General features: G+C 42.5%; 56 protein-coding genes and 2 pseudogenes (2 of these 58 cut by a window edge). 25 read left to right on the forward strand and 33 right to left on the reverse strand.

Going from position 1 to position 57,671, the window contains the following annotated elements:
- From lpxC to gshB, 8 genes are all read right to left on the reverse strand, one after another.
- Positions 1-366, reverse strand: the start of a protein-coding gene (lpxC, locus tag FTT71_RS06675; protein WP_004974240.1) for a UDP-3-O-acyl-N-acetylglucosamine deacetylase. The gene continues 537 nt to the left of window position 1, outside the view; 366 of the gene's 903 nt are visible here — the first part of the coding sequence; it begins with the start codon at positions 364-366; the stop codon falls past the left edge of the window.
- 123 nt (positions 367-489) lie between these two features.
- Positions 490-1,671: a cell division protein FtsZ gene (gene ftsZ / locus FTT71_RS06680; RefSeq protein WP_004974238.1), complete on the reverse strand. Its 1,182-nt coding sequence runs from the start codon at positions 1,669-1,671 to the stop codon at positions 490-492.
- A gap of 159 nt (positions 1,672-1,830) precedes the next feature.
- The gene (gene ftsA / locus FTT71_RS06685; RefSeq protein ID WP_004974236.1) at positions 1,831-3,093 is read right to left on the reverse strand and encodes a cell division protein FtsA; all 1,263 of its coding nucleotides are present in this window, start codon (positions 3,091-3,093) and stop codon (positions 1,831-1,833) included.
- A 67-nt stretch (positions 3,094-3,160) separates the two neighbouring features.
- Positions 3,161-4,015 carry a cell division protein FtsQ/DivIB gene (locus tag FTT71_RS06690; RefSeq protein WP_004974235.1) on the reverse strand — a complete coding sequence of 285 codons (855 nt, stop codon included), beginning with the start codon at positions 4,013-4,015 and terminating at the stop codon, positions 3,161-3,163.
- Positions 4,016-4,017: 2 nt separating this feature from the next.
- Complete coding sequence (locus tag FTT71_RS06695) at positions 4,018-4,947, reverse strand: D-alanine--D-alanine ligase (RefSeq protein WP_131261210.1); 930 nt, start codon at positions 4,945-4,947, stop codon at positions 4,018-4,020.
- Positions 4,948-5,003: 56 nt separating this feature from the next.
- On the reverse strand, positions 5,004-6,452 hold the full coding sequence (gene murC / locus FTT71_RS06700; protein ID WP_096901645.1) for a UDP-N-acetylmuramate--L-alanine ligase: 1,449 nt from the start codon (positions 6,450-6,452) through the stop codon (positions 5,004-5,006).
- A gap of 3 nt (positions 6,453-6,455) precedes the next feature.
- A complete protein-coding gene (gene murG / locus FTT71_RS06705) occupies positions 6,456-7,559 on the reverse strand; it encodes an undecaprenyldiphospho-muramoylpentapeptide beta-N-acetylglucosaminyltransferase (protein ID WP_004974229.1) in 1,104 nt (367 codons plus the stop codon).
- A gap of 319 nt (positions 7,560-7,878) precedes the next feature.
- The gene (gene gshB, locus FTT71_RS06710; RefSeq protein ID WP_004974228.1) at positions 7,879-8,823 is read right to left on the reverse strand and encodes a glutathione synthase; all 945 of its coding nucleotides are present in this window, start codon (positions 8,821-8,823) and stop codon (positions 7,879-7,881) included.
- Between the two features lie 116 nt (positions 8,824-8,939).
- On the opposite strand from gshB, the gene FTT71_RS06715 reads away from it, so the two are divergent.
- On the forward strand, positions 8,940-9,134 hold the full coding sequence (locus tag FTT71_RS06715) for a DUF3565 domain-containing protein (protein WP_167846407.1): 195 nt from the start codon (positions 8,940-8,942) through the stop codon (positions 9,132-9,134).
- Between the two features lie 154 nt (positions 9,135-9,288).
- On the forward strand, positions 9,289-9,348 hold the full coding sequence (locus FTT71_RS13435; protein ID WP_225531235.1) for a hypothetical protein: 60 nt from the start codon (positions 9,289-9,291) through the stop codon (positions 9,346-9,348).
- Between the two features lie 48 nt (positions 9,349-9,396).
- Here FTT71_RS13435 and FTT71_RS06725 read toward each other — a convergent pair whose 3' ends face one another.
- The 3 genes from FTT71_RS06725 to pyrE form a co-directional block, all read right to left on the reverse strand.
- Positions 9,397-10,056, reverse strand: a complete 660-nt coding sequence (locus FTT71_RS06725; protein WP_136144754.1) for a hypothetical protein — start codon at positions 10,054-10,056, stop codon at positions 9,397-9,399.
- Positions 10,053-10,913 carry a PAAR domain-containing protein gene (locus tag FTT71_RS06730; RefSeq protein ID WP_178867106.1) on the reverse strand — a complete coding sequence of 287 codons (861 nt, stop codon included), beginning with the start codon at positions 10,911-10,913 and terminating at the stop codon, positions 10,053-10,055. Before FTT71_RS06730 ends, FTT71_RS06725 begins: the two co-directional genes overlap by 4 nt.
- Before the next feature lie 476 nt (positions 10,914-11,389).
- The gene (pyrE, locus tag FTT71_RS06735; RefSeq protein WP_096901637.1) at positions 11,390-12,040 is read right to left on the reverse strand and encodes an orotate phosphoribosyltransferase; all 651 of its coding nucleotides are present in this window, start codon (positions 12,038-12,040) and stop codon (positions 11,390-11,392) included.
- 39 nt (positions 12,041-12,079) lie between these two features.
- Between pyrE and FTT71_RS06740 the strand changes: the two genes are divergently transcribed.
- Together FTT71_RS06740 and FTT71_RS06745 are read left to right on the forward strand one after the other, a co-directional pair.
- The gene (locus tag FTT71_RS06740; protein ID WP_096901635.1) at positions 12,080-12,898 is read left to right on the forward strand and encodes an exodeoxyribonuclease III; all 819 of its coding nucleotides are present in this window, start codon (positions 12,080-12,082) and stop codon (positions 12,896-12,898) included.
- Between the two features lie 545 nt (positions 12,899-13,443).
- The gene (locus FTT71_RS06745) at positions 13,444-13,791 is read left to right on the forward strand and encodes a Spx/MgsR family RNA polymerase-binding regulatory protein (protein ID WP_026438350.1); all 348 of its coding nucleotides are present in this window, start codon (positions 13,444-13,446) and stop codon (positions 13,789-13,791) included.
- Positions 13,792-13,887: 96 nt separating this feature from the next.
- Here FTT71_RS06745 and FTT71_RS06750 read toward each other — a convergent pair whose 3' ends face one another.
- Positions 13,888-14,325 carry a DUF2147 domain-containing protein gene (locus tag FTT71_RS06750; protein ID WP_004974208.1) on the reverse strand — a complete coding sequence of 146 codons (438 nt, stop codon included), beginning with the start codon at positions 14,323-14,325 and terminating at the stop codon, positions 13,888-13,890.
- Between the two features lie 154 nt (positions 14,326-14,479).
- Here FTT71_RS06750 and FTT71_RS06755 point away from each other — a divergent pair, with 154 nt between their 5' ends.
- Positions 14,480-15,391 (forward strand): alpha/beta hydrolase, encoded by a 912-nt coding sequence (locus FTT71_RS06755; protein WP_004974206.1) that lies wholly within the window; start codon positions 14,480-14,482, stop codon positions 15,389-15,391.
- 107 nt (positions 15,392-15,498) lie between these two features.
- On the opposite strand, the gene FTT71_RS06760 is transcribed toward FTT71_RS06755, so the two are convergent.
- The 6 genes from FTT71_RS06760 to FTT71_RS06785 all read right to left on the reverse strand — a co-directional run bounded on the left by FTT71_RS06760 (position 15,499) and on the right by FTT71_RS06785 (position 20,770).
- The gene (locus FTT71_RS06760) at positions 15,499-16,062 is read right to left on the reverse strand and encodes an FMN-dependent NADH-azoreductase (protein WP_096901633.1); all 564 of its coding nucleotides are present in this window, start codon (positions 16,060-16,062) and stop codon (positions 15,499-15,501) included.
- 166 nt (positions 16,063-16,228) lie between these two features.
- Positions 16,229-16,909: a glutathione S-transferase family protein gene (locus tag FTT71_RS06765; protein WP_131261214.1), complete on the reverse strand. Its 681-nt coding sequence runs from the start codon at positions 16,907-16,909 to the stop codon at positions 16,229-16,231.
- Positions 16,906-18,738 (reverse strand): protein-disulfide reductase DsbD, encoded by a 1,833-nt coding sequence (gene dsbD / locus FTT71_RS06770; RefSeq protein WP_180160836.1) that lies wholly within the window; start codon positions 18,736-18,738, stop codon positions 16,906-16,908. The genes FTT71_RS06765 and dsbD overlap by 4 nt, the downstream gene beginning before the upstream one ends.
- 172 nt (positions 18,739-18,910) lie before the next feature.
- Positions 18,911-19,681 (reverse strand): transporter, encoded by a 771-nt coding sequence (locus FTT71_RS06775; RefSeq protein WP_179997058.1) that lies wholly within the window; start codon positions 19,679-19,681, stop codon positions 18,911-18,913.
- A 16-nt stretch (positions 19,682-19,697) separates the two neighbouring features.
- Positions 19,698-20,240, reverse strand: coding sequence for an ankyrin repeat domain-containing protein (locus FTT71_RS06780; protein ID WP_004974192.1), 543 nt, complete (start codon positions 20,238-20,240; stop codon positions 19,698-19,700).
- A 164-nt stretch (positions 20,241-20,404) separates the two neighbouring features.
- Positions 20,405-20,770: an HPF/RaiA family ribosome-associated protein gene (locus FTT71_RS06785; protein ID WP_004974190.1), complete on the reverse strand. Its 366-nt coding sequence runs from the start codon at positions 20,768-20,770 to the stop codon at positions 20,405-20,407.
- Positions 20,771-21,076: 306 nt separating this feature from the next.
- On the opposite strand from FTT71_RS06785, the gene FTT71_RS06790 reads away from it, so the two are divergent.
- The 6 genes and pseudogenes from FTT71_RS06790 to FTT71_RS06815 all read left to right on the forward strand — a co-directional run.
- Complete coding sequence (locus tag FTT71_RS06790; RefSeq protein ID WP_168417680.1) at positions 21,077-21,250, forward strand: hypothetical protein; 174 nt, start codon at positions 21,077-21,079, stop codon at positions 21,248-21,250.
- Positions 21,251-21,317: 67 nt separating this feature from the next.
- Entirely contained in the window at positions 21,318-22,046 is a 729-nt protein-coding gene (locus tag FTT71_RS06795) for an outer membrane protein OmpK (RefSeq protein ID WP_180160829.1), read from the forward strand.
- Between the two features lie 172 nt (positions 22,047-22,218).
- Positions 22,219-23,001 carry a sulfite exporter TauE/SafE family protein gene (locus FTT71_RS06800; RefSeq protein ID WP_004974188.1) on the forward strand — a complete coding sequence of 261 codons (783 nt, stop codon included), beginning with the start codon at positions 22,219-22,221 and terminating at the stop codon, positions 22,999-23,001.
- A gap of 176 nt (positions 23,002-23,177) precedes the next feature.
- Entirely contained in the window at positions 23,178-24,593 is a 1,416-nt protein-coding gene (locus FTT71_RS06805) for a DASS family sodium-coupled anion symporter (protein WP_096901624.1), read from the forward strand.
- Between the two features lie 137 nt (positions 24,594-24,730).
- Positions 24,731-25,023, forward strand: a pseudogene (locus tag FTT71_RS06810) (phospholipase D family protein); the annotation flags it as partial.
- Positions 25,024-25,085: 62 nt separating this feature from the next.
- Positions 25,086-25,417, forward strand: a pseudogene (locus FTT71_RS06815) (transposase); the annotation flags it as partial.
- A gap of 121 nt (positions 25,418-25,538) precedes the next feature.
- On the opposite strand, the gene parE reads toward FTT71_RS06815, so the two are convergent.
- Together parE and FTT71_RS06825 are read right to left on the reverse strand one after the other, a co-directional pair.
- Entirely contained in the window at positions 25,539-27,419 is a 1,881-nt protein-coding gene (gene parE, locus FTT71_RS06820; RefSeq protein WP_004974183.1) for a DNA topoisomerase IV subunit B, read from the reverse strand.
- 14 nt (positions 27,420-27,433) lie between these two features.
- Positions 27,434-28,018, reverse strand: coding sequence for a YqiA/YcfP family alpha/beta fold hydrolase (locus tag FTT71_RS06825; protein ID WP_180160830.1), 585 nt, complete (start codon positions 28,016-28,018; stop codon positions 27,434-27,436).
- A gap of 307 nt (positions 28,019-28,325) precedes the next feature.
- Between FTT71_RS06825 and FTT71_RS06830 the strand changes: the two genes are divergently transcribed.
- A complete protein-coding gene (locus FTT71_RS06830; RefSeq protein WP_154320171.1) occupies positions 28,326-29,657 on the forward strand; it encodes an alpha/beta fold hydrolase in 1,332 nt (443 codons plus the stop codon).
- A 142-nt stretch (positions 29,658-29,799) separates the two neighbouring features.
- On the opposite strand, the gene FTT71_RS06835 is transcribed toward FTT71_RS06830, so the two are convergent.
- Both FTT71_RS06835 and gshA read right to left on the reverse strand, forming a co-directional pair.
- A complete protein-coding gene (locus FTT71_RS06835; protein ID WP_004974176.1) occupies positions 29,800-30,333 on the reverse strand; it encodes a disulfide bond formation protein B in 534 nt (177 codons plus the stop codon).
- A gap of 18 nt (positions 30,334-30,351) precedes the next feature.
- A complete protein-coding gene (gene gshA / locus FTT71_RS06840) occupies positions 30,352-31,929 on the reverse strand; it encodes a glutamate--cysteine ligase (protein ID WP_180043508.1) in 1,578 nt (525 codons plus the stop codon).
- A gap of 318 nt (positions 31,930-32,247) precedes the next feature.
- Between gshA and FTT71_RS06845 the strand changes: the two genes are divergently transcribed.
- From FTT71_RS06845 to FTT71_RS06865, 5 genes are all read left to right on the forward strand, one after another.
- Complete coding sequence (locus tag FTT71_RS06845) at positions 32,248-32,787, forward strand: DUF924 family protein (protein WP_096901505.1); 540 nt, start codon at positions 32,248-32,250, stop codon at positions 32,785-32,787.
- A gap of 45 nt (positions 32,788-32,832) precedes the next feature.
- Positions 32,833-33,408, forward strand: a complete 576-nt coding sequence (locus FTT71_RS06850; RefSeq protein ID WP_180080035.1) for a hypothetical protein — start codon at positions 32,833-32,835, stop codon at positions 33,406-33,408.
- Positions 33,409-33,426: 18 nt separating this feature from the next.
- Entirely contained in the window at positions 33,427-34,755 is a 1,329-nt protein-coding gene (locus FTT71_RS06855) for a DUF445 domain-containing protein (RefSeq protein WP_180080033.1), read from the forward strand.
- Between the two features lie 158 nt (positions 34,756-34,913).
- Positions 34,914-36,068 carry a methionine aminotransferase gene (locus FTT71_RS06860; RefSeq protein WP_180050741.1) on the forward strand — a complete coding sequence of 385 codons (1,155 nt, stop codon included), beginning with the start codon at positions 34,914-34,916 and terminating at the stop codon, positions 36,066-36,068.
- 114 nt (positions 36,069-36,182) lie between these two features.
- The gene (locus tag FTT71_RS06865) at positions 36,183-37,550 is read left to right on the forward strand and encodes an MATE family efflux transporter (protein ID WP_179997050.1); all 1,368 of its coding nucleotides are present in this window, start codon (positions 36,183-36,185) and stop codon (positions 37,548-37,550) included.
- 26 nt (positions 37,551-37,576) lie between these two features.
- Here FTT71_RS06865 and FTT71_RS06870 read toward each other — a convergent pair whose 3' ends face one another.
- Positions 37,577-38,416: an SDR family oxidoreductase gene (locus tag FTT71_RS06870; RefSeq protein WP_179990229.1), complete on the reverse strand. Its 840-nt coding sequence runs from the start codon at positions 38,414-38,416 to the stop codon at positions 37,577-37,579.
- A 211-nt stretch (positions 38,417-38,627) separates the two neighbouring features.
- Here FTT71_RS06870 and FTT71_RS06875 point away from each other — a divergent pair, with 211 nt between their 5' ends.
- From FTT71_RS06875 to phoR, 3 genes are all read left to right on the forward strand, one after another.
- Positions 38,628-39,347 (forward strand): TetR/AcrR family transcriptional regulator, encoded by a 720-nt coding sequence (locus FTT71_RS06875; RefSeq protein ID WP_179988766.1) that lies wholly within the window; start codon positions 38,628-38,630, stop codon positions 39,345-39,347.
- Between the two features lie 495 nt (positions 39,348-39,842).
- Positions 39,843-40,553, forward strand: coding sequence for a phosphate regulon transcriptional regulator PhoB (phoB, locus tag FTT71_RS06880; RefSeq protein ID WP_004974162.1), 711 nt, complete (start codon positions 39,843-39,845; stop codon positions 40,551-40,553).
- Positions 40,554-40,562: 9 nt separating this feature from the next.
- Positions 40,563-41,921, forward strand: a complete 1,359-nt coding sequence (gene phoR / locus FTT71_RS06885) for a phosphate regulon sensor histidine kinase PhoR (protein WP_179997048.1) — start codon at positions 40,563-40,565, stop codon at positions 41,919-41,921.
- A 96-nt stretch (positions 41,922-42,017) separates the two neighbouring features.
- Here phoR and asd read toward each other — a convergent pair whose 3' ends face one another.
- The 3 genes from asd to pncB form a co-directional block, all read right to left on the reverse strand.
- Positions 42,018-42,878, reverse strand: coding sequence for an archaetidylserine decarboxylase (gene asd / locus FTT71_RS06890; protein ID WP_096901498.1), 861 nt, complete (start codon positions 42,876-42,878; stop codon positions 42,018-42,020).
- Positions 42,875-43,717 carry a sulfurtransferase gene (locus tag FTT71_RS06895; protein WP_167846417.1) on the reverse strand — a complete coding sequence of 281 codons (843 nt, stop codon included), beginning with the start codon at positions 43,715-43,717 and terminating at the stop codon, positions 42,875-42,877. The genes asd and FTT71_RS06895 overlap by 4 nt, the downstream gene beginning before the upstream one ends.
- Positions 43,718-43,880: 163 nt before the next feature.
- Positions 43,881-45,086, reverse strand: coding sequence for a nicotinate phosphoribosyltransferase (pncB, locus tag FTT71_RS06900; protein WP_131261228.1), 1,206 nt, complete (start codon positions 45,084-45,086; stop codon positions 43,881-43,883).
- 234 nt (positions 45,087-45,320) lie between these two features.
- Between pncB and dtd the strand changes: the two genes are divergently transcribed.
- Positions 45,321-45,761, forward strand: a complete 441-nt coding sequence (gene dtd, locus FTT71_RS06905; protein ID WP_004974142.1) for a D-aminoacyl-tRNA deacylase — start codon at positions 45,321-45,323, stop codon at positions 45,759-45,761.
- Positions 45,762-45,823: 62 nt separating this feature from the next.
- On the opposite strand, the gene FTT71_RS06910 is transcribed toward dtd, so the two are convergent.
- The 3 genes from FTT71_RS06910 to serB form a co-directional block, all read right to left on the reverse strand.
- Positions 45,824-46,303 carry a hypothetical protein gene (locus FTT71_RS06910; protein ID WP_004974140.1) on the reverse strand — a complete coding sequence of 160 codons (480 nt, stop codon included), beginning with the start codon at positions 46,301-46,303 and terminating at the stop codon, positions 45,824-45,826.
- 209 nt (positions 46,304-46,512) lie between these two features.
- Positions 46,513-46,848, reverse strand: coding sequence for a ciprofloxacin tolerance protein AciT (gene aciT / locus FTT71_RS06915; protein WP_004974137.1), 336 nt, complete (start codon positions 46,846-46,848; stop codon positions 46,513-46,515).
- Positions 46,849-47,249: 401 nt separating this feature from the next.
- The gene (gene serB, locus FTT71_RS06920; RefSeq protein ID WP_004974136.1) at positions 47,250-48,470 is read right to left on the reverse strand and encodes a phosphoserine phosphatase SerB; all 1,221 of its coding nucleotides are present in this window, start codon (positions 48,468-48,470) and stop codon (positions 47,250-47,252) included.
- Between the two features lie 78 nt (positions 48,471-48,548).
- On the opposite strand from serB, the gene FTT71_RS06925 reads away from it, so the two are divergent.
- On the forward strand, positions 48,549-49,808 hold the full coding sequence (locus FTT71_RS06925; protein WP_004974135.1) for a hypothetical protein: 1,260 nt from the start codon (positions 48,549-48,551) through the stop codon (positions 49,806-49,808).
- Positions 49,809-49,914: 106 nt separating this feature from the next.
- On the opposite strand, the gene ppk1 is transcribed toward FTT71_RS06925, so the two are convergent.
- The 4 genes from ppk1 to mhpT form a co-directional block, all read right to left on the reverse strand.
- Positions 49,915-51,978: a polyphosphate kinase 1 gene (gene ppk1, locus FTT71_RS06930; RefSeq protein WP_131261229.1), complete on the reverse strand. Its 2,064-nt coding sequence runs from the start codon at positions 51,976-51,978 to the stop codon at positions 49,915-49,917.
- Positions 51,979-52,210: 232 nt separating this feature from the next.
- On the reverse strand, positions 52,211-52,837 hold the full coding sequence (pncA, locus tag FTT71_RS06935; protein WP_104852749.1) for a bifunctional nicotinamidase/pyrazinamidase: 627 nt from the start codon (positions 52,835-52,837) through the stop codon (positions 52,211-52,213).
- 47 nt (positions 52,838-52,884) lie between these two features.
- A complete protein-coding gene (locus FTT71_RS06940) occupies positions 52,885-53,286 on the reverse strand; it encodes a hypothetical protein (protein WP_131261230.1) in 402 nt (133 codons plus the stop codon).
- A 196-nt stretch (positions 53,287-53,482) separates the two neighbouring features.
- Entirely contained in the window at positions 53,483-54,709 is a 1,227-nt protein-coding gene (gene mhpT / locus FTT71_RS06945) for a 3-(3-hydroxy-phenyl)propionate transporter MhpT (protein WP_131261231.1), read from the reverse strand.
- 971 nt (positions 54,710-55,680) lie between these two features.
- On the opposite strand from mhpT, the gene dapA reads away from it, so the two are divergent.
- The 3 genes in view from dapA to purC are tightly spaced (at most 36 nt apart) and all read left to right on the forward strand, a layout consistent with a single transcriptional unit that may run on beyond the window.
- A complete protein-coding gene (dapA, locus tag FTT71_RS06950) occupies positions 55,681-56,580 on the forward strand; it encodes a 4-hydroxy-tetrahydrodipicolinate synthase (RefSeq protein ID WP_131261232.1) in 900 nt (299 codons plus the stop codon).
- Positions 56,581-56,594: 14 nt separating this feature from the next.
- A complete protein-coding gene (locus tag FTT71_RS06955) occupies positions 56,595-57,194 on the forward strand; it encodes a hypothetical protein (RefSeq protein ID WP_026438344.1) in 600 nt (199 codons plus the stop codon).
- A gap of 36 nt (positions 57,195-57,230) precedes the next feature.
- Positions 57,231-57,671, forward strand: partial view of a phosphoribosylaminoimidazolesuccinocarboxamide synthase gene (gene purC / locus FTT71_RS06960; RefSeq protein ID WP_004974116.1) — the 5' portion only. It continues 279 nt past the right edge of the window; 441 of the gene's 720 nt are visible here — the first part of the coding sequence; it begins with the start codon at positions 57,231-57,233; its stop codon lies off the right edge, out of view.

Consider the following 57,671-nt stretch of genomic DNA (forward strand, 5'->3'; position numbering starts at 1 on the left):
CTGTTCTTTTAAACCACCCTGCATCAACAAATAAATAAAAGGCCCTGCACTGCCGTCCATAATGGGCACTTCAGAGGCAGACACTTCAATAATCAAGTTATCAATGCCCAACCCTGCAATTGCACTCATAACATGCTCAATAGTGCCAACTTTGGCATTATCCTGAACCAAATTCGAGCACATAAATGCTTCTTGAATCAGCATGGCATCGGCTGGAATATCGACAGGCGGATTTAAATCGATACGACGAAACACAATTCCCCCATCGGCATGATGCGGCACAAAGTTGATCAATACTTTTTGACCACTGTGCAGACCAATACCGCTCGCCTTGACGACACGTTGTAGGGTACGTTGTTTCAGCATGTTCTCAATTCATCTAAATTTTAAAACCGCTATACGTTAGCATATTTAGCCATTGATAAAAAACAAAAAAGGCAGTTTAAAACTGCCTTTTCCCGATCACACAATGAAATTGAGGATCTTGGCTTATTTACGCTGCTGATTTTTCAAATAGTCTTGAATACTCATTGGCGTTGGACGCGCAGAGCCTGATGTTGTTGTCGCACTAATTGCAGGCGCAGTTTCTGCCTGCTGACGCTGAATTGCAGGCACATCATCTTCTTCTACTGCCGCTGTTGGTGCTGCAGAAGTGGTTTGTGTCACGGTGCGTTTTGCAGGCTCTGGTGTATCGCCTGTGTTACGCGCTAAACCAGTAGCAATAACAGTCACGCTAATTTCGTCACGCGCTTCAGGATCAAATACCGTACCGTAGAATACTTGGGTTTGTTCGGTATCTGAAAGTTGATGAATCACGTCCATGATCTCTTCGATTTCACCGAAGGTCACATCATCACCACCCGTTACGTTAATCAACAAGCCTTTGGCATTGGCAATGGTTACGCTATCGAGCAATGGGCTACGAATCGCTTGTTCAGCCGCTTGACGCGCACGGTTTTCACCACGACCTGAACCAACACCCATCATCGCATAACCGCGCGTACTCATCGCAGTTTTCAAGTCAGCAAAGTCTAGGTTGATGTGACCTGGACGTACCACCAAATCAAAAATACTGCGTACACCGTTCAACAAAACGTCATCGGCTTTTTTATACGCATCTTTCATTGAAATGTCGCGGTAAACTTTCATTAAACGCTGGTTTGGAATAATGATTAAAGAGTCTACATGCTGTTCTAATGCCGCAATCCCTTTTTCCGCAGAAAGTAAGCGACGCTTACCCTCAAAGTTAAATGGCGTAGTCACCACACCAACAGTCAAAATGCCCATTTCTTTGGCAATTTCAGCCACAACTGGCGCAGCACCTGTACCTGTACCACCGCCCATCCCTGCAGTCACAAACACCATGTCTGTGCCTTCAAGTTGCTGACAGATCAGCTCGCGGCTTTCTTCCGCTGCAGTTTGACCCACTTGAGGATCACCGCCCGCGCCTAAACCACGTGTGCTTTGCTCACCTAGCTGGATTTTGAATTGCGAATTCATGCGATCCAATGCTTGTTTGTCCGTATTGGCACAAACAAATTTTACACCCTGAATATCCGACTCAAGCATGTGCTGCACAGCGTTACCACCTGCACCACCCACACCAAACACAGTGAAACGGGCTTGACCGTTGCTATCGGTTTGATCATCTATAAATTCAAATGAGGCCATGACCTTTAGATTTCCTAATACGTTATTGGCAGTCACTTAAGCCCGTATACTGCCTTGATCTTCATAAAAATTATTTTTAAGAATGCTGTTCAACTTCTGGCTTGTCAAGTACCAGTGATGATCCGTACAACTTCCTAACAATATTCCCAAAAAACTCAACTAAAAAATAGATTTTAACTTTTCGTTCAAGCCAGACCATGCCCGTCCGACACGCCCCCAAACCGATAAGGTTTCAGGGTCTTCATGTTCTACAATCGTGTCTTGAGTATAGTTTTGACTATAAAGCAATAAGCCTGAAGCTGTTGCATATTGTGAACGGCGTAAGGCGGCCTGATGCGGTTCATCGGCATAAACTTGTGAAGGATGATTCCCCAAGTGTGCCGAAACACCCAACATACGACGTACCAAGCTGATCATGCCTTCAATTTGTGAGGCATCACCCGCCAAAACCACACCATGATATAAACCATGAATGGCACCGCTCTTTTCGAGTTCCTGACGAATTTGTGCAAAAATTTCTTCATAACGCGCAATAATAATTTCCGCCAGTTCAATACGGCTAATGGTTTGCGGCCCATCAATGCCCTGAATCTGAATCATGTGATCAGGTTTGACCACTTTCATATCTACACAGCCATACAATAGCTTAATCCGTTCAGCTTCTTCAGTTGTGGTTTGTAACACCGCTGCAATATCGCGGGTGACATGCTCACCACCACGCTGCAAAGTGTGTGCCAAGGCCAAACGTCCATCTAAATAAACTGCAATACTGGTCGTACCTGCGCCAATATCTACCAGACACACACCGTATTCTTTTTCATCTTTAAGCAGACTGGCTTCTGCAGTGGCTAAATTTGACACCACCATTTTTTCGACACCAATATTGGCACCTTTTAAAGCACGGTCTAAATTCTGCATGGTGCTAATAGGCAACATCATCAATTGATAATGCCCCGTCATGCTATGTGCTGACATACGAATTGGGTTTTGTACCCATTCACCCGAATCATCTAAATCGAAACCGAGTGGTACTGCACTCACCAAATAATGGTCTGAGGTGAGGTGACTGGCTTTGGCCAAGTCCAAGGCGCGTACCACTTCACTGGTGGTAATGGTGTGATCACTACTTTCAATAGGTGTGCGACCTGAAGCATAAAAGCTTTTTAGCTCTGCACTAGGAATAGAAATCCATGCCGAATGCACACGGCATTCCGCCATATCTTCCGCTTCTTGCACGGCATTTTTAATTGCAGTAATCACTTTATCGAGACTGACAATTTTTCCTTTACTCATGCCTCGATTACGTGCGGTGGCCATACCAATGACTTGGATATTGTCTGGCGCATGGACCTTAGCAATCAAAACTGAAACTTTGTGCGTCCCAATGTCAATCGCAACAACCGAGGGAACAGCTTCACTCATTTATTCACTACCATTACCAGTATGTTTAATTTATGGCTTAATGCCTCTATTTTTTTAAAGCCCAATATTATGGCTTTGCTCTTATTCCCTCTGCAATGCTTGTGTCATCAATCGTTACAACAAAGTGACCATTTGCAATTTTTGGCGGAATTGAGTTTTTCCATTGAATGGCTAAACCATTGCGATAACGCAAATCGATGGCGGATATTTTAGACCATACAGGTTTCAAATCACTTTGTGCAAGATGCCCCAAGCGCTGCAGCTTACTCATGGTTTGATCTTTATCTACAATAACACGTAGACCTGAATCAAACTGCATAAACCACGTCATACGTTCTGTTAAATATAGTTCTTTTAAACGATCGTTGACGGGTAAGAATAATTGGTTAATTTCATTATAACGACGCATCATCATTTTAGATTGATGCGTTGGCCCGTGTAATAACGGTAAATGTTGATTATTTTGTGGCGTGACCTCGGTAAAGACTTCACCGCTGTCACTGAGCAAACGACCTGTCCCCCAACGTGCAATTGGATGACGCGGCATAACCCGCACACGAATAGCATTCGGCCACGCACGTGAAACCACCACTCGATCTACCCAAGACAACTCCAAAGCGGTATCGCGGATTTGCTCTAGGTCAGAGGTGAAATAGTTCTTGGTCATTACAGGGTTCACATGCGTCATCACTTGGCGGTGTTCCGCATCTGAACGTGTACCCACTACATCTAGCTTGGCAATTTGTGCATCGGTCATGACTTTGTATAGCCCGTACGCACCCACTGCCAACACGAGCACCGCAACGCACAGCATTACCCAACCGCCAAAATGAATCAGCTTTTCTTTGGCTGTTGGCGGTTTGTCATGAATCGAGGTAATCGCTGCCCGTTTACGGCGCAAGGATGCAGGAAGTTGAGCCATATTTAGTGTGCTTCACCTGTAAGGGTTTGTGCCAAAATTGCCACACACAGCTCATCAAAACTATAGCCGACTGCATTTGCCGCTTTCGGAACTAAAGAGTGGCTGGTCATTCCCGGCACGGTATTCACTTCCAATAGCCAGAAATTGCCGTTCTCATCTTGCATGGCATCAATACGACCCCAGCCACTTGCACCCACGGCTTGGAAGGCACGTAATGCCAAAGCTTGTAACTGTTGCTCTTCGGCAGTGCTTAAACCACACGGAATACCGTATTGCACATCATTACGTTGATATTTGGCTTCATAATCATAGAACGCCACATCTTTCGGTGGTTCTAAACGAATAATCGGTAAAGCCTGACCATTTAACAGCACGATGGTAAATTCACGTCCTGTAATCCATTTTTCAGCCATAACAATAGCGTCATGTGCAGTTGCTTTCGCTACAGCATCGGCAAAGTCTTCTACTTTTTCGACTTTGCTCATGCCAATACTTGAACCTTCATGTACAGGCTTGATGATGAGTGGTAAACCCAATTCGGCAACCACGTCTTCAATATTGGAATCTTTGCTAACAATACGATATAGCGCAGTTGGCAAGTCAGAACCTTGCCAAATTTGCTTGGTCTTCACTTTGTCCATGCCAATGGCTGAACCTTGCACGCCCGTACCCGTGTATGGAATATTCAACCATTCCAAAACACCTTGAATTTGACCATCTTCACCACCGCGCCCGTGTAACACAATAAAGGCACGATCATAATTGACCAATTCGGTCACGCTACGTGTTTGTGGATCAAATGCTTCTGCATTGACCCCAGAACGTAGCAGTGCTTCGAGTACTGCTTGACCGCTGTCTAGAGAAACCTCACGCTCAGCAGATTTTCCACCCAATAACACGGCAACTTTGCCGAACTTTGAAGCATTTGACACGTTTATATCCTTAAACTTTAAACTGGTCGATCAAATTCAAACATCACAGGTTGTGATTATTTTAAATATAAATGGTTTTGTGCAAGCTCGATTGAAATCGCCCCCACATTACCTGCACCTTGGGTCAATAACAAGTCATTGGCCTGTAACACTTGTTTCACAATATTCGGTAGGTTGCCGTCATTTGGATCGACCAAAATTGGCTCAACCTGACCACGCAAACGAATACTGCGTGCCAAAGTACGGCTATCTGCGCCAACAATTGGTTTTTCACCCGCAGGATAAACATCGAGCAATAACAATTGATCGACTTGTGACAACACTTCCACAAAGTCATCAAAACAGTCACGGGTGCGACTAAAACGGTGTGGCTGGAACAACATCACCAAACGGCGATCAGGATGACTTTGACGCGCAGCTTTAATGGTGGCTTCCACTTCTTTCGGGTGATGTCCGTAGTCATCTACCAATTTCACATTGCCGTCTGCTACCGCAAACTCACCTTGTACTTGGAAACGACGACCGACACCGCTAAAGCCTTCTAAAGCACGGCAAATTGCACCATCAGAAACGCCTTCATCGGTGGCAATTCCAATTGCAGCCAAGGCATTCAATACGTTATGCAGCCCCGGTTGATTCACCGTCACGCGTAACGGTTCGCGGTCTTTACGCAGTACAGTAAAGTGTGTGCGCATACCGTCTTGATCAACATCAACGGCACGAATATCGTTGTCTTCATTAAAACCATAGGTCAATACAGGGCGCCCGATACGCGGCATGATTTCACGAATATTGGCATCATCACCACACACCACAGCCAAACCGTAGAATGGCAGTTTGTGCAAAAATTGAATAAAGGTATCTTTTAAGGTATCGAAACTACCACCATAGGTGTCCATGTGGTCGGCATCAATATTGGTCACCACAGCCGCCATTGGCTCTAGGAATAAGAACGATGCATCAGATTCATCGGCTTCTGCCACGATATAACGGCTAGCACCCAATGCTGCATTGACCCCAGTACGGTTTAGCAAACCACCAATCACGTAAGTTGGATCCATGTTTTCTTCGGCCAACATACAGGTGATTAAACTGGTAGTGGTGGTTTTACCATGTGTACCCGCGACTGCAATACCATGACGGTAACGCATCAACTCGCCCAGCATTTCAGCACGACGCACCACAGGAATACGGGTGTCAATTGCTGTTTTAATTTCTGGGTTTTCTGGGTCAATTGCAGTAGACACCACCAACACATTGGCGCCTTTAATATTCTCTGCCGCATGCCCAATATAAACCTTGATGCCGTTTTCTTCTAATTGCGCTGTGGTTTTTGAAGCTTTGATGTCTGAACCCGACACTTTATAGCCTTGGTTTTTCAAGACTTCGGCAATACCACACATCCCCGCGCCACCAATACCCACAAAATGAATGTGTTTGATACGGCGCATTTCAGGCACTTTGATTAATTTTTTCGCTTGATCAGCGGGTGTAGAAGGAGACATATTTTACTCGAACAATGCTTGAATAAGACGAACCACGTGTTGAGTTGCATCAGGCTGCGCCTGCTGACGGGCTTTGACCGCCATTTCAGACAACAATTGACGATTCATTAACGGGGTTAATAATGTTGTTAAACTTTCAGGTGTCATGCTGGCTTGCGGACAGATTTTTGCTGCACCAAGATCGGCTAAAAACTTGGCATTGGCAGTTTGGTGATCATCCACCGCACTAGGCAATGGTACAAATACTGCTGCAACACCTGCAGTCGCGACCTCGGTTACCGTGAGTGCGCCCGCACGACAAATAATTAAATCGGCATCACTATAGGCTTTGGCCATATCTTCAATAAAAGGCTGTACCTCAACCTGTAAATGGTCAGGCTTGTGTGCATAACGTGCCTGCGTCGCTTCGGCATGGTTTTGCCCACATTGATGATAAACATCTAAAGCGACATTTAGTTGCTTTAACGCTTCAGGTACACATTCATTTAAGGCTTGTGCACCTAGTGAACCACCCACAATTAAAATACGAATTGGCAAGCCTGCTTTTTCACGTTCCTGATAGCGCCATGCAGGGCTTAAGGTCGCAGTGATTTCTTCACGAACAGGGTTGCCTGTGGTGACAATTTTGTTACTGTTTGGAAAGGTATTTGGGAAAGCCTGACACACGGTTTTTGCCACACGTGACAATTGAGTGTTGGTAAAACCCGCAACTGCATTTTGTTCGTGAATCAGCACAGGAATACCCAAAGCACGTGCTGCCAAGCCACCTGGCCCTGCCACATAACCACCAAAACCTGCAACAGCATCAACTTTTAATTGCTTCATGTAACGCACAGCACTGAGCGTTGCGCCTAAAATTTTAAATGGTGCAGCCAGTTTACGGATCAAACCGTTGCCACGTACACCTTGAATATTAATTTGGTAAATTGGGATATTATGATTTTTAAGCAGACGATTTTCCATGCCCGTTGGGGTCGCCAACCATGACACTTGAATCCCTTGTTGCTGTAATTGTTTTGCGACGGCCAAAGCGGGAAAAACATGTCCACCTGTACCTGCGGCCATCATCATGACATGTTTAGGCTGTTGTTGCTGTGCGTCAGTCACGGTTTAATTCTTCAACTCAAAATAAGGCAAATAAAAATCTTGTATAAGCTATCAATTGTAATCACAAACGCATGGGCTTGAAAGGTTATTTACTTTTTTTCACCAAGTGCTTGATTGTTTTTTTCTACAGATTTTCAAGTTTAAACTAGTTTTATTATTAATCTACGGAAAATGTTAAGTTTTATTCAATTTTACCTGCTTTGATTGATCTATTTTGCAAAGTGTTTAAGTTGTTTTTTGTATCCACGTCTCTAAAAACAAGGCCGCTTTCAAATAGAAAACGGCTTTTGTATTGATACAGTGAGCATAAAGCCCAAACTTAGTTGGGACGACCTGCTTCAAGTACGGTAAATAAATCATCGGCAATGGATGTACCAAACTGTGCATCAATTTCACGAATACACGTTGGACTGGTCACGTTGATTTCAGTGACATAGTTGCCAATCACATCTAATCCGACAAAAACCAAGCCTTTTTCACGTAAAAATGGCCCGACTTTGGCGGCAATGGCTTTGTCATTTTCAGTCAATGGACGTGCTTCGCCTAAACCACCTGCAGCTAAGTTGCCACGCACTTCGCCATTTTGTGGAATTCGTGCCAAACAATAAGGCACAGGCTCACCATTAACCATGAGGATGCGTTTATCACCATCTACAATTTCTGGAATATAGCGCTGCGCCATGATTGGCTGAGTGCCGTTGTTGGTCAGAATTTCAATGGTTGAGCCAATATTGACCCCATCTTGGTACAAACGGAAAATTCCCATGCCGCCCATGCCATCGAGCGGTTTAACGATCACATCACCATGTTGCTGAATAAATTCACGAATCAGGCTTTGTTGTGAAGTGACCAATGTCGGAACTTGTAGTTCTGGGAATTGAGTCGCAAACAGCTTTTCATTACAGTCACGCAGGCTTTGCGGCTTGTTGATGATCCATGCGCCTTCGCGTTCAGCTTGCTCTAAAATATATGTGGTATAAACGAAATTCATGTCAAAAGGCGGGTCTTTACGCATGAGAATGACATCATAATCAGCTAAGGATTCTTTGCGTTTTTCGCCCAATTCGTAATAATGGTTATAATCTTCAAAGACTTTGAGCGATGCAATCAGACCAAATGCCTTGCCCTGATCAATATATAAGTCTTGCTGTAATGCATAGCCCAAGGTATGCCCACGACGGCTTGCCGCCCATAACATCGCCATGGTTGAGTCTTTTTTCAAATTGACACTTTCGATGGGATCCATCACAACAAGTACGCGCATATTTCGGTGCTCTTTTGAAGAATTGAATAAGCAAAAGTATAGCGGAGTTTGGCTTTGGTTTTGCTGCAATTTTCGTAACGCTTTATCCACGATCATCATGCACTTAGGAGTATGCGATGCAACAAGCGATTATTGATTTTCATTTAGATGAAGAAAATGATTGGGTCGCAGATTTGGCCTGCGGTCATGGGCAGCATGTGCGGCATAATCCACCGTGGCAAAACCGCCCGTGGGTAATCACAGAGCAAGGGCGCAAGGAAAAGTTGGGGGTGATGCTGGAGTGTAAGAAGTGTGAGGAGGAGACTGAGTGAATACGCTTAGGGACTCAGTGTTATTCATACCCTCTTCATACCCCAAATGTCTCCTTTTAAGTCGTGCGTGTATAGCATTCTTCGCTGCCATTAAAGGGCGATCTGGTCTCATCCATGGAACTCGAGAACTTGTGGTGCATCGCACTATGTTGTCGTGTATGACGTTAAAGATTCTGTTCGTATTTTAAGAATTTTGCATACATCACAACAGTAGGGTTAGGTTGATGTATTTACGCACTCCTGAAAACCAATACAACAAAGATCACTGGTAACTAGCGATCTGTTCAATCGCCAACTCATAAGAACTTTCAAACTGATATTTCAGCGTTTTATCTTGAGTAGAATGAATAAAATCTTCCATTTTTTGTCTATATTCTTCATGTCCTGCCTTATACATCGCGAGTAAGTACCCCCACTCACCATATAAATATTCAGAGTCATTTTTAGGAGTGACTTTCAATGTCTTTTCCAGCAATGACGCTACTTGGGCATAACATTTTTCATATTCATTTTTAGGCTTTTTAGCGTAATAGCTCAACTCACATTGAGTCAGTAAACGTGCTTCGCTAAACCTAGTTTTTAACATTTTACTATTTAAATCATAAGCTTCTTTATACATGGCTGTGGCTAAGTAAATCTGCATTTGCAACTTTTCTCGCTCGGAATCATTCTTAATTTTGTTTATTTCAGACAAACTATCTTTCATTACCTTATTCGCATGTTCTCTTTCCCTAAAATTCAAATTATGAATCGTATCTTTATATTTTTTTATAATAGATTGATCTTCTGCAGAAAGACTCTGGGCAGCTTCACTATCTTGAGTGAGTTCAACTTCACCATGATGTGTATTATGTCCATTAGATGAGCAGGCAGTGCTTCCGAATATCAAGAAGGCTGTTAAAAAAATAAGAAAATTCTTCATCTAACTTCCCTTGCTGCGGAATTTAAAGTAAAGCTGTGGGTTGTAAAACTGGGTATCGGGGTAACAACTCCACCGCTAAACGTCAATACATATCCAAGATCTAATTCAACCCTCAATAGGAGTAAATCAGGCTCAGGTAAGGTAATGTTACAGAAACCTACTGGTTCTTTTCCTCGCTCAATACTCCAAACCCCACCATCAGACTTCAATTCTTGTATTTTTAATAATTCAGATTTTCTATTTTTTTCTTTATAGAGTCTTAGAGTTGCATAAGGAGTGATTTTATTTGCATCATGTTTTACAACTGGCGGGTGATATGAAACTGTTATAAACAGATTCTTTTTCTTTAAAATAGATGTAACGATAAAATCACATGCTCCTGAAACTATTTGTAAAACACTCCCAAATAGCCCTTTTTTATCTTCATCGTATGGAGGAATTCCTGTTTTAAATTTTACATAATCGGTTTTATTAAACTCAATATAATAGTTCTCATACTTCCTCTTATTTGTAAAACTATTTATTAAATTCTGTTGAGCACTTATAGGCAGAGTTTGCTCAGTTTGAGGATTAGAAACTATATGATAATTAGCATTACTCCCACCAACAACATGCGACTGTTGCGGCTGAATAATAGCACCGCATGTTAATTTATCCCCGACATAAGCAACTGGCTTACCATCAAAGATAATATGGTCATGGCTTTTAATCACTGAAGACCAACATTTACATCTTGGACAGAAATGCCCATCGCCCGCTCTAACAAAAGAATTGCCCATTTGAGAATTTCTTATCTGAGTAGCTAGAATACGACCACCATGATTAGTTGGTGCATTATGAATAGCAAAACCTCTCATAATCTTAATCCTTATAGTTTAGTCATGACTAAGAGAGTTCTGAAATGTTAATTGATCTTTAAAAATGCATATTGCCACCGAATTGTTAAAAGTATCAATAATTTCATCGCCATTCTTTAATTGACTACTGACCAATAGAGCAGTGATACCTTCAACAACTTTTAAGATTTGCTCAATCTCTTTTGAGAACATCTGTTGTTCTAGTGTTTTGATAAATAATTTGTATAACGAAGTTGATCTTGTCATTTTTGAGTTCGTATATGTTTTTATTATATAATGCGAAGTATAACAAACTTTTAAATTAGTAAAAAATCATAGTACTTTTCTCATATTAAATTTTAATGTGATTTAAAAATACAAAATTTGTCTCACCCCTCAGTCGGGCTTTTTTATTATTTATTACATTTCATTATATTATTAAAAATCAAACTGAATAAAAGCGAAAAGGAAGCTCTCGCTTCCTTCTCCAAAACAACTTAAATCCCATACTTCACACGGTACGCTTCCATTTTCGCCAAGGCATCTTTTTCACCTTTAGCATCCAAATAATTCATTAAATCTTTCATGGTAATTAAAGCATGCACAGGAATTTCCAACTCTTTTTGCACTTCCTGAATAGCAGACAAATCGCCCTGACCTTTTTCTTGACGGTCTAAAGCCACCAATACGCCCGCAATTTGTGCGCCTGCATTTTTCAAAATAGTCACCACTTCACGAATAGCCGTACCCGCAGTAATCACATCATCAATAATCCAAACTTTTTTGCCCTCAACCGCAGCACCCACCAACACACCGCCTTCGCCATGATCTTTGGCTTCTTTACGGTTAAACCCCCACGGCACACTTACGCCATGATTTTGCGATAAAGCCACTGCTGTAGCTGCCACAAATGGAATACCTTTATAGGCAGGCCCGAAAATAACATCTACATTTTTGCATTGCATGAGTTGATCTGCATAGCCCGAAGCCAATAGCGATAAAGCTTCGCCATCATTCAACAAACCTGCGTTAAAAAAATAAGGACTCACACGACCCGATTTTAAAGTAAACTCACCAAATTTAAGCACACCACGTGATAAGGCGAGTTCGATAAAAGCTTGCGGGTTAAATTGAGCTGGCGATGTCATGAGGTGCTCCAAATTAATACATTGAGGTAAGACCTGAGCATGATACCAAAGAGTAGCTATCCGAGTGATCAAAAAATTCTTCGAGTGGTTTCAATTAACGTCAATGGGTTGCGTTCATCGGTAAGCAAAGGCTTACTCGAATGGTTGGAAAAGTCTGAAGCAGACGTGATTTGCATGCAGGAAAGCCGCATCACACACGCCCAATGGACCGATAAATTTAAGCCAGAAGGCTGGCACACGCATCTTTTCCCTGCAGAACGCGCAGGCTACGCAGGAACAGCCATTTATAGCCGTTTGCCCTTTGTTTCTGTGCAAAATGGTTTAGGCTTTGAATTGGCCGATTCTCAGGGTCGCTTTATCAGTGCTGAATTTGATGTAGGACTGGATCACCCAATTTACATCTGTTCACTGTATTTGCCTTCTGGCTCTTCGGGTGAAGAAGCGCAAATGCGGAAAGATCACTTTTTAGAAGAGTATCAAAAAATTCTAAAACAGTGGCGTGAAGACAATAAATCGATCATTGTCTGTGGCGATTACAACATTGTGCATAAGCGCATTGATATTAAAAACTGGTCAGGTAACCAAAAGTCTTCAGGTTGCTTACCGCATGAACGTGCATGGTTAGATCATATTTATAATGACTTGGGCTATGTCGATACCTTCCGTGAAGTACGCCATGAAGCAGAGTTGTATTCTTGGTGGTCAAATCGCGGGCAAGCCCGTGCCAAGAACGTTGGTTGGCGGATTGATTATCATGCCTGTTCACCCGACTGGAAAGCACGCACTGTCAATGCTTGGGTGTATAAAGAAGAATGGTTTAGTGACCATGCTCCCGTGATTATTGATTATAAGATCTAATATTCACACAAATTTCACAGCCTACACGAGTGAACAGTTGTTCACTCAACTGAGGTTCAATTCGCACATAATCTGTCGACTTTGTGTATTTATCTTCAAGTCGATTCAGCGCATTATTGCATCACGGCAAAGGGACAGTCAGGATGACACAAAAGGATTGGAAGCCGAAGGATGGAAAATAAACTAACTGGTTTTGGTTAGTTTCAAGGATGTAACAATGGACGTTAAAATGAGACCCGCATAATCAGGATGATTAAATGCGGGTTTTCTCTTTTTATCATCTTATTTTCTGTTTTGCGCTGTTACTGTTGTTCTTCACTGTATTTTTTATTTTCACTAGAGTCTGTTCTTATCAAGTTTTTCATTTTTTTCTGTTTATGCGTCCCATTTTAGAGCGATCAAGTGTCAATTTGGTGACATCGGTATGACGTATTGATGACACATACCATTTAAACAGCCAATCATTGTTCACTGCAAGTTTCTAGCACTTAGCGCTGTTTTGGGCTAGGCTATAGCCAGTTTGATGATATTAACGTGAAAAAAATATGTTAAAAATTTATGGGATTAAGAACTGCAATTCAATGAAAAAAGCCTTCGATTTACTCAATGAATTGGGGCTAAGTTATGAGTTTCACGATTATAAAAAACAAGGGATCGATGCCGACACTGTCAAAAGTTGGTTAGATGCGCTTGGGCAAGATGTAGTACTGAATAAAAAAGGCACCACTTGGCGCAAACTCAGCGAAGCAGAACAGCAAGCTGCTTTGGCCAGTGAAGCCAACTTAATTGAAGCACTTTGCACTCACACCAGTTTAATTAAACGTCCTGTCTTAAAAACTGAATCAGGCTTTATTGCGGGTTTTGATGAAGCGGCTTATCGTGCTTTAGGTTAAGTTTAAAAAAATACCAATAAAAAAACCTGCTCACATGGAGCAGGTTTTTTTATATCCTGTGCAATATGATTTCAACTGCACAGGTGGAATACATGCTTAGTTCGCACGAATCCATGTTTGGTTACGACCCAATGCCGCTACACCAATGAAACCACGCAATTCCAGTTTCTTACCACCATCGGCAAGTTTACCTTTTAGCTTGTAGGTTTTACCTGTTTGCGGGTCAAGAATTGAACCACCATCGTAGCTCGTGCCGCCTGTATTTTTCAGACCGCGAACAATGGTCAAACCTTTGAGTGATTTGTTGTGATACGGACCTTCACATTTTGTACAGGCATTTTCTTCACCAGGCGTTAAAATTGACTGAATGCTTGCGGTTAAAGTTCCATTTTTTTGCTCAGTAAATCTTACCGTGGCTTTGGGTTGTTTGGTTTTGTCGTCAATTGTTTTCCAAACTGTGCCGTTAAGCGGATCTGCAGCATTGGCCAAAGCGCTTAAACCTAACAGCCCGAATGCAAGTGCAATTTTTTTCATTGTTTTGTTTCCCTGGTCTACTATCAGACAACTTTATTATTAAAAAGTCACAACAAATTTGCAATTTTTGAATGTGACCGTTTAGTGTACCCTTGTAAATTATGTTGGTAAATACACAAATATCCGATCAAATAAAGAACAAGATGGAAAAATCATGAAGATTAACCCCATGTGGAAACAAATTATTACAGAGCAGTTTTTAAAAACTACCATTCGCAAACCAAGCCAATTTAATTTACCCCCCAATTCTGTACGTTTTGCACTAGAACAAATGTGCCGTTTATTTCCCATGCAAAAGTCGGTGCAGGTACGCGCGCTGCGTTTAGCAGGTCTGCATGCCGAAGAATTAAAACCACAGAATGCTGCAACACAGCTCATTTTTCATATTCATGGCGGGGCTTTTTTTCTGGGTTCGTTAAATACCCATCGAGCATTTTTGAGTCAAGTTGCGGCACGCACCCAAATGCAAGTGATTCATGTCGATTATCCGCTTGCACCTGAGCATCCTTTTCCACATGCTTTGGAAGCCGTGTTTGATGTCTATCAAAGTCTGTTGGCGCAAGGTATACACGCCAAAGATATTATTTTGTCAGGAGATTCTTGCGGTGCAAATTTAGCGTTGGCGCTAGCTTTAAAAATACGTGATGAGCAATTGCCGCAAGTGAGTGGCTTAATGCTGCTGTCACCATTTTTAGATTTAACCCTCACCAGTGAATCCTTGCGTTATAACAGCAAGCATGATGCCCTGCTGTCAATTGAAACGCTGGAAACAGGCATTGATTACTATGTACCGCCTGAACTTGATCGGGCAGACCCGCAAATTTCGCCATTGTTTGATGATTTACACGAATTACCACCAGTTTTAGTACAAATTGGCTCTAAAGAAATTTTGCTGGATGATGCAACACGTTTTAAAGAAAAAGCCGAACAGGCAGGCGTAGAAGTGCATTACAAACTCTACACGGGTATGTGGCACAATTTTCAAATGTTTTCACCGTGGTTTGAAGAAGCCAAACGTGCATTGGCAGATTTAGCAGAGTTTGCACATCGGCAAGATCAGAGCTAAGTTCAACCATAACAAGGCTTTGCTAACCAACCCTTTTAGCCGATCCATCTATATAAAAAAAGCTCAGCACCCTCAAGGCACTGAGCTTTTTTTATTGAAATAGTGGGTTAAATCGCCTGAATTTTTTGCATCGCATTGGCAACAGCTTGGTCTTTAAATTCCGACATACTCACCCCTTCAGCGCGAATAATTTCTACATCATTCACCCCTGTAAAGTTGAAGATGGTTTTCAAGAAATCTTCCTGAAAATCAGCAGGGCTATTATCACCATACACACCGCCACGGCTGCTGGCGATATAGGCTTTTTTCTCACCCGCTAAACCTACAGGCCCTTGCTCGGTATATTTAAAGGTTCTTCCCGCCACGCTAATGCGGTCAATCCATGCTTTTAAGGTTGAAGTCAAACCAAAGTTATACATGGCTGCACCCACCACCACGACATCGGCATCAATATATTGCTGGATGATTTTTTCACCCAAAGCCGCTTGTTCTGCATCCTGCCCCATTAAAATTTCGGCAGTTAAGTGCGGAATCGGCTGTTGTGCCAAATCTAAATAATCGACCTGTGCATTGCTATTTTTTGCAGTCAATTGTTGCACAATCGCTTGGCTTAACTGACGTGAAACTGAGTTTTCACCTAAAATACTCGAGTCGATGTGTAAAATTTTCATGGGGATGTTCCAATCTTGTATTCATTTAATAACGCTATTTTAATCGTGCAGCGTAAATAGAATAATTGGGAAAACTAAGACACTATGTTTTATTTTTGGAACAAAAAAGACCACTTTACCGCACAAAAACTTCCGCAGTATTTTTCCTAATCCTGCTTTTTCCAAGTCATTTTGCTGGTTTTTGATAAGGCTCTAAATAATTGACCCACATTGCTTCTTGTGATGCGGCGTGTACCCAAGCGCGCATAGCAGGATGCTGCATCACCCGCTGCATATAGTGTTGGCTGTTGGCACTTACAGGCAAGGCATAAGTCATAAAACGCGTCACCACAGGAGCATAAAACGCATCGGCAATGCTAAATTCACCACACAAGAAACCATCTGCTGCAGGACGTGCCGACCATATGTGTTCAATGCGTGCCACATCCTGCCTTAAACCCGAATGTTCTTGCCATAATTTTGTACCCACTTCTGCTAAATTGGCGCGAATATTCATGCCACATAAACTGCGTAAATCGGTAAAACCACTGTGCATTTCTGCGCTGATGCTACGCGCCCAAGCGCGTTGCTGTACATCACGCGGCCAAAGTGCCTGTTCAGGATATTGCTCTGCCAAGTATTCACAAATGGCGAGAGAATCCCAAATCAACATGCCCTGATCTAACAAGGCAGGCACTTTACCATTGGGGTTAATTTCTAGGACACGTTGTTTAAAATCGCCCTCGCCACGCTCGCAGGGAAAGTTCAGTTGTATTTCTTCAAAAGCCAAGTCAAACGCCTTCAGTACCAACCACGGGCGCATCGACCAGCTCGAATAATTTTTATTGGCAATATACAGCTGCATCATGGCGATGACTCCTGTGTGGTTTGAAGTTGCTGCAGTTGATTTAACAAAGTGCTCTCGTTAAATGCACCTGTTAAACGCAGACTGCGAATTTCTTGTTGTTGTGCATCCAAAAATAAAAAGGTAGGTGGCCCTAAAATTTCCCATTGATTCAACAAGGCTTGATGACTGGCATCGTAATGGCTTAAATCGAGTTTAATTAAATAAAATTCTGCAAGTGCCTGTTTTACAGTGGAAGATGTCAATACCTGTTGCTCAATCGGACGGCACGCCACACACCAATCGGCATAGACATCTATAATCATGCGCTGATTTTTCGGAGCTTGGGCAAGTAACTGTTGTAATTCCGTTGCAGTCGTTGCACGGTGCCATTCTAAAACCGCATCGTTTTCCTGCTGCCAAAAACGCTGGCTGTGTTGATATTGGTTATAAATCAGATACGGCACCACCACCAATAACGCACTCAGATAAATCGCCCGCAGCGTACCATGATAGCCACTCAAACGATGCAACACATAGCCGACAAAACCCACTCCAAGTGCCAAACTAAGCCATTGCATCCATGCTTCACCCAATAACGGACGAATAAAATACAATGCCAATGCCAACATAATAAAGGCAAACAGCACTTTGACTTGATGCATCCACAAACCTGCGCGTGGCAAAGCTTTTGCCCCAAGCACACTAGCCAACAATAACGGCGAACCCATGCCAAACCCGAGCGTAAATAGCAGCAACGCCCCCTGCATCTGACTTTGGGTTTGTGAAATAAACAATAACGCCCCTGCCAATGGCGCAGTCATGCATGGGCCGACCAAAAGTGCCGACAACATGCCCATGAGTGCAGCACCTGCCAAATTGCCGCCTTTTTGCATAGATTGCACCTGATCGAGTCGATTGACCCAAGCACGTGGTAACTTGATCTCAAACAGTCCAAACAAATTTAAGGCAAACAACACAAACAGTAAACTAAAGGCAATTAAAGTAGCAGGTTGTTGTAACCAACGCTGAAAATTCAAACCTGCGGATGACGCAATTAAACCCAATATGGCATAAACCATTGCCATGCTACAGACAAAAACCAGAGTAATCGTCCACGCTTTGACACCTTTATGTTCACGCACCAACAAGGAGGTCAAAATGGGCAACATCGGCAAAGAACATGGAGTAAAGGCCAATAAAACCCCTAAACCAAAAAACAGTAGCAAGCCATAAGCAAATGAACTCTGTGCCAGTTTTTCTGACCACATTTGATCTTGTGCAGTGATGGGTTGCGCTGTCGCAACACTTGTTGAGGATGCTAGCGTGGAGTTGGCAGGTGTTGTCGAAAACACATTCTGGGTTGGGTTACTGTGTCCACCCCACAGATTTTTTTGTGCTGCGCTTTGATTGTCTAAAATCACCAAACCAGTGCTGTCTGTCTGAAATTCAATGCGCTGTGGTGGATAACAAAGTCGATCTTGCGCACAACCTTGCCAGCTCACTTGATAGCGCTGTGCAGCCTGCGTGGGAATTTTAAAACTGACTTGTTGATAATAAACCTGAGTATGTCCATAGTTTTCATCATAAACATCTTCTGCGGGAGGCAACTCTAAAGCCAGTATTTGCTGTCCATGCTCAACCTTAAATTGATGCTGATACAAATAATACTGTTCAGGCATGTTCCAGCGCAGTTCGGCTTGTTGGGGATTGACCGATTCAACGCTAAACTGAAAGGCTTGTTCGGGTGGGAGTAAAGGTGCTTCTGCGTGTAGGCTTAGCGAACACAATAAAAGTAGACTTGCGAGCAGACAAGATAAGCCCCTATTCATATAGCGAAAAATATCAGCCATTAGATCAACAGCAGCTTGCCAAAAGGTCTGAAATAAGGACTGCTTCATGTTCTGCTCGCCTCGGCATGAACTTTATTAGGATGAAAACGAATCTGCAGCAAGCTTAATACTTAATAACTTTGGCCTGCTGCAGCATACAACGTATTTTAAAGCTTTAAATGGTTTAAATGGCTTAGAACAAAAACGCCATACCTAAACCTGCACGGTAACTTTTATCTGCACCGTCTAAATCTACACCGACACTGGCATCCAGTTGAGTGCGTTCATTCAGTGCGTAAATCACTCCCGAAATTAAGCCATATTCATTGTCCTGACTTTCAGCTTTGCGATAGACCAATTCTGAAAAACCTGACCATTGATCGCTTAAACGGTACTGAATATTGGGAATTGCTGTAACCGCCCAATCGCTATTTTGTACATCGTAACGCATGTTGATGCCTGTTTTTAACAGCTCACTGTATTGATAGCTGACTGCCGTACCCAAGCTATAAATATCATCTTCTTCGCTAAAGCCATCATTGCCTGTGGCAATTAGCGCTTGCAACAACACGGCCATAGAAAGTTTGTCATCATTTAAGTCAATGGCTTGTTTTAAACCAATGCTGACATCACCCAAACCATCATCTTCAACCGATTGACCTGCAGTTTTGCTTTTGCTCCATGCAGGCCCTTGCCAGCCCAGCTGTAACTCTAAATCTTGCGCCAAACCTGTACGTAACAGCATGTCAGCATTAAGGCGAGTAGTTTTAACTTTTTCGCCCGAAGCATCGTTACTTTCTTGATAACTTGCACTTGGCAAAGCCTGTTCCCAAGCCAGTTTCCCTACAGGTGTAATACCCGTACTCATTCCTGCACCAGGACGATCAAACTCAAAATCTGCCGCGCTCACCTGCATGCTGATGCCTGCCGCCACGATTAACCCAACTGTTTTTAATGCTGACATATTTTTATCTCTGCTCTTAGGCCAATTCTTTGCTCATTTTTGCGCCATAACGACGCAACAATTCTAAAGTCTGCTGTTCTTCTAGCAAAGCATCCGACCACTGAATTTCATCAAAATCACAATCAAACAATAAATCACTAATTGAAGATAAAATCGTTAAACCATCTTCATCTTTGCTGTTCGGATCGACTTTTTCATCTAATAAACGCTGTACCGCAGGAACACATGCTGCAGAAGCCGCATCCCACAATGGGCCGTAAATTTCTTCGGCATCCCATAAATGCAAATTCACTTTGGCTTGAATCAAGGCCTCTAAAATATCTAAATGCACTTGCAAATCTTGCTGTTTTTGCTGCTCTGTGAGTGGCTGACCTGCTTCATATGCTTCGCAGACTTTTTCCCACCATTGAAATAAACCATCTGACCAGACTGAAATTACAGGGCCTTTTTCGGCATCCATAAAGTTAGGGTCTAAACCGTCTGCCAATAGGCGTTGCACTTGGGCAAGGTCTAATTCTTCTATTGCTTGCACCAAGACTTGTTGTTGCGCAGTTAACATGCAGAGAGCTCTCTTATTCAATGTTTAATTTAGAACTATTATGCCCAATAAAGCGACATTTGTATGAGATAAATGTCAGCAAATCGTGAATTTAGTGCATTGGCTGCATGCAAACACAAAAAAGCCCCGCAAAATTTGCGAGGCTCTTGGAATCTGTCTGATCCTTATTCGTCGTCGCCACCAACATCTGTATCTACAAATTCTGGGCGAGCACCACGAGGATTCTCATTTTTCTCAAACGCATGTTCTAGGCTGCGTTTTAAACGGTCAATCGCACCATGAATTGCAGTATCAATGTTATGACCACGATGATTCACAACCACTGGTTTTAAACCTGCTGGACGTGCTTCAATCATACAACGAATATCGTCATCACCGCCTTTTTCACCATTTTCATCACTAAAATGCACTGAAAAATGGGTAATACGCTCACTGTGGCGTTGGAATTCATTATTCAGTTCTTCACGAACGTAACTAATTAAGCGATCACTGTTTTGAATGTTTTTATCGGTACGGATTTCAATGTTCATGATTTCATCCTCTTGCGTTCGTTATTTCTGAATCTTGTTGTGCCAAAATCTTACACATAATTTTATATATATGTTTTGGCGTGTTTATAATGTGCTGTTTTTACAGCATAAAGTACATCTTCAACTTAGTTTGGAATCACTTCCTCCTACGTGAATGATGAACACTTTTAATTCTGCAGAACCGTGTCCCTATACCTTGAATATCGGGCCTATCTGAAAAATATGCAAGCAATATTTATAGAAAAGCAGCAAAAGAATAACCCTTTTAGGACAAGTTTTCGCTCAGATGTTCAATAAGCAACCAATTTGACTGTTCAAGCAGATGTGATTGGTTTTTCAACACAGAAACTTGATGCTTTTAAGGGGCTTAGCATGGCATGCAAAAAGCTAGACATTATTTTTACCATTGGTTTTAAATCCTGCAAAAAATGCAGCGCTTTTAGAATTGGCAAAAAATACCAAGAAATGACCTGTCAATAATCGAATTTTGCTTTATTTTTGCTTAAGAATCTGTATCCTTGAAACGCTTTTCTTGGGGTCTTATTTTATGAAATTTACACATATTGCTGCGCTATGCGCTCTCTCTACTGCTGCAACTTTTACGCAAGCTGCGCCAGTTTGGCAAGATTTTAGCATTACAGGTTTATATGGTGAGAATTATGCTCATCCTGTTGGCATGGTTGATGATTTAGAGCAAACCACTATTACTGCTGAATATGCTGCTGGATTGAAATACGGTGATTTTTTTGCCTTTGCTGACCGTACCAATAATGATCTAAGTGGCAACGAAACTTATTTTGAAGTTGCACCACGTTTAAGCTTGGGTGCTGTTTCAGGCCAAAAACTGGCAGTCGGCCCAATTAAAGACGTTTTGATTGCAACGACTTGGGAAGGTGGTGAAGGCTTTAACAACTACCTGTACGGTATTGGTTTTGCTTTAGACATCCCATATACCCAATATGCAAACATCAACTTCTATAAAGTAGAAAATGATGGCCAAGAAGATGATTATCAAATGACCATCACTTATGCTGTACCATTTAAAATTGGTTCAGAAGAGTTCTTGGCTGATGCCTTCCTAGACTGGTCTACTGCAGAAGATGACCACGCTAGCGAACTCAACTGGACTACACAATATAAATGGAATGCAGGCAAACACATTTCGCCAAATACACGTTTATATGTCGGTATCGAACACTCTGTTTGGAACAACAAGTTTGGTATTAAAGGCGTAGATCAAAACGATGTCAGCGCATTGGTCAAATACCATTTCTAAGCTGTATTTTTCTCTGTTCAAAAAAGCAAGACTTCGGTCTTGCTTTTTTATTGGTCATTAAAATAGTTTCCAATAAATATGCTTTGCTCATAACCATGCAACCCATTTGTACTTAGCGCAAAACTCCGCTACATTGAGTTAAATTTCAAATAAAAAGCACTGTGAAGCCCACATGCAAAAAACCGATTTCATTATTCTGCTGTTTTGTGCGATTGCTGCAATTTTGCATGGCATGAGCGGTTTTGGTTTTCCTATGCTCAGTACGGCTGCGGTGGCGATGTTATATCCACTCAGTACTGCGGTTGCTTTGGTTCTGATTCCCTGTTTGCTTCTCAATATCTACATGCTGCGGGGCGATGCCACACAATCTATATTCAGCAGTTTATATGGCTACTGCAAAAAATATTGGGGTTTAATCTTCAGTGCGCTGATTGGCAGCTATTTGGGCGTCAGTTTGCTGCTCATTCTGAACGAAGGTTATTTAAAATTGGCAATGGGCGTACTGATTTTATTGTACGTGGCCGATCAATTTCGACAACGTCCTTTGCAAATTTCTGCCTCACTCAAAAATATGCTGATTTTTGGTTTGCTGGCAGGTGTGATTGGTGGTGCGACCAATGCCATGGCACCATTTCTAATGATGTATTTACTCAGCACTCAACACAGCAAAACCGATATTGTGGTGATTAGCAACTTAAACTTTATTATTTCCAAACTCATTCAATTGGCAGTTTTATATCCAGTAATTCAACAGTTTAGCCACATACAATTAAAAGTTTTAGCCCTGATTTGCATCATCTCTATGCTGATGGTGTATATCGGCAGTCTGATTCGTAAACAAATTTCCCAGACATTATTTAAGCAGATTGTATTTACGTTATTGGGTTTTATGGCACTTTACGCGATTGCTCAAGGATTATTCATCATCCAAACATCACCTGCTTTATTGATATAAATCAGACCAATAAACATAACAAATGGAAAATTATTTAGATTTTTTTTGGCTTAAATAATTATTTACACCTATAATTAAGACCAGCTTAAAAAACAGTCTATTCAGACTGCTTCGGTCGTTTGCATCGACCAATCTTCCCTCTTTTCTTTTAATTCCTTTTGACGGAGTGAACTTCTATGGAAAATAACCATATAGAAGTGCCAGCCAATATTAAGCGAAAAGAACTGATCAAGACCTGGGTGATTGTTGCAATTGCAGCCCTGCTCTCTTTCGGTTTATACAATGTCTTGCCCTATGATGAAAATGCAAATAAGGGTCTAAGTCTGTTGCTTTTTATTGGTATTTTATGGCTCACCGAAGCTGTACACATTACCATTACCGCACTTTTGGTGCCGGTGCTTGCCGTAATTTTGGGCATGCCTGTTGAAAATGCCAGCAAAGTGCTTGAGCCAATTAGCACCAGCAAGGCATTGGCGACTTTTGCCGATCCTGTTATTTTCCTGTTCTTTGGTGGTTTTGCTTTAGCAACTGCGCTGCACATTCAGAAACTGGATCGTAAAATTGCGATGTGGATTATTTCCATGTCGGGCGGTCACTTGGGGATTTCGGTTTTATCTATTTTTATCGTCACTGCTGCGTTGTCGATGTGGATTTCCAACACAGCCACGGCGGCGATGATGTTACCGTTGGCACTAGGTTTGTTATCACACCTCGATGCCACCAAAGAGCGTAAAACCTTCGTTTTCATTTTATTGGGGATTGCCTACTCTGCCAGTTTAGGTGGTTTGGGTACGTTGGTGGGTTCGCCACCAAACGCTATTGCAGCCAAAGCATTAGACTATGACTTTGCTGACTGGATGAAAATTGGTTTACCAATGATGCTGATTTTGCTACCAGCGATGTTGGTCAGCTTATATTTGGTATTGCGTCCAAATTTAAATCAAAAAATTCATTTTGAAACTGAAGTGATTCCTTGGACCAAAACCCGTGTTGCAACGATGATTTTATTCGTATGTACTGCAGTGGCGTGGATTTTTGGTAAAAAACTTAGCGAAACCTTCGGCATTAGCCAACCCGATACATGGACTGCATTAGCTGCTGCATGTTTGGTAGTCATGCTAGGTACTGCATCTTGGAAGCAAGTAGCTGAAAATACCGATTGGGGCGTGTTATTACTGTTCGGTGGTGGTTTAACCCTCAGTGCGATCTTAAAAGATTCAGGCGCATCTTTGGTATTGGGTCAAACCCTTGCCAATACCTTTGGTGATACTTCGCCATTGGTAGTGATTTTTGCGGTGACCATCTTCATTATTTTCTTAACTGAATTTACCAGTAATACAGCGTCTGCTGCGTTATTGGTTCCTGTATTTGCTGCAATTGCAGACCAAATGGGTATTCCAAAAGAAATTTTAGTGGTGATTATTGGTATTGGTGCATCGTGTGCCTTTATGTTACCTGTGGCAACGCCACCAAATGCGATTGTATTTGGTACAGGTCAAATTAAACAAAGTGAAATGATGAGTGTGGGCATGGTGTTGAACGTCATGTGCGTATTTATTATTTCATTATTTGTATATTGGTTCTTTAGTTAAGGATCAATAAAAAATGGAGCACAAGATGCTCCATTTTTTTCGCCTCAATTTTAGAATATTTTTAATCATCAAATCATTACCTAAATAAATTCGCTATACTCGAAACATAATAATTTAGACACGATGAGGAGGGTTAAATGGCTAAGTTTTTAAATACGAGCGCGACCAATTTTTTCTTAGAAGAACTGATAAAAAATGCCAAAGAAAGGTTAATTTTAATTAGCCCATATTTACGTTTAAATGACCGTATTAAAGAATTACTTGAAGATAAAGATCGACTCAAAATTGATATTCGAATCGTTTATGGAAAAAGCGATTTACATCCTGATGAAATAAAATGGATGCAAAAACTTGATTTTGTTCGGCTCAGTTTTTGTAAAAACTTACATGCTAAATGCTATCTCAATGAATCTGAATGTATGGTAATCCCCCCTAAAAATAATTGAGTTTAAAAGTAGAAAATCGAATAACCTTGATTTAAGGAGATTTTCTATGAAAACATCTAAGTATTCAGACAGCTTGATCATGAGTATCTTGAAGCAAGCTGAAGCAGGAACACCCATACCGAACTTGTGCCGCGAACATGGTATGAGCTCTGCTACATTCTACAAGTGGAAGTCCAAATATGGCGGCATGGATCTTTCAATGATGACGCGGCTTAAAGAACTTGAGGCTGAAAATGCCCGTTTAAAACGCATGTATGCTGATGAGCGGCTAAAGTCAGACATCTTGCAAGATGCACTTTTAAAAAAGTTTTAAGGCCTGTTCAGCGAAAGTCACTCACTCAACAAGGCAAAGACGTAGGTGCAGAATTTAAAACCAGTCAATATGGTGGATATTTTTTATGGCCTGAAAATATTGAATTATAAACACCAATCAAAATTACAATAAAAAGCATCCATTACTTTTTTGAAATAATGCATGCTTTTTCTAAATTAAATCAGCTTAAACCGCCAAATCGGCTAAATTACCTTTTTGCTCTAACCACACTTTACGGTCTGCAGAGCGTTTTTTAGCCAGCAATTTATCCAATAAACCCGCGGTAAAATGACTATCATCCAAATCCAATTGCACCAAACGGCGTGTATTTGGATCCATCGTGGTTTCACGTAACTGACTGGCATTCATCTCACCCAAACCTTTAAATCGGGTAATTTGCGGATTTTTGGTTTTGGCTTTTTTCAGCGTGTTTTCTAACTCATCTTCATCCAGCGCATAATGCACATCTTTACCGTCATCAATACGGAATAACGGCGGCATGGCGACGTATAAATGCCCATCTTCCACCAAACTTGGGAAATGTTTCACGAATAAAGCACACAGCAAAGTGGCAATGTGTAAACCATCTGAGTCGGCATCGGCCAAAATACAAACCTTACCGTAACGCAATTCAGATAAATCATCACTACCTGGGTCAACCCCAATCGCAATTGCAATATCGTGTACCTCCTGCGAACCCAAAACCTCGTCCGAAGACACTTCCCACGTATTTAAAATTTTTCCACGAATTGGCATGATCGCCTGAAAGTTTTTATCACGCGCTTGCTTAGCAGAACCACCTGCAGAGTCACCTTCTACAATAAACAGTTCCGATTCTTCACGGGTTTGTCCCACGCAGTCGGCTAATTTACCCGGCAAAGCTGGGCCTGAAACGATTTTTTTACGTTCTACTTTTTTCGCTGCTTTTAAACGACGACCTGCTTTGGAAATTGCCATTTCTGCCAATTGCATGGCAATGTCAGAATTTTGGTTCAACCACAAGGCAAAAGCATCTTTGGCGATATTCTGCATAATGCTTGCCGCTTCACGGCTCGATAAACGCTCCTTGGTCTGCCCAGAAAACTGCGGCTCTTGGAACTTTAACGATAAAATGTAGTTAACCCCATCCCAAACATCTTCGGCAGATAGCTTTAAATTGCGCGGCAATAAATTGCGTAATTCACAGAACTCACGTAAAGCATCGGTCACACCAGAACGTAGTCCATTGACATGCGTACCGCCTTGCGCAGTCGGAATCAAGTTGACATAACTTTCCTGAATTTGCTCGCCACCTTCTACGTTCCAACAAATTGCAAATTCTGCACTAGCACGTTCTGCCTCACCTGTCGCCACAAAAGCAGGGGCAGGTACAATCTCTCGATCTTCCAGCTCATCCATCAAATAGTCGACTAGACCATTTTCAAACTGCCAGACAATTTTTTCATCGTTAATTTCATCAATGTAATGAATTTCTAAACCTGCAGCTAGTACCGCTTTGGCTTTTAAATTGTGTTTTAAGGCTTTTAGCGCAAATTTAGGTGAATCGAAATATTTAGCTTCAGGCCAGAAATGTACCAACGTACCCGAAGCACGTTTTGGGGCTTTGCCTTCCAAGACTTCTAAAGGTGCAGCAGCTTCGCCCTGATCAAAAGCCATTTTATACAGGTTGCCCTGACGCTGTACGGTCACTTCAACCCGACTGGACAAGGCATTCACTACAGAAATACCGACCCCGTGCAAACCGCCCGAAAATTGGTAGTTGTCGGTGCTGAACTTACCGCCTGCATGCAGCTTGGTCAGAATAATTTCAATCCCGCTTTGCCCGTATTCTGGGTGAATATCGACAGGCATACCACGGCCATTGTCTTCTACCGACAAAGAGCCATCTTTATAGACTTTTACGGTAATTTTATTGGCATGCCCTGCAAGTGCTTCATCCACCGCATTATCAATAACTTCTTGCGCCAAATGGTTTGGACGTGTGGTGTCGGTATACATGCCCGGGCGACGACGTACTGGATCTAAACCAGATAAAACTTCAAGAGATTGAGCGGTATATTGAGACACGTTGTACTGTTTCCTTAAGCTAGGGAATCCGATAAAAATTGCAGTAACATCGGAATTTTGTCTGCAAAATCATCCATGGCATGATTGCCGTGCGCTTCAGTCATGATCATGGCCGAAGGTGAGGCAGCACTATAATAACGCTGCGCTTCACGATAATCCAAAACTTCATCGCCTTGTTGCAATAACACCAATATTTTGTCTGCATCTTGCGCAACTGGCAACGCAATGTCTGCTAAGTCATCCAATTGCGCTGCAGTTAAGCTCCAGTTCGGATGTACCACATAGGGCAGCACATCGCCAAACAAGTCCTGAAACAATTGCCATGGTCGCATAGCAGGGTTAATCACAACAGCAGGCACATGATGCTGTGCGACCAGTTGTGTCGCATAAAAGCCGCCTAGACTGCTGCCCACCAATGCCACATTGGGCAAACGTCGAATCAATGCCGATACGTTTGCCAAAACCGCTAAAGGTGGAGCATTTAAATCGGGCAAATGCATCTGAATACCAGGGCGATGCTGCTGCACATAGGCATACAATAGCTGCCCTTTCATGGACAAAGGACTACTTTGAAAACCATGTAAATAAATTAAATTCATGCGCGACATTTCTTAGTAACACCATTCAATTTTTGGCTGATACAGCACTTATTTTGCGTTTTTAATTTAATTTTCATGGAAAAATGCAATTGTTAGACAAAAAGATGCGAACATCTTGGCAGTCATCGGTATTTTACAAGTAGTTCAAGATGAACACGATAAAATAAAAGTATCGGGTTTGGTGACATTCATCTAAAAATTTGCAGTTCTGTAAATTCATGAAATGCCAGCAGACCCTTGAGTTTATACCGCGAACCCAAGTAAAAATAAAGCGTTCGGTATATGGGAACACAAGGGGCAACACAGTATGCCAAGTTTAACACCGCTGCATGAAACGTATTGTAGATGGGATCGTACACCTCCAAGTCAGGCCGATATCCTAGAAGGCTTGGCACAGTTGGTCAGCACGCGCCTGAATGCCGTGATGAGCGAAGTGATTCAAACCATTCAGCGTGAAGTTTTGCTCAGCGTATTTGGCATGAGCGAACAACGCTCGCAAAAGTTTCAAAAAACCGCAACTTTTCAAAAGTTGTATAAGTTTGCCTTCCACAGCTTACAACAATACGGCTATCACTTTGTTGCACCAGGTTTACGTCAAATCATTGCGCAATTTCCCAACTTACATGACAAAGCACTCACGCCAAGCCTGCATTTTTTAGTCGGTGTACTGAATGGCGTACTGGGAGATTATCTACTCGAACAGCAAAATCCGCTCGCCTTACCTATGGTGCTCTATGACCATTATGGCGAAGTCCAACAAGGCGATTTGTCTGGACGTGTGGTAATTTTTGTGCACGGTTTATGCCGCAATCACCTCGATTGGACTACACACCAATTTGGTGGTTTTGGTGAAAAATTACTGGCACAACGTGACCATAACACCATGTTATATCTGAATTACAATACAGGGCGTCGCATTTCTGCCAATGGCCGCAGTCTTGCCAATACCTTAGATGATTTAATTCAGCGTCATCCTAAAATTACCAGTATTGATTTAATTGGGCACAGCATGGGTGGCTTGGTGTCGCGCAGTGCGCTGTTTTACGGTAAGCAAAATTTGCAGCACTGGATTCACTTGGTCGAAAATCTGGTCTGCTTGGGTTCACCACATCATGGGGCTGTTTTGGAGCGTTTTGGTTTCCATTTACAGGAAAAATTAGGTCGCTTTCCTATTGTGAAAATTGTCGGGCATTTGGTCAACATTCGCAGCAACGGCATTTTAGATTTGCGCTATGGCAGTGTGCGAGATGATGACTGGGAACATAATCAGGCACGAATTGGACAGGTCGATGACAACCGCAAACCTGCACCTTTGCCGACCCATATTAATGCTTATTTCGTGGCAGGCAGCATTGAGTTTGAGAAAAAGCAGAACCTGACCCGCAAAGTCATTGGCGATTATTTAGTCAGTATAAAAAGTGCTTTGGGGGAACATCCTAACCCACGTTTTCAATTAAAACTGCCTGAATCGCACAAAGCTGTGTTCTATGGTCTGAACCATTTTCAGTTGCAATATCATCCGAGTGTGGCTGAGCAATTGGTGAAATGGTTTTATCCTGCGCATGAAGAAGTGCCAGAGCAGCAAATTCGTGAGTTTATTGGTGATTGGTCAAGCTTAGAAGGCATCGCGCTCACCTAACATAGTCTAAACAGTTCAAAATACGCTACAACACGATGATTTTTAGATGGATTTTCAACAGCCCCTAAATACACAAATAAAAAAGCGCCATCTACATTGAGATGGCGCATTTTTATCAATTCAGTGAGCAAGTAGCCCGAATTTATTTTTTCTTCACTTTGCCAAATGTAGTCGATGCCACAAACGGATAGTTACGCAGCAATTGCCATAAACTGATGAGTGCCAACACGCTAAAGAACAGCAATGACCACACGGGTAAAGACTGCCCCAAGAACGTCCAGTCAATCACAGCACATTCACCTGAACCCGACAGTACTTGTTGCAATACGGCTTTCATGGGTAAGGCATCTACCAAATAATCTAGCCCTGGACCGCAGCTTGGCACTTGATCGGGCGGTAAGTTTTGCAGCCACACATGCCGTGCTGCCACACCCACTGACCATAAAATTCCAATACTGCCGAACAGCGCGTAAATACGCTTAACCACGTTAGATTTAGGGTTATGCACAAAAGCAATCAGTGAAACCAAACCCAATGCAATTAAGCCCACCCGCTGAAAAACGCACAGTGGACACGGCGCTAAACCTTGCACATGCTCTAAATACAATGCAAATGTCATCCCAATGACACTGGCTAAAAATAAAACACCACTTAGCAGACGATAACTCAATTGCATGTTTAAATCTCTGAGCTGTTATCTATATTGTGCGACATAGTCTGCAAAACTCAGACCCTGTGCTTGTTCAAGTTGTTGTTGTTGCTGAATAGATTGCACTGCAATTTCATCAAAATATGTTTGTGTTTCAGGACGCAGCGCATGTTGCTCATACGCATGTGCATGTTGCTGCGCCATATAACTGCCAAAGCCCCACGTACCACCATGACGAATAGTATCGGCAATCATGTGTGCCGACAGAGTTTCATCGACTTCATGCAAACGCACCATCATGCGTTCTAAAGCTTGAGAATACAGCTGCGTCGCATAACTTTGGTCGAGTAAAGCAGCCAAAGGTTGCATGGCGGTGACATACTGCTGTCCCCACGCTTCAATTGGGGTTTTAACATCGCTCTCTTGAATGTGCGCATTTGGCGCACGCCCACGATTGACCACTTCGGCCTGATTTTTTTCGATGATGCTTTGTTCCGCATCTAACAAGGCTGGGCTGTCTTGCAACAAACAATACAATGCTAAGACTTCCAAAAAGCCTGCGGTATGTTCATCTATCCCAATTGGGCTATACGGATTAACATCTACCGCACGTAATTCGACATAACCAATACCACGATTGGCAAGTGCTTGAGATGGGGTTTCACCTTCTTGTGGTACTTGTTTTGGGCGCACCAAACTGTAGTACTCATTTTCGATTTGCAGCACATGGTCATTAATTTGAATTGGCTCACCCGTAGCATCATCTAAACCTAAGCGGCTAAATGGCAAGTACGGGGTTTTCACGGCTTTTTGCAAACCATCTAAATAACCTGTTAAGTCATTGTAATGAATACCAAGTTTTTTCTGCGCCGAGTTTTGATAGCCAAAGTTACCCATACGCAACGCAGTCGCATACGGTAAATACAACGTGCCTCTTAACAACGGCAACAAATGATGTTCACGCCCCGTCATAAAACACTGACAAACCGATGGACTTGCACCGACTAAAAACATCACCAATGGCGTTAAACGAATAAAGTTACGAATTAAACCTAAATAACGATGACTACGATAATCTTGCAAACTCAGTGCTTTGAGCTGCTCATCACTTTCATGTTGTTGCAAGGCGGCAAATAAATGTTCAGGGAAGGATAAATTATAATGCACCCCTGAAATGGTCTGCATACGGCGACCATAGCGCACACCTAAACCACGGCGATACAAGGTTTTAAAGCGCCCAATATTGGAGCTGCCATATTGCGCCAGTGGAATACCGTCATCGGTTTCATCGAGCATACACGGCATCGACAGCGGCCAAAGTTTTTCACCTTCGCCTAAGTGTTGATGCACCACGCTATGAATATCTCGCAAATAATCAAGCGCGTGTTGAATACTGCTTTGCGGTGGAGTAATGAACTCCATCAACGCTTCGGAATAGTCCGTAGTAATATGCGGATGTGTGAGTGCCGAACCCAAGGCTTGAGGATGTGCTTGCTGCGACAAGAAGCCATCGCTTTGCATACGCAGACTTTCGCGTTCAATCCCGCGCAACATCCCTTGAAGCAACGCAGCGTCTACCCATGTTGGTAGAACATCTTGCGCATTTGGTTCGGGTTGACTCATTACACTCTCGCTTAATCCAATACACTACAAATACGACATAAACCACAGGCTGATTTTGGGTCGGTGGCAATTTTCTCTATCATGCAGATGATCTGAGATGAAATTGCTACCGTTCAAGTATAACTTGATTTGGCATCAGCACATGCGCTTGGGCTGTTTTTTCTAACAAAATGATGATTTTGGGGCATGCTGACATTTTATAAAGTGGTCAACGTCAATAAATTTTAATTTGGCAATTTTTTATCACAAAGTTGCACTATAAGACATGCTAAATTTGTGATTTTATAATCAAAAGAACAGAGGTAAATAATAAAGCGTATGAATTATCAAGATTTTTTAGATTTTTGGTTTTCTCCTGCTGCAGAACCGAACTGGTTTGTCAAAAGCGCAGAATTTGATGCCGTGCTTGCAGAAAAATTTACCGATGTACTGCAACAAGCGGCACAAGGAGAACTATGGACATGGCGCGAAACACCCGCAGGTCGTTTGGCTGAAATCATTGTTTTAGATCAATTATCACGTAATTTATACCGTAATGACCCGCGTGCCTTTGCCCAAGATGGAATGGCCTTGGTGTTGGCACAAGAAATGATTCACTTAAAATTGGATCAGGACTTAAACCCAACCGAACGTCGTTTTCTATATATGCCGTTTATGCACAGTGAATCCAAACGTATTCACGAAGTCGCATTAACGTTGTTTGAAAGTTTGAATGACCCCACCGTGTTGGGCTATGAACTGAAACATAAAGTGATTATTGACCGTTTTGGACGTTATCCACATCGGAATCAGGTGTTGGGACGTCCTTCGAGTGCAGAAGAACTTGAGTTTTTAACCCAACCCAATAGCAGTTTCTAACTGGCGAGCTTGTCTTGGCTGGTTGATGTGTACAGGAGCTTTCACATGAAATATTCCCTACTCGGTCTTGCCCTTGCCAGCAGTTTGCTGTTTACAGGCTGTGCCACGACATCCTCTAAACCGCTCAGCTTTGAGCAGTTGGGGCAATACAGCACCACACCACTGAATGCGCAAACCTATCGGATTAGTTTTTTAGCGGGTCATAACATGAGTTTTGGCACTGCAGAAGAAATTACTTTGGTGAGAGCAGCACAAACCACGCTGCAACACGGTTTTCGCTTTTTTAAAGTTTTAGATGATCCGAGTAACCGTAGCCAGAAACCACCTAGACAAGCCGTGGTTTACCCTGCACCAAGTTACTATCCGTATAGCTATTCGCCGTATGGATATTATCATCGTCGCGCACCATTCTGGCCTGACCCATTCTATGATATGCCGCAAGTGGTGACCCTCGATCCGACTCAAGTGTCTTACACCATTCAGTGTTTTAAAGATCAAAAATCTGCACCTGAAGATGCCTTTGATGCGAGCCTAATTTTACAATCACTGGGGGCAAAATATGGTTTAAGTCCCACAGGACAACCATTACCCCCACCAACCTCTGCCCCTGCCGCGCCCTAATGAGATAAGGATGCCTGCATGAATACAGCGTCTGACCACACTTTAGCGAGCAGCTCGCAGCATAGCTCTCCGAGCCTGCAACGCAGTAAACGCTTTGCCACCATTGCTTTAGTGATTGCCGTGCTGGCATGGCTGGCATTAATGCTGACCGCAAAATTACTGCCTGAATATACGTGGTTGATTCACATACTAATGCTGTCTGCCGAAGCAGGCGTGGTCGGTGGTCTGGCAGACTGGTATGCGATTACGGTGCTGTTTCGCAATCCTTTTGGCAAAATGCCAATTCCTAAATTCTTACGTGATCACACCGAAATTATTCCACGCAACAAAGACCGTATTGCCGAGTCGATGGGGCGTTTCGTACAGGAAAACTTTTTATCGCCCCAAGTGGTACAAAAAAGCCTGCACAGCACTGACTTATCTTTATCCGTGGGCAAATGGTTGGCGAATCCACAAAATAATGCGCAAGTGACCCAAGTCATTCAGCAAACTGTACCGAAAATTTTTGAATTTGTCGGGCAAGAACAAATTGGGCGCTTTATTCAAAGCAACAGTGTGCAATGGGTTCGCAATACTCAGGTCAACCACTTGGCCAGTGAAATGCTGCGTGCGGTTTTGGAAAATGACTTTCATCAGGATGTGCTGCAACGCGGTTTAGACCTTGCCCATGACTGGATGCTGAAACATCCTGAAAAAAGCCGTGAATTGACCCGTCAATTATTTAAAGAACTTGGCGTGTGGAAACTGGCCAAAGGTGCGAGCTGGATTGGAATTGATGTGCAGCAACGCACTATAGATTCTTTACTGCAACGGGTCGAATCCATGCTGGCAGACCCTGAACATCCTTGGCGACAAAAAATTGAAGAGGCTGGGCAGCAACTCATGTTACAACTGGCAGATAACAACAGCAGTGCCAGTCTGCGCCTAAATGACACTAAAAATGCCCTGTTAGACAGCCCACAAGTCTTGAGTTTTATCAGTGGTGCCGTGGTCATTCTCTGCAATGCGATTAAGGAAGATTTACAAAAACCTGATTCAGGAATTGCGCAAAACCTGCGTGTTGCAATTCAGCAAGTCGGTGAAAATATTATTGCCAATACCGCAGTACGTCAGTTACTGAATGAAAAAATGAGTACGATTGCGGTGAATTTGTCTGATCAATATAGTGAAAAAGTGATTCGTTTTATTAGTGAGCGTATTCATGAATGGGACTCACGCGAAATGATTGGCAAAATTGAAAACGAAGTGGGTGGTGATTTACACATGATTCGAGTCAATGGTGTGGTCGTAGGTGCATTTATTGGTCTAGGATTGGGGGTTATTCGGGCATTGGTGGAGTTGATTTGAGATGAAATTTTTTTGATAAGTCGATCTTGAGGTGTTCAATCAAAAATAACGCCTCGAACGATCTATTCAAGCCACATCATCACCCTTTACCCCATTTGCATTCCCCCCTGAAAACGCTACGATGTAAAACAAGCTGCTGCCACAACCAGAACCCCACTATGCTCGATATTCACGCGAAACTGCCTGCTCAAGGTCTGAGTATTTTTAGTACCATGTCTAACTTGGCACAACAACTGAATGCCTTAAATTTATCGCAGGGTTTTCCCGACTTTCCCCCACCTGCAGCATTACTGGATGCTTTAAGCCAAGCCACACACGCAGGCTTCAATCAATATCCTTTGGGCGATGGTTACTTGCCACTACGCGAACAACTGGCACAGCAATTTTTACAGCGTGATCAGCTAATGCTTGACCCGATCAGTGAAATTACCATCACCCCAGGGGCAACACTGGCTATTTTTAGCATCATGCAAACCGTGCTGCAGGCAGGCGATGAAGTCATTATTTTTGATCCAAGTTATGACAGTTATGCACCCTGTGTAAAATTGTTGGGTGCAAAAGCCGTTCATATTCCGCTGCAGGCTCCACATTTTCAGGTGGACTGGAATATGGTCAAAGATGCGATTCATGCCAAAACCCGCATGATCATCATCAACACACCACATAACCCCACAGGCACAGTATGGTCAGCGCAAGATTGGCAGCATTTAATTGATGTTATTCAGGAACATAATATTGTGGTGCTGTCCGATGAAGTCTATGAACATTTGGTCTTTGATGCGCATCAACACCGCTCTGCACTGTCTTTTCCTGAGCTTAGGGAACGCAGTTTTGTCGTGGGTTCCTTTGGTAAAACTTTTCATGTCACAGGCTGGAAAACAGGCTACTGTGCGGCTGCACCTGCCTTAATGCAGCTCTTTCGCCAAGCCTATCAATTTATTAATTTCTGCGGAGTTAGCGCTGTGCAAGTGGCTTTGGCAAATTATATGCAGCAGCACCCTGAACATATTGCAGAACTGGCAAAGTTTTATCAGGACAAACGTGATTTGTTTAATCAAGGCATTGCCAATTCACGCTTTCAATTCAGCCCTGCACAAGGCACTTATTTTCAAAATTTAGATTACAGCAATATCCGTCCCGGCTTAAATGCTGTCGATATGTGCCATTTTCTAGCCGAGCAGCACGGCATTGTCGGTATTCCTGTGTCTGCATTTTATCAAACCCCACCCGATGATTTACGTTTAATCCGTTTCTGCTTTGCTAAAAAAACCGAAACCCTGTTGCGTGCAGGTGAAATTTTATCGGCAATTTAAGCGATGAAGCTCCACTGAAATGTCACTGAGTTACTGAAAAGCTAAGGCTTTTTATGACCAAATCATGCTAGGGTGAAATTTCAAACAACCGCATATTGAAGCGCAGGATTTGGCATGGCAAGACCTCAGGCACTGGTCGATCACTCTCAGCTTTGGAAAACCTTTTTGGTGTTTCTATTGCCACTGATTGCCACCAATATTTTGCAAAATCTTTCGGGCACCATTAACACGATTTTTGTCGGGCAAATGCTCGGTGTGGAAGCCATTGCTGCGGTGTCGGTATTTTTTCCCATTATTTTTTGCCTGATGGCCTTTGTGATTGGGCTTTCGGCAGGATCGACCGTGTTGGTCGGGCAAGCGTGGGGCGCACAAAATGTCGAAAAAGTGCGTTGTATTGTCGGTTCGACTTTATTTATGACCCTAATTGGCGGCAGTTTCATTGCCTGTTTGGGGGTGATTTTTGCCGAACAAATTTTAATATTATTAGGCACAGACCCTAAAGTGATGCATCTATCCCTGCCGTATGTGCAATGGATGTTGGCAGGCAGCCCACTGCTGTTTGTTTATATTATTTATACCTCTATTTTACGTGGAGTGGGCGATAGCCTTACGCCACTCATTGCCCTGAGTTTGACTAGTTTAATGGGATTGGTGATTACCCCCATCCTGATTGCAGGTTATTTTGGCTTTCCTCGCTTGGGCATTATTGCCCCTGCAATTGCCACCATTCTGGGCTATCTGGCTGTTTTAATTTTTTTGGTGATTTACCTGAATAAAAAGAACCATCCCCTAAAAATGGATAAGCATCTGCTACGTCAAATTCGGCATCAACCCAATCTAAGCAAGGTGATTTTACGCTTAGGCATTCCTACAGGCTTACAAATGGTCACCACCTCTATGGCGGGTTTGGTGATTGTTGGTTTGGTTAATCGGCATGGTGCTGAGGCCACTGCCGCCTATGGCGCAGTTAATCAGGTGTTGAACTATATTCAATTTCCTGCGCTATCTATTGCAATTGCCGCTTCAATTTTTGCTGCACAAGCCATTGGTGCAGGCAAAGCCGAATTACTGGCTAAAGTGACCCGTACAGCCTTAGGCATGAATTTGCTGATTACAGGTATTTTAGTCACCTTGGGTTATTTATTTTCTAAATATCTGATGGCGTTGTTTATTACCGATCCTGCGGTGGTGGTACTGGGTCAGCAGCTCTTATTTATTGTGTTATGGGCCATTTTATTTTTTGGTGCCAGTGCAATTTTTGCCTCCATTATGCGCGCCAGTGGCACGGTCAATGTTCCAATGATCATCAATATTTTAGCGATTGTTTTAATTGAAGTACCGTGTGCTTATTTCTTCAGTCAGTGGTGGGGTTTGCAAGGAATTTGGTATGCCTATGCCTTGGCATTTGTGAGTCTGTGCATCGGTCAAGGTGCGTATTATCAATTTGTCTGGAAGAAAAAAACCATTCAGGTTTTGGTCTGAATGGTCTGTTATATTTGTAAGTTAGATTAACCGCGTTTCTTGCCCAACTTAGTCGCCCATGCGGTAACTTTCTGATAACCCGTTGGAACAATACGCTGGATTAAATCCAAAGTTTTGGCATCATTACCAATCAATAAACGGCGCTTGTCTTTTTGTACCGCTTCTAAAATTTGGCGCGCCGCTTCTTCAGGCGGGCAACGCAATAATTTATTAAAAGCACGTGCCGATTTTTCAGGATTCATGCCCAAAGTGCGCATGCTGTCGTTCATTTTAGCATTGTTGGCAATATTGGTACGAATCCCGCCTGGATGCACGCTCAACGCACTCACACCACAATTTTCCAAATCCAATTCCTGACGCAAAGACTCGGTAAAACCGCGCACCGCAAATTTGGTTGCGTTATAAGCCGACTGCGTTGGCTGTGCAGTTAAACCAAATAAACTGGAAATGTTAATGATATGACCATCTCCCGTTTGTTTGATTAAAGGCAAAAATTCTTTGGTGCCATATACCACGCCCCAAAAGTTAATCCCCACAATCCACTCCAGCTCTTCGTAAGTTGCACCCTCTACAGTAGAACCCAAAGCCACGCCTGCATTATTAAAAATCATATTGACCGAGCCGTGGTCTCGCACAGTTTCTGCCGCCCAAGCACGCATTTGCTCCAGTTGAGATACATCCACCTTTTTAATGGTCACACGCACATTGCTGTCTTTTAACAAGTCTACAGTTTGGGCCAAACCTTGTTCATTCACATCACTAAGCGATAAATGACAGCCTTGCTGTGCCAAAAGCACTGCCAGTTGCTGTCCAATCCCCGAGCCTGCACCTGTAATTGCGGCAACTTTATTTTTAAAATTTTTCATGTGGTTTCCTTGAGTATGTTGCCTGCACAGTTCAGACCTGCTTGTTTTTCTGTAGGGCTGTGCAGTTATATCGCTTTCAATATAATTTTGACAATAACTATTGTCAATATAAGTCAAAACGAATATCGCAAACAAATATGAAAACATAGGTTTAACAGATAATTATTGCTAATATAAAACCCATTAACGAATTTATTTGGCTCAAGTGAAGATGACAGAACAACTGCCCATCCACGCAGATACACAACAACAGCCCCAGAAACAACAAAAAGAACGTCAGTTTAAAGGTCTGTCTTTAACTGAACGCAAACAGGCACGTCGGGAAAAACTGATTGAAGCGGGTATTCAGGCCTATGGTACGCATGGTTTTTTTGCCGTGACTGTCAAAGATATTTGTACCGAAGCCAAACTGACCGAGCGTTACTTTTACGAATCCTTTAAAAAAAGCGAAGAACTATTTCAGACTATTTTTTTAAAACTGATTGATGAATTGCAGCAAAATGTCATGCAAGCCATTATGCAAGCATCCACCGACCCGAAAAAAATGATTGATGCAGGACTGACTGCTTTACTGACCACGCTAAAAAATAACCCGCAAATGGCACGTATTATTTATATTGATGCCATGCTGGTGCAAGAACTACATAACCAAGCCACCATTCACGAAACTATGTCGCGTTTTGACCGCATGATTCAGGCCTTTGTCATGCTGATGATGCCGCATTTAGACCGCCCCAACCGAGAAATTTCACTGGTAGCGACAGGCTTAAATGGTTATGTCACCCAAATTGCGATTCGCTGGGTGATGAGCGATTTCAAACAATCCATGGAAGATGTCTTGTCTTCTTGCCGTATTGTATTTTTATCGTTATTACAGACCTTTTCGGAAAAAGAGCAAGCTTTTGTGAAAGATTCTTCGACATTGTCATAAAATCGAAAAATATTCATAATATTTTTCAAATTCAGAGGGGTCTGCTGACATTTCATAAATGGCTTGCGCTGTAGGCTAAAACTGAGCAGATCAGGCATGAAACGCAGGGAATAGTGGGTCTATTGCCAAGTTTCATAACGCAATCTGAGAAAGTTTTAGCTACAGTCCTTCGGAACGAGCATATTTTTTTGCCGCTATTGCGTTATGAGTCAGTCACTTAGAATAACTAAATTTCCTGCCTCATGCCTTATATCAGCTAAAAAATCTTGCGAGATATATCTCTCACGTCGCAAACATAGACGAAGTGTCAGCAGACAATATTTACTTTGACTGAATCTATTCAGTTTTTTCATCAAATCGACACTATTTTGTCACAAATTATTGCAAAAATAGCCCATTCAACCCTTTCTGCAATGATACTGTCATAATTAATCTTTGTAATAAGCCTGTCATAAATAAAACGGTCCACCGTTAACATCTATAGGATATTGCGTTGTGAAAGATGACTACATTTTAATCGTCGATGACGAACTTCCAATTCGGGAGATGATCCATACCTCTTTAGATATGGCAGGCTTTCAGTGCTTACAAGCAGAAGATGCAAAACAAGCTCATCAGATGATTGTCGATCAACGTCCAGCGCTTATCTTGCTTGATTGGATGATGCCAGGCGGTGTCAGCGGTGTAGACTTGTGCCGTCGCCTAAAACGCGATGACAACCTTGCTGAAATTCCTGTGATTATGCTCACTGCACGTGGCGAAGAAGATCACAAAGTTCAAGGTTTAGATGCTGGCGCGGACGACTACATGACTAAGCCGTTCTCGACCCGTGAACTGGTGTCACGTATTAAAGCGGTCTTACGTCGTGCCAATGCCTTAAGCGGTGAAAAAACTATTGATGCCAACGGTTTAATTTTGGACCCAGTCAGCCAGCGTGTCAGTTTTGGTGACAATATTTTAGAAATGGGCCCAACCGAATATCGTCTATTGGCGTTCTTTATGACGCACCCAGAGCGCGCTTACACCCGAGCGCAATTGCTTGACCAAGTCTGGGGCGGCAATGTATATATTGAAGACCGAACTATTGATGTGCATATTCGTCGTTTACGTAAAGTTTTAGAACCGTATGGCGTAGACCGTTTTGTACAAACGGTACGTGGTACAGGCTATCGCTTCTCGACACGTGCGGATGTTGCTTTAGGCTAAAATTATTTTATGTACGAACCTTACCCAGTCCCTGAACTCGCCCGTGACCTCAAACAAGTTCGTTACAGCAGTTTATGGACTTTTGCCAAACAAGATTTTCGTTTATTGGCCTTTTTCCTAATTATTGCAAGCTTGATTGGTTTTGGGATTGGGTATTTTTGGATTTGTATTAGCCTCGCCTTTTTGCTGTTTTTTCTTCAGCAAATGCGCTCCCTCTATTTAGTTAATGATTGGATTTCCAATCGTCCTTATGATGTGCCGCCAAATCTGCATGGTATTTGGGGTGCATTACTGTTCAATGTTTATCGCTCACAACGTCAGGAACGTATCGTTCAGGCCGAAATGGTCGGGTTGATTGATCGCGCCCAGTCTTCATTGGTGGCGTTGGATGAAGCCGTGATGCTGATTGATGAAAATCATCAAATTGAATGGTGGAACCCTGCTGCTGAAAAGCTATTGGGTATTCAGCCTTTAGACCGTGGACGCAACATCCTCACTATTTTGCGCCAACCTAGTTTTATTGAATATTTTAATCATATTGATCAAGCACCTGACGGTTTAAAAATGAAATCTAGCGTGCATGAAGGGCAATATGTGCAAGTCAAAATGACTCAGTTTGGTGGCGATAGCCGTTTGTTATTTGCTTACGACATGACGCGTATGCATAACCTAGAACAAATGCGTAAAGACTTTGTCGATAATATTTCACACGAATTACGCACTCCGCTAACGGTGCTGAGTGGTTATATCGAAACCTTTACCGATCAGGAAGATATTAACCCGCGTTGGAAACGTGCTTTTGAGCAAATGCAGTCACAAACCAGACGCATGAACGCTTTGGTAAATGACCTGCTGCTGCTGTCGCGTCTGGAAAATGAAAAAAACATCGCCAAAAATCAAATTATTGAAATGCCAAGTTTAATGAATCAATTATTTGACGATGCACATGCCTATAACGTCGATTATGGACATACGCTCAACTTAAATATTGACAGTCATTATGATCTGATTGGTTCAGATGTAGAATTGGCCAGTGCCTTTAGCAACCTGATCACCAATGCGATTAAATATACCCCGAAAGGTGGGACGATTACCATTGGCTGGCATGATGATGGCAATCAAGGTTATTTTACTGTGGAAGATACAGGCATCGGGATTGATCCGAAACACTTACCACGCTTAACCGAACGCTTTTATCGTGTAGACAGCGCACGTAGCCGACAAACAGGCGGTACTGGTTTAGGTTTAGCAATTGTGAAGCACGTTTTGATGCAGCATAATGCACACTTAGAAGTCGAATCTAAAGAAAATCAAGGCTCTATATTTAAAGTCATGTTCCCAAAAGAGCGTTTGTATTACGAAACTTAAGCGCTGGTTGAGCTAAAATAGACAATAAATTACAGATTTAAAAAACAAAAAAACGCCAAATTACTTTGGCGTTTTTTATTTCTTTATTCACATATTTTATTCAGCAGAAACGATATGTCCCAGGGCTTTCCCCATTTCCACTACAGAATTGGCTTTGAATTCAGCATCCCACTGCATTTTATTTTCTTCAAACAAAACAATCGCGGTTGAACCCAAATAAAAACGTCCTAATTCTGCACCTTTTTCAAGGAATAATTGGTGCTGATTCAGCTCCAAACGCCCCGATGGTTTGACCTTGCCTGTCGCCACGGTTTCAATGCCCGCTACAATCATGGCACCCACTAAAACAACTGCCATACGCCCCAGTTCGGTATCAAACAAACACACCATGCGCTCATTGCGGGCAAATAAACCCGGAATATTTTCGGCTGTGGTTTGATTGACAGAAAACAACTCACCTGGCACATATAAAGTTTCGGTGAGTGTGCCTGCAAAAGGCATGTGTACACGGTGATAATCACGCGGAGATAAATACACGGTTGCAAACTGACCATTTTTAAATGGTTCAGCCAATTGCGGGTCGGCAATTAAGTTTTCAACCGTAAATTGCTGACCTTTGGCCTGAAAAATTGCCCCATCTTCAATTTTACCCAACTGTGAAATCGCCCCATCTGCAGGCGATACAATGCTGTTCGGATTGCTGTCAATTTCCCGCACACCCTGCTTTAAAGAACGGGTAAAAAATTCATTAAAAGATTTATATTTCAAGGCATTGCTTTGTTCTGCCAAAGACATATCAATGCCGTATTGCGCCTTGAATGCAGTGATCACCGCATTTTTGAGCACAGGATGCTCACTGGCTGCAAGTTTACCCACAACACGTGATAATTGATGTTGTGGCACAACGCGTTGTGCCTGAATGAAAATTTGTTTTTTTAAACGTGATGTGAGGCTCAAGACGGCAACTCTCCAGTAATAACAGGACTGTCAGGGCGGTTGCCCCATTCACTCCACGCACCATCATAGGCCTGAATTTTCCAACCCAATAAACGCCCTAAAATGTAGGCCAAACCTGAACGGTGATGTGACTGACAATACACCACTACAGGTTCGTTTAAATTGAATCCGAGTTGTTCCAGACGCTGTCGTGTGCGTTCTAAGGGATGCAATTTTAAATGATTTTCACGATTAAGGGCAGTACTCCATTCAAAATGCAATGCCCCAGGAATGTGACCGCCGCGTCGTGCAGCCAAACGCAGCCCTGTATATTCATCTATGGTGCGGCAATCCCAAAGTTGCACCGACTGGTTTTGGCACTTTTCTAATAGCTCATCATATTGAATTCGATACTGATTTTGCTCGGCAACAGGAACAAGCATGCTGACGGGTGTTAGCGGTTCAACCTCAGAAGTAGTTGGAAAACCTGCTGCCAACCATGCGTGAATCCCACCATTTAGTAAACTGGTATTTTCAAAGCCTAAACAGTGTAAATTCCAAATCAGACGCCCTGCCCATGCGCCACCTTCATCGTCATAGGCGACCACATGATGCTCAGGGGAAATACTCAAATACTGAATCAAGTCTTGTAAAGCCTCGGGTTCAGGCAATAAACCCGATGTATCTTCATCCTGACGTAGCAACATGCTCGGTTTGACCTGTAAAGCATGCGGAAGATGCAATTGCTCGTACACCGAATTGCGGCTCAAATCGACAATGCGCAATTTTTCATGCCCTAAAAAGGGAACTAAATCTTCTGCTTCAATCAGCAGTCCAAAATTGAATGGAGAAGTGCTCATTTTTATGCGGTTCAGTCTGTTTGGCAATCAACTTTAACTTAGTATAGGTCATTTTTGATAGCATGCTGTTTTTTTCATAACTTTCGCAGAATTTTAACAATCACATGCTTTAATCTAGAAAAAAACCGAAGATTTTCTTCGGTTTTTTCAATGTGCTCAGGTTTTAAACAGGCGTTTGTATTTCAAAAACTTGGCGTAAATATGCCAAGAAGGTGTCATTATCGGTCATGGTTTTACCCGGACTATCGGACAATTTCGCCACCGACTGACCATTACATTCCACCAATTTCAACACAATATTTAGCGCAGTTTGCCCCATATCATTGGTTAAGTTGGTACCAATCCCAAAACTAACCTGAAAACGGTCTTTAAAATACTGATGCAAGGCCCATGCTTTTTCGACATTTAAGCCATCACTGAAGGTCAGCATTTTAGTTTTACTGTCAATTTTTAGCTTTTTATAATGTGCATAAGCTTTATCGCCCCACACATACGGGTCGCCACTGTCATGTCGCAAGCCATCAAATAACTTGGCAAAATACAAATCAAAGTCACGCAGGAAAGCATCCATCCCGACCACATCAGTCAAGGCAATGCCTAAATCACCCCGATATTCTTGCACCCAAGTTTCTAGTGCGGCTTTTTGGAAGTCACGTAAACGTACATCTAGCGCCTGAAATGCCTGTAAAAACTCATGTGCCATTGTCCCAATTGGGGTAATGCCTAATTCTTTAGCCAACAGTACATTACTAGTACCACGAAACACTTCAGGTACAGCTTGATGAAAAGCCGCAATCACGTGCTTTTGCCATGCAAAACTATAACGGCGGCGCGTACCAAAATCTGAAACCAAAAATGGTGGATCTTCAGGCAGTTGCTGCTGTTGGTAACTTTGAATCAGGGCAATTTTTTGCTGTAAACGGCGCTCACCTTCTGCCCAAACCTCATCATTACGGATGCGCTGAAAATACAGTTCATTGACAATTGCCAGGACAAAAATCTCGAACATCATGGCCTGTACCATCGGGCCTTCTACCCGAATATCCAAACGACCTTGCGCATCAATACTGGCGTGAATAAAACGACGCTTGAGCTGAAATAATTCTAAATAATCGACAAAGTCACTTTTAATAAAGCGTAAATTACGCAAATACTGCAATTCATCTTCTTTAAATTTCAACTGACACAAATGATCAAGCTGCGCATTCAACTCAGCTAAAATATCGCTCAGTGGATACGCGGTATCTTCAAGATTACGGCAGCGGAATTGATACACACTGTGCGTTTGCGGAAATTTATGCAGCACCACCTGTAACATGGTGAATTTATATAAATCAGTATCGAGCAGAGATTGAATAATGGGGGTCATAGGGATCATCATTTCGCGGTACTTCTTGCATTAAAGCATACTTTATTCAGCAAAAAAGGGCTTTTATCGACAATCTTGTTACAACTTTGCTGAAGTGTAGCCTTCCCAAGATATTTTACCTCTCTGCGGGCAGCTACCGTTCTGATGCTTTCGTGATTGATGTTAATGCACGCCAAAGTGCCTAAGTTTGCTACAATCTGCAGCCATCCCCCACACTGAGAAAATTAGTCCCCCATGCGCGCATTATTACAACGAGTTCTTGAAGCCAAAGTCGTGGTCGATGGTGAAATCACTGGCGAGATTCAACAGGGTATTTTGGTATTTTTGGGCTTAGGCAAAGACGATAATTTTGAGAAAGGCAAAAAGCTGATTGATAAAATTTTAAAATATCGTTTTTTTGATGATGAACAAGGCAAAATGGGTTGGAATGTCAGTCAGGCCAATGGCAGTGTGTTATTGGTTTCACAATTTACCCTCATGGCACAGACTCAAAAAGGTTTACGTCCTGATTTTGGCCCTGCGATGCCCCCAAACGATGCCAAAGCGCTGTATGAACAATTGGTGGACTATGCCAAAAGTCAGTTTGACAGGGTGGAAACAGGTATTTTCTCTGCCGATATGAAAGTGCATTTGGTAAATGACGGGCCTGTGACTTTTTGTTTGGAAGTCGAGTAAATCACATATAAAAAAACCTCTGTCAAAAATTGATCAGAGGTTTTTGTTTGGGTCTGAGCAGCTTATTTACCCGTTTTTTGTTTAATAAACTGGCGTGCCATTTTAATTTTTTCTTTTACAGGTTTTGGTAGTTTAGGTGGAATCAATTTCGCTGCTTGGTTAAACCACACCAATAAGCCAAAATCACCTTCCATTTTAATGCTGCCATTTTGCATGCCTGTCATAAATGCAGTTGGATCACCTTTCATTAAGGTTTTTACGCCTTGCTCGCTGTCTGCAAACTGCAAAATAAAATCGGCTTTTTCTGCATCGCCTGCCACAGTGTCAATATGTCCATTGTTGACAATAATTTGACGCGCCATACCCAAGTCTGTGCCAATTTGAATACGGAACTGGCGTTCATGCACCAACTCAATAAATTTTGGACTGGTACGTGCCAGTTGTTTCATACGCAATGCCAAACCTGCCACGAGAAGGTCAAGTGGATCGGTGCTGACATCAACCAAAGGAAGTTTGACCACAGGAATTGCAGAAAGTTTCATGACAGTGAAGCCTATTGTAATTGTTGGATAATGAACAGACTCATCCTATCACAACTCCCGCTTTTTGCTGCAAGGCTTTGTATAACAATCTTTAGGAGGGTGTTAAAATTTTGTCGCTGTTTGGATGGCGCAAACTGCCGTACAGATAAAGCAAAAAAGATGCAAACCAGTTGCATCTTTTTAAAGTTTTTGAATTTAGTCTGTACGATTTAGCGGCTTGAGCACTGCTGCTGATCGTCTTCATAGACTGGGGTATGTTCGATATAGCGACGTTTTGCCAAAGCACGCTCTGCCCGACGGTCTTCTCGTAATAATAATAAAGTCACCAAAGTCATCGCCAAGAAAATTGCCGACAAGTAACTGTAGGTAATTGGCAGTTCAAATACGCTTTGCACACTGTAGCGCACCACTTCCAATAAACCCCAAAACACCATACCTGCCAACATAAAGTTTAACCAGCGACGATAAGGCGAAAAGAAAACAGCAATCAACGCAGCTGCGACGAGGCTTAAGCCTACAATGGTCGCTAAATTCGCTGTTAGCATAAAAACCTCCGTCTAAAGATGCAGCCTCTTTTTGAATTGGTCTGCGACTTCAAATACCGTTTAAATAAATAATGGATGTCGATTTAAATTCTATGTCTGCATTATGCTGCGTTTTCTAGATAAAAAAAGACTTGTATTTTTATAAAGCGACACACCTTGTCGCAATATTATATTGTCATTACATTTTTTAAATTTTGTAGTTTTCGGGAAGCTAAGCTAGCTCTTTATTCGCGTGTCATTACAAAAAAACACCTTATTTTTTTGCCTTAAAAAATATTTTTTTCATTCAATGCTGTTGCGGTTTTTATCGACAGTTTTTGTTTACCGTTCATCGTTATCTGCTGATTATACAAACAAAAAACGCAGCATGACTGCTGCGTTTTTTTCATTGAATTGTCATATTAGGCACGGTTCAAGTCTTTGTCATGCACGCCCAATAAGTACAGCACACCATCTAAGCCCACGCTTGAAATGGCTTGATTGGCGTTTTGACGTACCAACGGTTTAGCACGGAACGCCACACCTAAACCTGCAATAGAAAGCATTGGTAAGTCGTTCGCACCATCACCCACCGCAATGGCTTGTTCCAAAGAAATCCCCATTTTGTCTGCCAGTTCACGTAGCAATAATGCCTTACGCGCACCATCCACAATGTGACCTTTTACTTCGCCTGTAACCATGCCATTTTCCACATCTAGAATGTTGGCATGCACTTCATCAATCCCCAATTTTTCCTGCAGATATTCTGCGAAATATTGGAAACCGCCCGACAAAATAGCGGTGCGATAACCCAAAGATTTCAGGGTTGAAATCAGGCGTTCAGCACCTTCGGTCACGGTCAGACGTTCGGCAATTTTAGGCAACACAGCAGCATCTAAACCTTTGAGCAATGCTACGCGCGCGCGGAAACTTTGCTGAAAATCCAGTTCACCCTGCATGGCACGTTCGGTAATGTCCGCCACCTGATCGCCCACACCTGCCTCAATCGCCAACTCATCAATCACTTCTTGTTCAATGAGCGTTGAGTCCATGTCAAAACACACCAAACGGCGGTTACGACGGTAGGCATTGTCTTCTTGTACCGCGACATCCACACTCAGTTCATTCGACAGGCTTAAACACGCAGCACGCATGGCAACTGCATCTAGCATTTGTCCACTTAATCCAAACTGAATGCAAGCACGTTTAGGTTCATCTTCGGCTACATTAAGCTGTGGGCGACCCGACAAACGGGTTACAGTTTCAATGTTAAAACCTTGGCTAGATACAATATGCGTGACCGCCTGTAAATGTGAGGCATTCAGCTCTGGTGCCAGTGCAGTCACGATATAACGGGTACGACCGCCTTCTTTGACCCATTGCTCATATTCAGTTGCAGAGATTGGTTTAAAACGCACAGTTAAGCCAATATCATGTGCTAAAATCAGAATCTCCTTCATGGCTAAAGCAGTTGCAGTCTGGTCTTCTGATGCAACAACAATACCTAAAGTCAGTTGATTATGAATAACAGCTTGGCCAACATCTAAGATTTGTAAGGAATGAGCGGACAATACCTGCATTAATCGAGTAAACTGATTAGGTTGGTCAGGTCCTAAAAATGATATAAGAATGATTTCTCGCATGAATTGACTCGGGTCTGAGCTACAACTATTGTGAGAATCATAATCTAAATTGAATATAAATGCCTTGGAAGTTTTACCTTGAATGCGCCTAGACAAGGGCTATTTGCTAGCCTATTGATTGTAAGTTTTGCTTTTCACACCTTTTTATTGGTGCTTGCAACAACACACCAATTAAATGAAAACCGCGCCAATCAGGGGCAGTTAATGACCAGCCAACTGGTCACAGACAGCCTTTCTGAGCTGGAACCTGCCAATACAGTATCACTGGCATTATTGGTGAATCGTTATGCCACCAATCCAAGCATTGCTTCTATTCGTATTTTAGATGCGCAAAATCAGGTCTTGGCGACAGGTGGACAGTCACGTACCCGTGAAGGTGAAGTCTTTGTCCGCGATGCAATCATCAATGAAAAGAAAGTCGGCAGCATTGAAATTACCTTAATTCAGCCAAGTATTGGTGAAATTCTGCGTACCCAATGGTTAGCGACACTTTTATCATTATTGGTTCATGGCTTGTTATGGTTGGCTTATCGCGCGATTGCCCGTCCAAGTCGTAGTGAATATTTAGCACGCATTAATAATGAATCTCGCCTTAAACACGAATTACAATTATTGACGCAAGCCCTTGAACAAGAAAAACATCAAACGGCTTTGGCACTTGCGCAGGCACAGCAACAGCCTAAACCTGTGATGTCGCCTAAAGCAAACAAAGCCATTGAGCAAAGCCAAGAGCAAAACAACATTGCGCTGAATATTCAGTTTTATGACCCGAAACAATTATTAGACACGGTCACGCAAAGTGTGTCTGTGCCTTATTTTAGCTTATGTCAGATTTTCCTGAACAAAAGCATTGAACTGTGCGTACAACACTACAAGTTAAACCGTTCCGACATTCAAACAGTACAACCATTCCATGAAGATGGCGCAACACTCAGTATTGCAGCCAATACACCAAATGCAGCAGCCTGTATGGCCATGATTGGCACGGTGTTCCAGTTATTGTCTGAAGTGCTGTATAAGCGTTATCGTGAAGAAAAGCGTTTTGTGTTGCAAACTCGCAGTGGTTTATCAACCGCAGTCGAAGCCATGCAGTTATCTGCAGTGCAGGCAGCAGAGCGTTTGGTGCATCAATTATCTGCTCGTGAAAATGCAGTGCATTTACCGAATGAATTACTAGATGAACTGTCTACGCATTATGAATTAGTGAGTATGCCAAATCCGACCAATGTGCTGATGCGCCATGCCTTTATGGTTAATGGCATGGACAGCCAATCGGCTGAGTTGGCGCAAAGCCTGCGAACTGAAATTCTAAAAGGCAAACATTCAAGAGCTTCTTAAAATAATCCATGAGATGCCTTAAAAGCATAAAAACCTGAGTATGCACACATACTCAGGTTTTTTATACTCACAGATGCTAGATCACATCCATTTACTGCAGCCCAATTTACACATTCAACTGCTTCTGCTCGACCAAATACATTTGCGCATTGTGTACAGCAGCCTGCCCCACCACAGCAGCTTTCTGCCATTCGCCATTGGCTTGTAGCTCCCACGCATTTTGATTGTCATGCAAATAACTCAGCAAGCCATCTTCTACAATACGCTGTTTAATTTTCTCATCCAAAATAGGGAAGCAAGTTTCCACCCGTGAAAATAAGTTGCGCCCCATCCAGTCTGCGCTGGCGCAGTACAATTTTTTTGCACCACCATGCTCAAAATAATACACGCGGGTATGCTCCAAAAAGCGTCCCACAATCGAACGGACATGAATACGCTCAGACATACCTTTCACTTTTGGAATCAAACAACAAATCGAGCGGATAATTAAATCGACCTGTACCCCTGCCTGCGAAGCACGGTACAAAGCCGTAATTAACTCAGGCTCAGTCAATGCATTGACTTTAATGATAATTCGGGCAGCTTTGCCTGCTTGTGCAAACCCGATTTCTTGTTCAATCAGTTTGAGCAATTCACTGTGCAAGGTAAATGGTGCATGCAGCAAGTTTTTTAATTTTGCCGATCTGCCCATGCCTGTGAGTTCCTGAAACACCCGATGCACATCTTCACAAATATCAGGATGTGTGGTCATCAAACCATAGTCGGTGTACATACGTGCATTGCCCGCATGATAGTTGCCTGTACCCAAATGTACATAGCGCACCAACTGATCTTGCTCACGACGCACAATCAAAATCATTTTGGCATGGGTTTTATAGCCGACAATGCCATACACCACCACTGCGCCTGCCTCTTGCAAGACGTTGGCGACCATAATGTTGGATTCTTCATCAAAACGTGCGCGTAGCTCGATCACGGCAGTGACTTCTTTGCCATTACGTGCGGCTTCTGCAAGTACCTGCACAATTTCAGAATCTGGGCCACTACGATACAGCGTTTGCTTAATCGCCAACACATTTGGGTCTTTCGCCGCTTCTTTGAGTAAATTAATCACCGGCTGAAAAGAGTCAAATGGGTGATGTAGCAACACATCCTGCTTTTTCAGAATCTCAAACATCGGTTTTTGCTTCCGAAATATTTTTGGAATCACAGGTGCAAAAGGTGGATATTTCAATTCAGGTCGGTCAAAACTACTGGTCAGACGCGACAGGTTAATCGGCCCGCTAATCCGATATAATTGCTGCTCATCTAAATCAAACTCTCTGAGCAAATAATCAATAATATCTTGCGGGCAATCATCTTCAATTTCTAAACGTACCGCACGCCCAAAACGACGTGACGATAATTCATCTTTTAAGGCAACTGCCAAATCATCGACATCTTCGGCCAAAATCAGGTCGGCATTGCGGGTCACTCGAAACGCATAGCAACCTGTGGCTTTCATGCCTGGGAACAGATCATTGATATGCTGCTGAATAATCGCAGTCAAGAAAATATGTTCAGTCGCACTACCTGCCACTTCTTTTGGCAAATTGATTAAACGTGGCAAAGAGCGTGGCGCAGGCACAATCGCCATTTCAATTTCACGTCCAAAAGCATCTTTGCCTTGTAAACTGACAATAAAGTTCAGACTTTTATTGACCAAACGCGGAAATGGATGCGATGGGTCTAGGCTAATTGGCGTTAAAACAGGCTGTACCTGACGGGCAAAATAATCGGCAATCCACGCTTTATGTTTATCCACAATGTCATGGTATTGAATAAAGTGAATCCCTAAACTTTGCAGCTGCGGCAAAATGGCATAATTTAAAGTGTCGTATTGCTGCTTCACCGCCTGATGCACTTTATCAGACAGTTCTACCAAGACCTGTTCAGTCGGAATGGCATCTGGGGTACGGGTAATGGCATTCAAATCGAGTTGCTTCATTAAACCTGCAACGCGAATTTCAAAAAACTCATCTAAATTACGTGAAAAAATAATTAAAAAATTGAGTCGCTCTAAAATAGGTAACTCTGGGTCTAAAGCTTGCGCCAAGACCCGACGGTTAAACTCAATTAAAGAGAGTTCACGATTAAAATAAGTATCAGATGAATGCTGAAAGTGTTCCATATCTTCTCTATGCTGTTTTTAAGACAGTCTGCTTATTTCGCCTCTGTGCAAGGCATGGTAGGTAGAGATTATGACAATCATGTTACACCCACAATCAATCGCAGAACATTTCGTCAAAATTGAGTATATGTAAAAAATTGATTTTTATTTATTTTATTTTACATTTAATCTATTTTTATAGAAAAAAGGAAGATTTCGCCCTTCCCTTTCGCGGCCAGTTCGTTATCTAGTTTTAGCCAAGTAAGTGCTGACTTTGTACTCGCTGTACTCCTTGTGCCAACATCTGTTGCCATGCTTGTTCTAAAGAGCCATTTAAATCAATCGCTTTGGTGGCATCTTCAATCACATAGGTGCTAAAACCCAACTCACAGGCATCTATTGCCGTCCACGCCACACAAAAGTCGGTGGCAATGCCCACAATATAAACCGTATCAATTTCACGGGCTTTTAAATAGGCCGCCAAGCCTGTGGTGGTTTTGCGGTCTGCTTCCATAAAGGCAGAATAACTGTCTATTTGCTCGTGAAAACCTTTGCGTATAATCAATTGTGCTGTAGGCAAATCTAGATCTGGGTGTAATTCAGCATCAGCTGTGCCTTGCACACAATGCACAGGCCACAACACTTGCTCGCCATAACTGAGCTGAATCTGCTCATAGTCCTGTTTGCCTGCATGGTTGGCAGCAAAGGACACATGCGTTGCAGGATGCCAGTCTTGGGTGATCACAATGTTCTGAAACACACGTCCCAACGCATTAATGCAGGGAATAATTTGATCGGCATTTGCAACCGCCAAATTACCTCCTGGACAAAAACCATTTTGCACATCAACCACAATCAAGGCATTATTCAGCTGCTGCATGCTGTTTCCTTTCCCATCTTAAACGCTACCCTCAGCATAGCTGAAATTTAAGTCTGAGTTGTATCGCTTTGATAAAAATAAAAAGAATCGTTTTCGGCACAATGTTGATAGTTCGGTAGCTGTAACAATAATTGCCGTACAAAACGTGGATAGATTTTGGCTTTGCGTGCAGTCGCGGCATGAAAATAAAAATAAGGCAATGGATGCCGAGTTAAATAATTGACCAAATGCTGTCGGGTTAAACGCATCACCTGAAAGGCATCAATACCTGCGTTGACATCTTCATAAGTAGCTTGATCGGCAAATGCCAGCCACGCGTTTTGTTTTGGAGAAGTCCGTGTTGCTCGAAAATGGCGTTTCAGTTCTAAAATAAATTCATATTCAATCAGATACAGCGAAAACTGCTGTTGATCCAACTGAAATTCTGCAATCAATTTTTTCTGCTTCAAATGATACTCTTATATTTACTGTTTTTTAGGACTTATTATACCCTGCTTGCGTCATTGCCACCCAGTAGAACAGGCAGCTTTGCGACAGTACTTGTCACACTTCATTCGAGCATTTTCTCTCAAAAATCAGCGATCAACATACAAAAAAATAGCCTGCAGGTGCAGGCTATTTGGTCTTTCAACTGTTCTCATCCTTTTAAACAGTTTGAATACGACGTACCAATAACAACATGAAAATGGCTGAAATAATAATACATGGAATGGCTGCTGAAATAACCCCAGCCGCACCAAAGCCTGCTGCCAACAACTGACCTGCAATAGCAGGGCCAAGCATTGCGCCTACACGACCAACAGCAGAGGCAACACCGACCCCAGTACCACGTACTTCGGTTGGGTAGACAATACTACCAAAAGCATATAACACGCCCTGACAGCCAATCACAAAAGCACCGACCAAAGCTGAAGCCATATACATTTGCATGAGTGAACCCGCTGCATTTAGAGCAAATAAACCTGCCAAAATACCACCATACATCAATAAAATCACGTAGGCTTTTTTCCAACGGTCGGTCAGCATACCCAAAATTACAGTACCGACTGTCGCACTCACCATGAAATAGAACTGTGCAGTACTGCCTTCTTTACGCGAGAAACCTAATTCCATAAATAAAGATGGTAACCAGCTCAACATGATGTAAACCACCATCAAGGTAAAGAAGTAACTCACCCAAATAAATAAGGTACGCAATAAGTTTTGTGAATTAAACAAATCTTTAAAAGATGCTTTTGGCGCAGCATTTTGTGCTGTGACATCTTTACCTGCCGCTTGTGCTTTTAAGAATTCACGTGATTCTGGCAATAACCACATCATCAATGGAATGACAATAAATGGCAGCAAACCACCCAAATAGAAAATGTTTTTCCAGTTTGAGCCAAAATCTGTACTGGCAATTAAAGATAAAATGGCTGCACCCACAGGCATACCACAATACATCAAGCCCACAGCACGACCACGGTTTTGTGGCGAAACAGCTTCAGATGCCAAAGTAATTAAAATTGGCATGGCTGCCCCTAAACCCGCACCTGCCAAGAAGCGCACCGCCAATAGGCTTTCAAAGCTATTCACCCACACCGTACATAAGGTAAATAAAGCAAAGACTGCTGTAGACCAGATTAATACTTTTTTACGACCAATACGGTCTGCAAAACGTCCGCCAACCAAAGCACCTGGCAATAAACCTAAAATACCCGCACTAAAAAATACCCCAAGCTGCGAGCTGTCTAAACCAAAATGCTCACGGATACCTGCCGCAGCAATACCTGCTGCCTGAATATCCAGACCTTCAATCACTGCAATTAAAAAGCAGATCGCGACGGTAATAACCGCATGCCGCTGATCGCTATGTTGTGTTGATCTATCCATTGGGTCCCTCTACTAGAATTAGATAGCCATGTGAAAGCCTGCATCTTGCGCAGTTTTAAACTGCAGCAATAGCTATCAATAAGTGTTAGACCAAAGTGAATTTTTTCAGATCAGCGCAAACGTGTTGCGAAGCATGTAGAAAAAAACATAGCGAAAAAAACAATAAATCTGGCAAATTACACGCTATTTTCCCGCTTAAAGCAGTAAATTCAGCGCAAGATTTCTCACCATTTAAGAAGTCAGCGACAACATAGGTAGACTTAAAAGCTATTATTCTTAAGAATCAAAAATCAAAATATCCCGATTAAAACAGTCAGATATAAGAGCTATAAGGTCTGAATTGAGCGTTTTTTTATATAAATACCTAGGGTCTGTTGACAATTCATCTATGTTTGCGACGTGAGAGATATATCTCGCAAGATTTTTTAGCTGATATAAAGCATGAGACAGGAAATTTAGTCATTCTAAATGACTGGCACATAACGCAATAGCAGCAAAAAATATGCTCGCCCTGAAAGGCTGTGGCTAAAACTTTCTCAGATTGCGTTATGAAACTTGGCAATAGTCTCGCTATTCCCTGCGTTTCATGCCTGATCTGCTCAGTTTTAGCCTACAGCGCAAGCCATTTATGAAATGTCAACAGACCCTATATTCAGCGTTGTATTTCAAACTTGAGGCTAAAAAAGTGCTGATGAGGGTTGCGCCATACCAATGAAAATTTGGGTACAAAGGAGATGGTTATTATTTTTTTATTTTGAACAACAAGCTGCTGATCCTAAAATACTAAATTAAACAAAGTTTATGATTGCTTTGACGAAAGCATATTGTTCTGACACACTGAATCAGTCATAATTTGGCTAAGCATTATTTAATCAATTTGATTGAATTTTGACCCAAATCAAAATACTGCAACCATCCACATCTACCTTTTCTACACCTCTGTGGATGGAAAAATAGGATCTTTTTAAAAAATGACTCAGCAAGCACAGACCATTCAAGGCTCAATTGTCGCAATTGTCACCCCAATGTTAGAAGATGGCAGCGTAGATTGGAAAGGTCTCGAGAAGCTCGTTGAGTGGCACATAGAACAAGGTACCAACAGTATTGTTGCTGTAGGTACAACTGGTGAAGCATCGACCTTAAGTATGGAAGAGCACACCAAAGTGATCGCAGAAATTATTCGCGTCGCAAATAAGCGTATTCCTGTCATTGCTGGTACTGGTGCAAACTCAACGCATGAAGCCATCGAACTGACCAAAGAAGCACAACAATTGGGTGCAGATGCGGCCTTATTGGTAACGCCTTATTATAATAAGCCAACTCAGGAAGGTTTATACCAGCACTATAAAGCAATTGCAGAAGCAGTTGATTTACCTATCATTTTATATAATGTACCGGGTCGTACTGGTGTAGATATGTCAAATGAAACGGTCATCCGTCTTGCAGACATCCCAAATATTGTGGGCGTAAAAGATGCAACGGGCGATGTGCCACGTGGTCAGCAATTATTGGCTGGCTTAACAGGCAAAAACATGGTGGTGTATTCAGGCGATGACGCTACGGCATATCAATTGATGCTGCACGGTGCAAAAGGCAATATTTCTGTAACCGCCAATGTTGCACCAAAAGCCATGAGCCAAGTTTGCGCGGCTGCAATCGCAGGTGATGCTGCAGGTGCAGAGCAACAAAACAGTGCGATTGCAAATTTACACAATATTCTATTTTGTGAATCGAACCCAATTCCTGTGAAATGGGCACTTCATGAAATGGGATTAATTGGTACAGGAATTCGCCTGCCATTAACTCCGCTTGCAGAACAATATCGTGCACCGTTACGCGAAGCCCTTCAGGCTGCGGGTGTCATTCAATAAAAGAGCTTAGTATGATGCAATTACGTTTTGGTTTTATCGCCGCACTTTCAGTATTGAGTTTGGCTGGTTGTAGTTCTCTTGCCATCAATAATGGTTCATTGGACTATAAAGACGCCGCTACTTTAGCACCACTTCAATATCCAGAAGGTTCTGTGGTTCGACCTGCAACACCGTTGTATCCTGCACCAAGCGTTGACCCTTTAGCAACGGCAAATGCACCTAAGCTTGAAAATGCACGTGGCAACCGTTTTGCGATGCCACGTCCTGAAGCCATGCAAGCCAGCAGCAACACAGTTCAAGACAGTACGCAAATTGGACGTCCTCAACCCGTAGTTGACGGAAACCAAAATCCGTTGCTCAAAATTGATGGAAATTCTGCTACAATTTGGCAATACACACTTGCCACCCTCAGCAGTCTGAATTACAGCATTGTTGGTCAAAGTAAGAACCGTTACGAGGCAACCATTAAGGTCGATCAACAGATTTATGTCTTAAGATTGACCTCTGTCGGTTCGAGCAACAACCTAGCTGTATTCAATGCCGATAACAGCTTTGCAGATCAAGAAAAAGCTGCAGATCTGTTGGCCCAGATTTACCAAAATTGGCCAGCCTAGCCGTACTAGGCATTTTTTTTTGAAAAAGGTTCCCTCATGTTAAAACAAACCTTGCTCTATACTGGTAAAGCAAAATCTGTTTATACCACAGACAGTGCAGACCACCTGATTTTAGTCTTTCGTGATGATGCCTCTGCGTTCAATGGCGAAAAAATCGAACAACTAGATCGTAAAGGTAAGGTGAACAACCGTTTTAACGCCTTTATCATGGAAAAATTGGCTGAAGCGGGTATCGAAACTCACTTTGAAAAACTACTTACACCAAACGAAGTATTGGTGAAAAAGTTAGACATGATTCCTGTAGAGTGCGTTATTCGTAACTACGCTGCAGGTTCACTCTGCCGTCGTTTAGGTGTAGAAGAAGGTAAAGAACTGACCCCACCTACATTTGAATTGTTCTTTAAAGATGACGCTCTTGGCGACCCAATGGTAAACGAATCTCAAGCGATTGCTTTAGGTTGGGCCAATGCTGAACAA

The sequence above is a fragment of the Acinetobacter sp. YH01004 genome (genome assembly GCF_013420455.1).
In the GTDB taxonomy this organism is placed as follows: domain Bacteria; phylum Pseudomonadota; class Gammaproteobacteria; order Pseudomonadales; family Moraxellaceae; genus Acinetobacter; species Acinetobacter towneri.

Bases quoted from the DNA above. Each gene is read 5' to 3' on its own strand.
- aciT (WP_004974137.1), bottom strand. From the start codon at position 46,848: ATGCTAACAGCGAATTTAGCGACCATTGTAGGCTTAAGCCTCGTCGCA.
- FTT71_RS06830 (WP_154320171.1), top strand. From the start codon at position 28,326: ATGCCAAGTTTAACACCGCTGCATGAAACGTATTGTAGATGGGATCGT.
- FTT71_RS06835 (WP_004974176.1), bottom strand. From the start codon at position 30,333: ATGCAATTGAGTTATCGTCTGCTAAGTGGTGTTTTATTTTTAGCCAGT.
- pncB (WP_131261228.1), bottom strand. From the start codon at position 45,086: ATGACCCCCATTATTCAATCTCTGCTCGATACTGATTTATATAAATTC.
- FTT71_RS06825 (WP_180160830.1), bottom strand. From the start codon at position 28,018: ATGAATTTAATTTATTTACATGGTTTTCAAAGTAGTCCTTTGTCCATG.
- FTT71_RS06765 (WP_131261214.1), bottom strand. From the start codon at position 16,909: ATGATGCAGCTGTATATTGCCAATAAAAATTATTCGAGCTGGTCGATG.
- FTT71_RS06785 (WP_004974190.1), bottom strand. From the start codon at position 20,770: ATGAACATTGAAATCCGTACCGATAAAAACATTCAAAACAGTGATCGC.
- FTT71_RS06715 (WP_167846407.1), top strand. From the start codon at position 8,940: ATGCAACAAGCGATTATTGATTTTCATTTAGATGAAGAAAATGATTGG.
- FTT71_RS06860 (WP_180050741.1), top strand. From the start codon at position 34,914: ATGCTCGATATTCACGCGAAACTGCCTGCTCAAGGTCTGAGTATTTTT.
- murC (WP_096901645.1), bottom strand. From the start codon at position 6,452: ATGTCTCCTTCTACACCCGCTGATCAAGCGAAAAAATTAATCAAAGTG.
- FTT71_RS06740 (WP_096901635.1), top strand. From the start codon at position 12,080: ATGATACCAAAGAGTAGCTATCCGAGTGATCAAAAAATTCTTCGAGTG.
- pncA (WP_104852749.1), bottom strand. From the start codon at position 52,837: ATGCAGCAGCTGAATAATGCCTTGATTGTGGTTGATGTGCAAAATGGT.
- pyrE (WP_096901637.1), bottom strand. From the start codon at position 12,040: ATGACATCGCCAGCTCAATTTAACCCGCAAGCTTTTATCGAACTCGCC.
- FTT71_RS06895 (WP_167846417.1), bottom strand. From the start codon at position 43,717: ATGAGCACTTCTCCATTCAATTTTGGACTGCTGATTGAAGCAGAAGAT.
- FTT71_RS06805 (WP_096901624.1), top strand. From the start codon at position 23,178: ATGGAAAATAACCATATAGAAGTGCCAGCCAATATTAAGCGAAAAGAA.
- FTT71_RS06725 (WP_136144754.1), bottom strand. From the start codon at position 10,056: ATGAAGAATTTTCTTATTTTTTTAACAGCCTTCTTGATATTCGGAAGC.
- FTT71_RS06730 (WP_178867106.1), bottom strand. From the start codon at position 10,913: ATGAGAGGTTTTGCTATTCATAATGCACCAACTAATCATGGTGGTCGT.
- FTT71_RS06865 (WP_179997050.1), top strand. From the start codon at position 36,183: ATGGCAAGACCTCAGGCACTGGTCGATCACTCTCAGCTTTGGAAAACC.
- FTT71_RS06795 (WP_180160829.1), top strand. From the start codon at position 21,318: ATGAAATTTACACATATTGCTGCGCTATGCGCTCTCTCTACTGCTGCA.
- FTT71_RS06875 (WP_179988766.1), top strand. From the start codon at position 38,628: ATGACAGAACAACTGCCCATCCACGCAGATACACAACAACAGCCCCAG.
- dsbD (WP_180160836.1), bottom strand. From the start codon at position 18,738: ATGGCTGATATTTTTCGCTATATGAATAGGGGCTTATCTTGTCTGCTC.
- FTT71_RS06955 (WP_026438344.1), top strand. From the start codon at position 56,595: ATGCAATTACGTTTTGGTTTTATCGCCGCACTTTCAGTATTGAGTTTG.
- FTT71_RS06910 (WP_004974140.1), bottom strand. From the start codon at position 46,303: ATGAAACTTTCTGCAATTCCTGTGGTCAAACTTCCTTTGGTTGATGTC.
- FTT71_RS06845 (WP_096901505.1), top strand. From the start codon at position 32,248: ATGAATTATCAAGATTTTTTAGATTTTTGGTTTTCTCCTGCTGCAGAA.
- FTT71_RS06755 (WP_004974206.1), top strand. From the start codon at position 14,480: ATGAAGATTAACCCCATGTGGAAACAAATTATTACAGAGCAGTTTTTA.
- serB (WP_004974136.1), bottom strand. From the start codon at position 48,470: ATGCGAGAAATCATTCTTATATCATTTTTAGGACCTGACCAACCTAAT.
- FTT71_RS06870 (WP_179990229.1), bottom strand. From the start codon at position 38,416: ATGAAAAATTTTAAAAATAAAGTTGCCGCAATTACAGGTGCAGGCTCG.
- FTT71_RS06780 (WP_004974192.1), bottom strand. From the start codon at position 20,240: ATGTTAACTGCGCAACAACAAGTCTTGGTGCAAGCAATAGAAGAATTA.
- ftsZ (WP_004974238.1), bottom strand. From the start codon at position 1,671: ATGGCCTCATTTGAATTTATAGATGATCAAACCGATAGCAACGGTCAA.
- FTT71_RS06850 (WP_180080035.1), top strand. From the start codon at position 32,833: ATGAAATATTCCCTACTCGGTCTTGCCCTTGCCAGCAGTTTGCTGTTT.
- FTT71_RS06690 (WP_004974235.1), bottom strand. From the start codon at position 4,015: ATGGCTCAACTTCCTGCATCCTTGCGCCGTAAACGGGCAGCGATTACC.
- dapA (WP_131261232.1), top strand. From the start codon at position 55,681: ATGACTCAGCAAGCACAGACCATTCAAGGCTCAATTGTCGCAATTGTC.
- FTT71_RS06750 (WP_004974208.1), bottom strand. From the start codon at position 14,325: ATGAAAAAAATTGCACTTGCATTCGGGCTGTTAGGTTTAAGCGCTTTG.
- gshB (WP_004974228.1), bottom strand. From the start codon at position 8,823: ATGCGCGTACTTGTTGTGATGGATCCCATCGAAAGTGTCAATTTGAAA.
- FTT71_RS06745 (WP_026438350.1), top strand. From the start codon at position 13,444: ATGTTAAAAATTTATGGGATTAAGAACTGCAATTCAATGAAAAAAGCC.
- ftsA (WP_004974236.1), bottom strand. From the start codon at position 3,093: ATGAGTGAAGCTGTTCCCTCGGTTGTTGCGATTGACATTGGGACGCAC.
- mhpT (WP_131261231.1), bottom strand. From the start codon at position 54,709: ATGGATAGATCAACACAACATAGCGATCAGCGGCATGCGGTTATTACC.
- phoR (WP_179997048.1), top strand. From the start codon at position 40,563: ATGTACGAACCTTACCCAGTCCCTGAACTCGCCCGTGACCTCAAACAA.
- FTT71_RS06855 (WP_180080033.1), top strand. From the start codon at position 33,427: ATGAATACAGCGTCTGACCACACTTTAGCGAGCAGCTCGCAGCATAGC.
- ppk1 (WP_131261229.1), bottom strand. From the start codon at position 51,978: ATGGAACACTTTCAGCATTCATCTGATACTTATTTTAATCGTGAACTC.
- FTT71_RS06800 (WP_004974188.1), top strand. From the start codon at position 22,219: ATGCAAAAAACCGATTTCATTATTCTGCTGTTTTGTGCGATTGCTGCA.
- FTT71_RS06760 (WP_096901633.1), bottom strand. From the start codon at position 16,062: ATGAAAATTTTACACATCGACTCGAGTATTTTAGGTGAAAACTCAGTT.
- gshA (WP_180043508.1), bottom strand. From the start codon at position 31,929: ATGAGTCAACCCGAACCAAATGCGCAAGATGTTCTACCAACATGGGTA.
- dtd (WP_004974142.1), top strand. From the start codon at position 45,321: ATGCGCGCATTATTACAACGAGTTCTTGAAGCCAAAGTCGTGGTCGAT.
- FTT71_RS06775 (WP_179997058.1), bottom strand. From the start codon at position 19,681: ATGTCAGCATTAAAAACAGTTGGGTTAATCGTGGCGGCAGGCATCAGC.